We start from the raw sequence: 55177 nt of genomic DNA, 5'->3' as shown, positions 1-55177 counted from the left end.
GCCCCCGCACCCTGCGCGAGGTCAAGGCCCGCACCGCCTACGCCCGCCGTACCGGCGAGCCCGTCGCCCGGGCGCTGCTCCGCTACGAGGTCTGACCGGGGCCGCACGCCGCCGTCACATGCCGCGCAGGTGCTCCTCCAGCCGGTCGTACTGCTCGCGGACGCCCGCCTCCATGCCCGCCGCCAGGGCCTGGTCGCGGATCTCCGTCGAGGGCCAGAAGGACGTGCTGGTCAGGGCGGTGCCGCCGTCGGGGGTCGCGTCGAAGGAGAGGACCACGCGGACCGGTCCGGCGTCCGGCATCTGCTCGAAGACCTCGGTGTAGACGAGGCGTTCGCCCGGGACGATCTCCTCGTACGTGCCGGAGAAGACGATCTCCTGGCCGTCCGGGGTCCGCTGGCCCCAGCGCCATGTGCCGCCCGGCCGCAGGTCGATCTCGCAGACGGACATGGTCAGCGCCGCCAGGCCGTACCACGCGCGGACGTGCTCGGGGCGCGTCCACGCCTCCCACACCCGGGCGACGGGCGCGTCGAAGGTGCGGGTGATGACGAGCTCGCGGTCCGCCGGTGTGGTCAGCAGCGTGATCATGGCGTTCTCCCGCCGATCAGGTCCCGGACCTCCCTGCCCTTCCAGGATCGCCCCGTCCCGCGGCCCGGTCCACACGACGGAAGGGCGGCACCCCGGTGGGGTGCCGCCCTTCGGCGTTCAGCGATGAACCGCCGATCCTCTACGAGCGCGAGGATCAGAAGTCCATGTCACCGCCCGGCATGCCGCCGCCGGCCGGCGCGGCGGCCTTCTCCGGCTTGTCGGCGATGACGGCCTCGGTGGTGAGGAACAGGGCCGCGATGGAGGACGCGTTCTGCAGGGCGGAACGGGTCACCTTCGCCGGGTCGATGATGCCCTCGGCGATCATGTCGACGTACTCACCGGTCGCGGCGTTCAGGCCGTGGCCGACGGGCAGGTTGCGTACCTTCTCGACGATGACGCCACCCTCGAGACCACCGTTGACGGCGATCTGCTTGAGCGGGGCCTCCAGGGCCAGCTTGACGATGTTGGCACCGGTGGCCTCGTCGCCCTCGAGGTCGAGCTTCTCGAAGACGGAGGAAGCCTGCAGCAGGGCCACGCCACCACCGGCGACGATGCCCTCCTCGACGGCCGCCTTCGCGTTGCGGACGGCGTCCTCGATGCGGTGCTTGCGCTCCTTGAGCTCGACCTCGGTCGCGGCACCGGCCTTGATGACGGCGACGCCACCGGCGAGCTTGGCCAGGCGCTCCTGGAGCTTCTCGCGGTCGTAGTCCGAGTCGCTGTTCTCGATCTCGGCGCGGATCTGGTTCACGCGACCGGCGACCTGCTCGCTGTCACCGGCACCGTCGACGATGGTGGTCTCGTCCTTGGTGATGACGACCTTGCGGGCGCGGCCCAGCAGGTCGAGGCCCGCGTTCTCCAGCTTGAGGCCGACCTCCTCGGAGATGACCGTGCCGCCGGTGAGGATGGCGATGTCGTTCAGCATGGCCTTGCGACGGTCGCCGAAGCCCGGGGCCTTGACGGCGACGGACTTGAAGGTGCCACGGATCTTGTTGACGACCAGGGTCGACAGGGCCTCGCCCTCGACGTCCTCGGCGATGATCAGCAGCGGCTTGCCCGACTGCATGACCTTCTCGAGGAGCGGGAGCAGGTCCTTGACCGCGGAGACCTTGGAGTTGACGATCAGGATGTACGGGTCGTCCAGGGACGCCTCCATACGCTCCATGTCGGTGGCGAAGTACGCCGAGATGTAGCCCTTGTCGAAGCGCATACCCTCGGTGAGCTCCAGCTCCAGACCGAAGGTCTGGGACTCCTCGACGGTGATGACGCCTTCCTTGCCGACCTTGTCCATGGCCTCGGCGATGAGCTCGCCGATCTGGGTGTCGGCGGCGGAGATGGAGGCCGTGGAGGCGATCTGCTCCTTGGTCTCGACGTCCTTCGCCTGCTCGAGCAGGGCGCCGGAGACGGCCTCGACGGCCTTCTCGATGCCGCGCTTCAGAGCCATCGGGTTGGCGCCGGCGGCGACGTTGCGCAGGCCCTCGCGGACCAGCGCCTGGGCGAGAACGGTCGCGGTGGTCGTACCGTCGCCGGCGACGTCGTCCGTCTTCTTGGCGACTTCCTTGACCAGCTCGGCGCCGATCTTCTCGTACGGGTCCTCGAGCTCGATCTCCTTGGCGATGGAGACACCATCGTTGGTGATCGTGGGGGCGCCCCACTTCTTCTCGAGGACGACGTTGCGGCCCTTGGGACCGAGGGTGACCTTGACGGCGTCAGCGAGCTGGTTCATGCCGCGCTCGAGACCGCGCCGGGCCTCCTCGTCGAACGCGATGATCTTGGCCATGTGAAGTGGTCCTCCCGGACATGGGGTGGATAACGCTCCTGGACCGCGCCGACGCCCGCGACGGACGGCCCGCGAGCCTCGTGGTTCCTTGCCCCACGCTGCCTGCGACCTCGTCTGCCCGATCCTCGTAAGCACTCTCACCTTCAGAGTGCTAACGCCAATGATTAGCACTCGCCCTAGGAGAGTGCAAGCGACTCCCGCAGATCGAGAGCCGCGGAGCCACGTCGCGGGCGGTCGCACGGCCACCCCCGGCGGCCCGGTCCGCGCACGCGCGAGGGGCCCGCATCCCGGTCAGGATGCGGGCCCCTCGACGGAAGTGCGTCGGTGGCCGATCGCGCCGCGCTCAGACGGCGAGCTTGACCATGTCCGCCTGCGGACCCTTCTGGCCCTGCGAGATCTCGAACTCGACCCGCTGACCCTCTTCAAGGGTGCGGTAGCCGTCCATCTGGATCGCGCTGTAGTGGACGAAAACATCCGCACCACCGTCGACCGCGATGAAGCCGTAGCCCTTCTCCGCGTTGAACCACTTGACGGTGCCCTGAGCCATGCCTAACTCCCCTATTACTGGCCCTTGCGCGGGACCGCACTTCGCGGACCCGGGTCAGACCCTGCGCCGGAACGCGTCGACCGCGGCTGAATGTATCTGCCCAACTGCCCTCTGCAACAGGGCAATCGGACGAGAATTCTGGGCACGCCGGAAAGGGGAATCAGGGAGAATCCCTGGAATTACGGGGCAAGTCGGGCCCGGCAAAGCGCGCAGAAGGTACACAAGGCACGGGCACTTTGGCTGCATCTTGTCGAGCGGCGACGCATTCTCATATGCGCCTGGCATGAGCAGCGGAGGGGACTTCCCCAACTCTACCGCGCTCAACCATGCAGAATTGCCCCTTCCGCTTCTGGCAGCGGAAGGGGCAATTCTGTAAAGCGGAAGATCTCCGGGCCGAGCCCCGACGGGGGCCGGGCTCAGCAGCCGCCGGCGACCGCCGGAATGATCGAGACGCCCGCGCCGTCCGGCGTCGCGGTCTCCAGGCCCTGCTCGAAGCGCACGTCGTCGTCGTTGACGTACACGTTGACGAAGCGGCGCAGCTTGCCCTGGTCGTCCAGGACGCGGGCGGCGATGCCGGTGTGGTTCTTCTCCAGGTCGGCGATGACCTCGGCGAGGGTGGCGCCCTCGGCGGGCACCTCGGCCCGGCCGCCCGTGTAGGTGCGGAGGATGGTGGGGATGCGGACGTTCACGGCCATGTCTACGTAACCTTTCGGCGCGCTGGGGGCGGGTCTCAGTGGGCCAGGCCGGCGTCGCGGAACGCGTCGAGGCTCGGGCGGATGGTGGCGGTCGCCTGAGAGGTGTCGGCAACGGCGTCGAGGGTCTTGAGCCCGTCACCGGTGTTGAGGACCACGGTGGTGAGCGAGGGGTCGAGGAGACCGGCCTCGACGAGCTTCCTCGTCACGCCGACGGTCACACCGCCCGCGGTCTCGGCGAAGATGCCCTCGGTGCGGGCCAGGATCTTGATCGCGTCGACGACCTGCTCGTCGTTCACGTCCTCCACGGCGCCGCCGGTGCGGCGGGCGATGTCGAGGACGTACGGGCCGTCGGCCGGGTTGCCGATCGCCAGCGACTTGGCGATGGTGTTCGGCTTCTGCGGGCGGACCACGTCGTGACCGGCCTTGAAGGCGGCGGAGACCGGGGAGCAGCCCTCGGCCTGGGCGCCGAAGATCTTGTACGGCTTGTCCTCGACCAGGCCGAGCTTGATGAGCTCCTGGAGGCCCTTGTCGATCTTGGTGAGCTGCGAGCCGGAGGCGATCGGGATGACCAACTGGTCCGGAACGACCCAGCCGAGCTGCTCGCAGATCTCGTACGCGAGCGTCTTGGAGCCCTCGCCGTAGTACGGGCGCAGGTTGACGTTCACGAAGCCCCAGCCCTCGCCGAGCGGGTCGCCGATGAGCTCCGAGCAGAAGCGGTTGACGTCGTCGTAGTTGCCCTCGATGGCGACCAGGTCGCCGCCGTAGACACCGGCCATGACGACCTTGCCCTGCTCCAGGTCGTGCGGGATGAACACGCAGGAGCGGAAGCCGGCCCGGGCGGCGGCGGCGCCGACGGCGCCGGCCAGGTTGCCGGTGGAGGAGCAGGAGAGGGTGGTGAAGCCGAAGGCGCGGGCGGCCTCCAGGGCCTGGGCGACGACCCGGTCCTTGAAGGAGTGGGTCGGGTTGCCGGAGTCGTCCTTGACGAACAGCTTCCCGGGCTCGACGCCGATCTCGCGGGCCAGGTTGTCGGCCTGGACGAGCTTGGTCCAGCCGGGGTTCAGGTTGGGCTTCTCGGCGACGTCGGCGGGGACGGGGAGGAGCGGGGCGTAGCGCCAGATGTTGGCGGGGCCGGCCTCGATGCGCTTGCGCAGGGCCTCGGGCTCACCGGTCGGCAGGTCGTAGGCGACTTCGAGCGGGCCGAAACAGAGCTCGCAGGCGAAGATCGGACCGAGCGCGAAGGTTTCGCCGCATTCGCGGCAGGAGAGCCCGGACGCGGGACCGAGGTCGACCGGGGTCCGGGGGGTGGCGGTGGTGGCAACCGTCTGTACAGCCATGGAGGCGAGGCCCTTTCTCCTCATCTTCCTCATGACGCATTTCGCCATGAGACGGATTTGGCACCTTCCCTAGCCGGGAGCCTCGCTGGAGGACGAGTAACCGACTGGAGGGTTGCCGGGGCTTCAACGGGCCGTTTCCCTCTGCCCCTCTGGATGAGCGGTATTCGATTGTGGAACGCGGTCGGCACCCCGACATGCATCGGGCATCCGCGTTGTTCAAGACTGTAACCGAAGCCTTCCGAGGTGGAGACGGTCGTCCGATCCGCGAGATGGAGATCACGTTGCTGGAAGAAGTGGAGCGCTGGCTGGCCCGGCGGTCCTGGTCGGTGGCCGACCGTCCGCTGGAGCGGATCCTCGCCGCCAAGCGGGGCACGAAGGTCAGCGTGGTGCTGCCGGCGCTGAACGAGGAGGCGACGGTCGGCGCGATCGTCTCCGTGATCCGCCGCGAGCTGATGACGGACGCGGTGCCGCTGGTGGACGAGCTGGTGGTGATCGACTCGGGCTCCACGGACCGTACGGCGGAGGTGGCCGCGGCGGCGGGGGCGCGGGTGGTGGCGCGGGACGCGATCCTGCCGCGGATACCGGCGGTGCCGGGCAAGGGCGAGGTGCTGTGGCGGTCGCTGATGGCGACGAGCGGGGACGTGGTCTGCTTCGTCGACGCCGATCTGCGGGACTTCTCGGCGGATTTCGTCTTGGGGATCGTCGGTCCGCTGCTGACCGACCCGGACGTGGACTTCGTGAAGGCGATGTACGACCGTCCGCTCGGCGACGCCCCCGGTCAGGGCGGCCGGGTGACGGAGCTGGTGGCCCGGCCGCTGCTGAATCTGCACTGGCCGCAACTGGCCGGTTTCGTCCAGCCGCTCGGCGGCGAGTACGCGGCGCGCCGCTCGCTCCTGGAGCGGCTGCCGTTCCCGGTCGGTTACGGGGTGGAGCTGGGCCTGCTGGTGGACGCGCTGCACACGGTGGGTCTGGACGCGCTCGCGCAGGTGGACGTGGGGGTGCGCAAGCACCGGCACCAGGACGGGCAGGCGCTGGGCCGGATGGCGGCGGCGATCTACCGGACGGCGCAGTTGCGGCTCTCGCGGGGCCATCTGGTGCGGCCGCGGCTGACCCAGTTCGAGCGGAGCGGGGAGGGCGGCTTCGCGCCGCGCACGTACGCGGTGGACACGGAGGAGCGGCCGCCGATGGCGGAGATCGCGGAGTACGCGCGCCGACGCGTGGCGTAACACCGGATGATGATCCTTTCTGCCTAGATTTCCGTTTCATGCGGTGGAGACACGGAATCGGAACGGGCATGCTGCTGTCGGTCCTGGGCCTCGGCGCCGGGGCGCTCCTCGTGACCGGGGCGGCCCCGGCCGCGGCGGACGCCGCCTTCGCCGCCGTGGCCCCGGCCGCGGCCCGGGAGCCGGAGAAGCAGCCGGAGTCGGGCCGCACGGCCGAGGAGCGGCTCTGGCTGCTCGGCGGCCTCGGTCTGGCGCTGGGGGCGACGGGTGTGGTGGCCGGCGCCGCCGTACGGAGTCACCGGGAGCCCACGGGCCACCGCGAGCCTGGCTCGAATCCGTACGTTTGAGCGTTTACCGGACGGGCTAGGTTCGCCATATGGCTTCAGTCCTCGTTGCATCGAACCGCGGCCCCCTCTCGTACACCCTGCGGGACGACGGAGCGCTGGACACCCGGCGGGGCGGCGGCGGGCTCGTGTCGGGCCTGAGCGCCGTCTTCTCGGAGGACGCGGCGGGAGACGGGCTGTGGGTGTGCGCGGCCCTCGGCGAGGGCGACCGCGAGGCCGTGCGGCGCGGGGTGTCCGAGCCGGGCGTGCGGATGCTCGACATCGACCCGGACGTCTACGCCGACGCGTACAACGGCATCGCGAACTCGGTGCTGTGGTTCCTCCACCACCATCTCTACGACATCCCGCGCGAGCCCGTCTTCGACGCGGCCTTCCGGCGCCGCTGGGACTCCTACCGGGCCTACAACCGCGCCTTCGCCGAGGCGCTGGCCGAGGCCGCCGACGAGGGCGCCGCGGTGCTGGTGCAGGACTACCACCTGGCGCTCGTCCCGGGGCAGCTCCGCGCGCTGCGGCCCGACCTGCGGATCGCGCACTTCACCCACACGCCGTGGGCCTCGCCCGCCTATCTGGCGATGCTGCCGGACGACATCCACCAGGAGCTGGTGGAGGGCATGCTGGGCGCGGACGAGATCGGCTTCCACACCGGGGCCTGGGCGGACGCCTTCCGCGCCGACCCTCCCGTCGCCCGCGCGGCCGGCGGCTCCCGGGTGGCGGTCCATCCGCTCGGCGTCGACGGCGACGAGCTGCGGGCCCTGGCCCACCGCCCCGAGGTCGAGGAGCGGCTCGCGGCCCTGCGCGCCGAGGTGGGCGACCGGAAGACGATCGTCCGGGTGGACCGCACGGAGCTGTCCAAGAACATCCTGCGCGGCCTGCTGGCCTACCGGGAGCTGCTCACGGAACACCCCGAGTGGCGCGGCCGCGTCGTCCACCTCGCCTCCGCCTACCCCTCCCGCCAGGACCTGGAGAGCTACCGCTCCTACACGGCCGCGGTGAGCGCGCTCGCGGAGCGGATCAACGAGGAGTTCGGCACCGCGGACTGGCAGCCCGTCCTGGTCTCCGTCCAGGACGACTTCGCCCGCTCCCTCGCCGCGTACCGGATGGCCGACGTGGCCCTCGTCAACCCGGTGCGGGACGGCATGAACCTGGTCGCCAAGGAGATCCCGGTGGTGTCCGACGAGGGCTGCGCGCTGGTGCTGTCCCGGGAGGCGGGCGCGTACGAGGAGCTGCGCGCCGACGCGCTGACGGTGAACCCCTTCGACGTGACCGAGACCGCCGAGGCCCTCCACGAGGCCCTGTCGATGCCCGCCCCGGACCGCGCCGACCGCACCAAGCGCCTCGCGGCGGCGGCCACCGCCCTGCCGCCCCGCCGCTGGTTCCTGGACCAGTTGGAGGCCCTGGGCGGAGCGCCTTCCCAGGGCGGGGCGTCCTAGGAGGCGCCGCCTTGGGCGGCGCCGTCCCGGTCGTCCCGTTCCTTCCGCTCGCGGCCCCAGGCGGCGAGCGGTTCGAGGGCGTCGTTGAGCCGGATGCCGTCCTTGGTGAGGGCGTACTCGACGCGGGGCGGGACCTCGTCGTAGGAGACGCGGTCCACGATGCCGTCCGCCTCCATCTCGCGCAGGTGGGAGGCGAGCACCTTCTCGGTGATCCCCGGCACCATGCGGCGCAGTTCGCCGAAGCGGCGGTTCGGGTGCTCGTGGAGCGCCCACAGGATGAGCACCTTCCACTTGCCCCCGATGATGTCCATCGCGGTGTCGATGCCGCAGATGTGGTCCCCGTCGTCGGCCCCCGGCCGGTTCAGCGTCGCCATGCCCCACCCTCCTGACCTGCTCGCTCACTCCAGGGTAACCACCCACTTCGAAGTGCGTACTTGAGCGCTCAACCGCCCGGGGCGCAGCCTGGGCACATGAACGAGACGACCTCGCAGAAGACCCCCGTCACCCTCCTCGGCCTCGGCGCGATGGGCACCGCCCTGGCCCGCACCTGGCTCGCCGAGGGGCACCCGCTCACCGTCTGGAACCGCACCCCCGCCCGTGCCGCCGCGCTCGTCGACGAGGGCGCGAAGGCCGCCGCCGACGTCGCCGAGGCGGTCGCCGCGAGCACCCTCGTCGTGGTCTGCCTCCTCGACGACGCCTCGGTCGGCGAGGCCCTCGCCGACGCCGACCTGACCGGCAAGGACCTGGTCAACCTCACCACCACCACGCCCGCCCAGGCCCGGGCCCGCGCCGCCCGGGCCCGTGAGCGGGGCGCCCGCTACCTGGACGGCGGGATCATGGCCGTCCCGCCGATGATCGGCGTCCCCGAGGCCGGCGGCTATGTCTTCTACAGCGGATCGCGGGAGCTGTTCGAGCGTCACGAGGCGACCCTCGCGGTGCCGGCCGGCGCCGTGCACGTCGGCGAGGACGCGGGCTTCGCGGCGCTGCACGACGTGGCCCTGCTCAGCGCCATGTACGGGATGTTCGCCGGGGTCGCGCACGCCTTCGCCCTGATCCGCAAGGAGGACATCGACCCGGTCGCCTTCGCCCCGCTGCTCTCCGGCTGGATCTCCGCCATGGCCGGCCCGGCCGTGCAGCAGACCGCCCGGCAGTTGAAGAGCGGCGACTACACGACGGACGTGGTGTCCAACCTGGCGATGCAGGTGGCGGGCACGCCGACCTTCCTGGCCACGGCCGAGCAGCAGGGCGTGAGCCCGGAGCTGATCAACCCCTACTTCGAGCTGATGCGCCGCCGGCTCGCGGAGGGCAGCGGCGAGGAGGACCTGACGGGCGTGGTGGACCTGCTGCTCCGCTGAGCCTGTGAGGCGGGTGCGGTCCGTAAATCGGTTCCGTAAATCGGTTCCGTTAATCGGAGACGACCCCTCCTCGCGAGGGGTCCTTCCGTGCCAGACTCTGCCGCGATCGTTCCCCCAGGCGATCCGTTTACCCCCGAAAAGGCAAGCGGAAGGATCGCGACAGACGTGAAAAAGATTGTCGTGGGCATGACCCTCGGGTCGGCGCTCACCGCACTCCTCGCCGCGGGGCTCACCCCCGCCGCCGCGCAGGAGGCCAGGGACAGCGCGCCGACCGGCGCCCCGGCCGACGCCCCGTCGCACCGGAGCGACAACCGCCCCGGACCGCTCACCAAGCAGCGCACCGAGCTGCGCGAGAAGGCGATCGACCTGGTCGCCAAGGGCAAGGCCAAGGCGAACGCCCGCGGCGTCGTCGAGGTGGCGCCCGGCAAGTTCGTGGAGACGAAGACCACCACGGCCGTGCGCCAGGAGAAGATCCTCACGATCCTCTCCGAGTTCGGCACCGAGGCCAGCGGCAAGTACGGCACCGTCCCCGGCCCGCTCCACAACGAGATACCCCGGCCCGACCGGAGCGTGGACAACTCCAACGCCTGGACCGCCGACTTCGACAAGGCGTACTACGAGAACCTCTTCAACGGCTCCGGCGAGTCCATGAAGACGTACTACGAGAAGCTGTCGAACGGCGCCTACTCGGTCACCAACACCGTCGAGGACTGGGTCAAGGTCCCCTACAACGCCTCCTTCTACGGCGACAACGCCATCGAGGACAACGGCGGTTCGTGGGCCTTCATCCAGGACACCGGCGACGCCTGGTGGAACGCCCAGATCGCGGCCGGCAAGACCCCGGCCGAGATCGACGCCTACCTCGCCCAGTTCGACGTCTGGGACCGCAACGACTGGGACCACGACGGGAACTTCGACGAGGCCGACGGCTACATCGACCACTTCCAGGCCGTCCACGCCGGCATGGGCGAGGACGCCGGCGGCGGCGCGCAGGGCGAGGACGCCATCTGGTCGCACCGCTGGTACGTCAACGGCGACGACTTCGGCCTCACCGGCCCGGAGGTCGCCGGCACCCAGAACAAGGCGGGCGGCGCCCGCATCGGCCAGTCGAAGTACTGGCTCGGCGACTACACCACCGAGGGCGAGAACGGCGGACTCGGCGTCTTCTGCCACGAGTTCGGCCACGACCTCGGCCTGCCGGACTACTACGACACGAACGGCGGCGAGAACTCCACCGCCTTCTGGACCCTGATGAGCTCCGGCTCCTGGCTGGGCCACGGCGCCGCCGCCAACGAGGGCATCGGCACCCACCCCGGCCTGATGGGCGCCGAGGAGAAGCTCTTCCTCGGCTGGCTGGACGTCGCCGACGCGCCGCTCGGCGCCACCGGCACGTACACCCTGAACCCGGCGCAGCTCCAGGTCACCGGCAAGGAGCAGGCCGTCCGCGTCGCGCTCCCGGACAAGACCGCGAGCACCTCGTACACCACCCCCGCCTCGGGCCGCCACGCCTGGTGGACCGGCTCGGCCGACGGCCTCAACCAGTCCCTCACCCGCTCCGTCCCGGCCGCCTCGCGCGTCACCGTGAAGGCGAGCGCCTGGTACGAGATCGAGGCCGACTACGACTACCTCTTCGCCGAGTACTCCCTGGACGGCGGGGCCACCTGGGCGCGCGCCGGCGCGGGCGTCGACGGCTCCTCCGCCGGACGGTGGACCACCCTGCGGTACGCGTACGACGCCGCCGGCAAGGACTCCCTCTTCCGCTTCCGCTACCAGACCGACGGCGGCGTGCACTTCGCCGGCGCGTTCCTGGACGACATCACCATCGGCGCCGGCAGCACCACCGTGCTCACCGACGACGTCGAGCAGGGCGTGAACGGCTGGACGGCCCAGGGCCGCTGGAAGATCTCCACGGGCACGGAGACCGCCACCTTCCCGCGCTACTACCTCCTGGAGAACCGCGAGTACGTCGGCTCCGACGCGCTCCTCGCCGAGGGCCCGTACCAGTACAGCAAGGGCATCACCGCCCCGGACTGGGTGGAGTTCTTCACGTACCAGAACGGCATGCTGGTCTGGTACGTGGACCGCTCCTACGACGACAACAACGTCAGCTCCCACCCGGGCGGCGGCTCGGCGATGGCGGTCGACGCCCGCCCGGCACCGTTCCGCTACGACGACGGCACCGCCCCCAGCAACCGCCGCCAGCCCTTCGACGCCACCTTCGGCCTGGAGCCCACCGACGCCACCTGCCTCCACAAGGAGGTCCTGGTCGGCAAGGGCGGCAACCAGACCGTCGCGACGAAGGCCGCCTGCGCCCCGTCCGTCCCGGGCCTCCCGGTCTTCGACGACACCGACCCGAACGCCTACTACGACCCGACGGCCCCGCAGGCCAGCGTGAAGGTCGCGGGCCACGGCGTGAAGGTGACGATCACGGGTGACGCCGGCGCCGACCTGACGATCACGGTGGCCAACCCGGCCTCCTGACCTCGCAGGTGACACGAGGGGCGCCCCGGACCCCCGGGGCGCCCCTTCCTGCTGTTACCCTCCGCTCCACCTGCGGTGGGGGGCACGGCAGGGTCACAGGGGAGGGACTTCCTGGTGTTTCGTCATGCTTGGGTGCGGGGCGCGTTCGCCGCCGCGACGGCGATCGCACTGTCGGTGGGGGGCGGCCTGACGCCGCTGGCGGGGACGGCGGCGGCGGAGGAACCGGTGCCGCCGGCCGCGCAGGAGGTGGTGGTACCGCCGCCGTACTTCGGCCCGCCCCGCTTTAGCTGGCCGTACAAGGCAGAGCTCTCGCGTCTGTCGCAGGCCGACAGCGTCGGTCCTGAGGGCCTCTTCCGCTACGAGGAGCGCGGGAACGGGATCCTCTGGACGCGGTACTCGGACGGCACGACCGTCACCGTGCCGGTGCCCACCACGCCCTGGACACACGTGCTGGGCACCGGGACCGACACCCTCGCCTTCATCCGCGAGGGCCAGATCGAGCTGCGCGACCCTGACGGCAACGCACGCGTCTACAGCCTCCCGACGGACTACACGCCCCCGCACATCCCCCCGAGGGTGTTCGGTTCCACCGCGCTGGCCTACCGGCCCGTCACCAAGCCGGACGGAACGACCGTAGCCGAACGGCACCTGCTGTCGCTCCGCGCCGACGGCACGGTCGGCGACCTGACGTTCAGGGGCATCCAGGACGGTGTGAAGCTGGGCTCACCCACGACGGCGGACGACAGGCACCTGGTGTTCTCCGCGACGGCCCAGGACGGCACACGCCGCATGGCCCTCGTCTCGAAGGAGACCGGCCTGCTCGAGGCCACCACACCCCCCATGCCCGCGAGCTACGTCTACGCGAGGATCTCGCCCGAGCACATCGTCGCGTACAGCTCCGACGGGACCGTCCGCACAGCCCTGGTCGCCTCGCGCACCGATCCCTCCGCTCCTCTGATCGAGGTGCCCGTCGACACCGGGATCACGGGGCCCTTGTACCACCTCACCGTGGTAGGCGACTGGCTCGTCTACCGCGACTCCAACAGCCGCGTCGAAGGCGTCCCCATCGCGGGCGGCGCCACCGTCGGTCTGCTCACGAAGGCCACGGGCGGGCTCGGCGCCGGCCCGGGAGGCACCGCCGTCGCCATCGGCACCACCGGTGCGGGCGGAGACGAACGGGTCGACTGGGGAGTCCAGCGCATCACGGCGGACGACACGGGCAAGCCCGTGGTGACGACGGTGACGCGGTTCCACAAGCCGGGGCGCATCCAGGGCATCGCCCTCTCCCAGGGCGAGCTGACGACCGTCGACAACAGCGACCCCGCGGGGATGTTCCCCTGGAAGCGGAAGCTCAGCACGTCGGGGACACCGACGTACGACTCCCCGACGAGGCTCCGTGACACGGCCTATCCCCCCTGCGCGGGCGACGACGACCTGACGTGCGCCCAGTTGCGGGCCGTCGGCGACGGGCGATACCTGAAGCGCACCGGCAGCACCGACACCCATGACGTCTACGCGTACCAGGGAACCGGCTTCCATCAGTACAGCTCGGCAGAGTACGTCTCCAAGGGCGGCCGGATCGTCGACGTCAACGGCGACTACGTCGTCCGGTCCCTGCCCGGCTCTCCCGGCAAGCAGATCACCTACTGGCGTGGGCAGGCCGTGGACGAGCGGACGCCGGGGGCCTCGGCGCTCTGGGGCACCTGGCTGTGGGCGGCGGGCGCCACGAACGGGACCCTGACCGCCAAGGACCTGAAGACCGGCACGACGGTCGAGACCGTGGAGACCGGGGCGCCCTGCGGAGCCGAGGAGTTGCAGGCGTCGGGCCGCTGGCTCTACTGGAGCTGTGGCGCGAACGGACCTGCCGGGGTCTACGACCGTACGGCCAAGACCTCGCAGCCGGTGCCGTCCGGCGAGAGCCTGCTCGGCGACGGCTTCGTCGTCACCCACGACAAGGCAGCGGGCACGCTGGTCCTCACCGGCGCGGACGCGACGAAGCCGATCAGCCGGGTCGTCGGCGACCTGCCCGACACGGGTGCTTCACAGCGCCACGTCCGCTGGTCCGTCGACCGGCACGGCGCCAACCTCGTCTACGTCGACGCGACGGACCGGGTCCATATCGTGCCGACCGGCATCGAGTCCCAGCCGCTCGCGGCCCTGCTCGACCACAAGACCCCCCTCGTGGACGCGTCGCGAGCGGTCTCCGAGCCGCTCACGACGATCGCCTTCAGCAAGCCGGTCGGAACCTGGACCCTGACGGCCCGCCACCTCGCCTCCGGCACCGTGAGCGAGCTGTTGACGGGCAAGGACGCACGGGGTGCGGTGCGGCCTAGGTGGACCGGTCCCGACTCGGCCGGGCATCTGCTGCCGAACGGCCGGTACACCTGGACGCTGACCGCCACCCCGGCCGACGGCGTCGGCCCGGAGGTCCGGCGGACCGGCGAAGTCACTCTCATCGGCGGGGCTTCGGCGGCCTCCGCCACGTTCGAGCCGCTGGACCCCGAGCGGCACATGGACACCCGGTACGGCACGGGCGTGCGCAAGGGCAAGGTGGGCGCCAAGGGCACTGTCACCCTCCAGGTCGCCGGGCGCCGAAGCGTCCCGATCTACGACGTGACCGCCGTGACCATGAACGTGACCGTCGTCAACGCGACCGCGTCCACCTACGTCGCGGCCTATCCCGGGGGCACCACCCGCCCCAACGCGTCGAACGTGAACGTCCCGGTCGGGCGGGCCGTGTCCAATCTGGTGACCGTCCCGGTCAAGGACGGCAAGGTCACCTTCTACAACCACGCCGGTTCCGTCGACATCGTCGCGGACGTCGTCGGCTACTTCACTCCGGCGAGCCTGGGCGACCGCTTCGAGCCGATGAAGCCGACCCGCGTGCTGGACACGCGCACCGGCCTCGGCGGCCTCAAGCGCAAGGCGAACGAAGACTACTGGCCGACTCTCGATGTCCCGGGGCTGGCCGGCATCCCGAAGACCGGAGTGACGGCCATCGTCGTGCACGTCACCGCGACCAACGCGACCAAGCCGACATACGTCACCGCCTTCGGAGAACGGTCGGACGGCAGCACCCTCAACCTGCTCCCGGGGCAGACCGTCTCCAACCTGGCCGTGGTGAAGCCCGCCGCCTACGGCGACTACGTCCGCTTCGTCAACCACACCGGCGACGCCGACGTCATCGTCGACATCGCCGGCTACTACACGTCCGGCCCCCTCGGCTCCCTCTTCCAGCCCCTCGCCCCCTCCCGCTCCCTCGACACCCGCACCGGCACCGGCGCCCCCAAGGCCAAGGTCGGCCCCGGGCGGACGGTGTCCCTCACCGTCGCCGGGCGGAACGGGGTCCCGGCCGCCGGGGTCACGGCGGTCGTGATGAACGTGACGGCGGCGAACGGCACCAGCGGCACGTACATCAGCGCGTACCCGTACGGGACGGCCCGGCCGGGAACGTCGAACCTCAACGTGCCGGCCGGGAAGACCGTGTCCAATCTGGTGGTCGTCCCCGTCAAGGACGGCAAGGTCACCCTCTACAACCACGCGGGCAGCGTCGACCTCATCACCGACGTGCAGGGCTTCTACGCGCTCTGAGAGCCCCGCTCCACCGCCTCCGCGAGCCCCGCCAGCAGTCCCACCACCGACGCCGGGCCCGGGACCGTGAGGTCGGCCTGGGCGGCGAGGTCGGGGACGGCCTCGGCCTCGGCGGCGGAGCAGACGAGGAGGCCGGGGACGCCGTCGGAGCGGAGCTTCTCGACGGCCCCGTAGGCGGGGAGGTCGCCCAGGTCGTCGCCCGCGTAGAGGACGCAGCCGGCGCCGGTCTCGCGGACGTGGTCGGCGAGGGCCACGCCCTTGTCCATGCCGGGGGGCCGGAGCTCCAGGACCATGCGGCCCGGTTCGAGGACCAGGCCGTGCCGGGCGGCCAGGTCGGCGAGGGGGTCCCGCAGGGCCTCGAAGGCGCCCTGGGGGTCGGTCGCCCGGCGGGTGTGGACGGCCACCGCGCGGCCCTTCTCCTCGATCCAGGTGCCGGGCCAGGCGCCGACGCGGTCGAGGAAGCCGGGGAGCTCGGCGCGGACCGAGGCGACGCCCGGGTGCGGGGCGGCGGCCCGGACGGTGCCGGTGACCGCGTCCCAGCGCTCGGCGCCGTAGTGGCCGAGCACGACCAGGTGCTCCAGGCCGGGGACGCCGGCGAAGCCCCCGTACCGTACGGCCACCCCGGCGGGGCGGCCGGTGATCACGGCGACGGAGGCCACGTGCGGGGCGAGGGCGGAGAGGGCGGCGACGGCGCCGGGATGGGCGCGGGCCCGCTCCGGGTCGGGGACGATCTCGGCGAGCGTCCCGTCGAAGTCGAGGGCGACGACGGCCTTCTCGGGCCGCGCCAGGAGCGCGGCGAGGCCGTCACGGCCGGCGGACGTGGTCGGGTGCGGAAGGCTGCTGACCATGTCCTTGACCCTACCCGGGTACGGGCGTCCTCATCAGCGGCGCCGTTCCCTCTCGGCGCGGACCCGGCGCAGCCGGTTCACGGTGACCGGGTCGTGGGCGAGGGCCCGCGGGTCGTCGAGGAGGGCGTTGAGCACCTGGTAGTAGCGGGTGGCGGAGAGGCCGAGCCGCTCGCGCACGGCCCGTTCCTTGGCACCGGGGCCCGGCCAGGAGCGGCGTTCCATGGCGAGGACGGCCCGCTCCCGCTCGCCGAGCTCGGCGGGCTCGCCGGGCCCGCCGGGCTCCCGAAGCTCCCCGGACTCCCCGAGTTCACTGGTCATACAGACCAACTTATGCGGCCCGGGTCATTCCGCGCTCTCCGCCGCCGTCGCCTGCCGCGCGATCCGGCCGAGGACGTCCGCGGGGCTGCCGCCCGGGGCGACGGCCTTGCCGATGTCCTTCTTGACGCTGCCGCTGACCTGGGCCCACGAGGTCTTGCCGACCGGCGGGAGCTGGGAGTCGGGCAGCGCCTCCAGGAACGCGCGCAGGTCGGCGTGGGCGGGGTCGGACTGCATGGCGGCGGAGGCGGTGACGGTGGCGGGCAGCAGGTCGTTGTCGCCCGCGAACTTCAGCACGTTCTCGTCGCTGAAGACGAAGTCGAGGAAGGCCCCGATCTCCTTGCGGTGGCCGTTCTGCTTGAAGCCCATGATCCAGTCGGCCACGCCCATGGTGGCCCTGGAGCCACCGTCGGAGCCGGGCAGGGCGATCTTGCCGACCTTGACGCCCTTCTTGGCGGCCTCCTGCATCAGGGAGGGGTGACCGTTGAGCATGCCGACCTCGCCGCGCGTGAAGGCGGCGAAGGCCGCCTTGCGGTCGAGCTTCGCGGGTGCGACGGGCCCGGTGAGGCCCTTGGCGACGAGGTTGTCGCGCAGCCAGGTGAGGGTGCGGATGTTCGCGTCGGAGTCGATCTTGTAGTGGCCCATGGCGTCGAGGTAGCCGCCGCCCCCGCTGAGCAGCCACATCATCGTCTCGGCCTGGGCCTCCTCGGGGCCGAGCGGCAGGGCGAAGGGGTAGGGGACGTCCTTCTTCTTCAGCTTCTCGGCGGCCTCGGCGAGCTCGTCCCAGGTGGTCGGCGGCGCGTCGACGCCGGCCCGGTCGAAGAGCTCCTGGTTGAAGAAGAGCAGCCGGGTGGAGGCGACGAACGGCATGCCGTACTGGGTCTGCTCGTACTCGCCGGCCTCGACAAGCGGGGCGAGGAAGTTCGCCTGGACGGGGATGGAGAGCAACTGGTCGGCGGCGTAGAGCTGGTCGGCGGCCGCGTAGTCGGCGTAGGCGCCGATCTGGGCGAGGTCGGGGGCCTGGCCGGCCTCGACGAGCTCGGCGACCTTGCGGTCGACGTCGTTCCAGGACTCGATCCGGACCTGGACCTTCACCCCGGGGTTCTTGGCCTCGAAGGCGGCGACGAGGCCGTCCCAGTACTTCTTGGTGGAGTCGCCGCCGGTCAGGTCGTAGTCGGCGGCCACCAGCGTGAGGGTGACGTCCCCGCCGTCACCGCCGAGCGTGCCGCAGCCGGAGAGGGCGGCGGTCAGACCGAGTGTCGTGGCCGCCGCGGCCAGTCCAAGAAATCGTCGCCGCTGCACAGCCGTGAACCACCCTTTTGCTCGTCGTCGAGATGTCGGAAGTCGTCAGTTTCTCCCGAAGGGCGACATGAGGTCTACACCACTTGCATATCGCTTCTGCAACGCATCGCACGAGGTCGCCGACCGTGCACGGCCCCGCCCGCCACCGACCCGGGCCGGGTCCCGCCATTTGTATCCGACCGCAACAATCCGTCACAGTGGACTAGACCTTTCCGGGGTGCACGCGGGACACTGTCCCCGTGAGACACGTCATCGCCCTCGATGTGGGCGGCACCGGCATGAAGGCCGCCCTCGTCGGGGCGGACGGCACCCTGCTCCACGAGGCCCGCCGCGCCACCGGCCGCGAGCGCGGACCCGAGGCCGTCGTCGAGACGATCCTCGGTTTCGCCGAGGACCTGCGCGCCCTCGGCCGGGAGCGGTACGGAGCGCCCGCCGCGGCCGCCGGAGTCGCCGTCCCCGGAATCGTCGACGCCACCAACGGCATCGCCGTCTACGCCGCCAACCTCGGCTGGCGCGACGTCCCCCTGCGCGCCCTGCTCAGCGAACGCCTCGGCGGCATCCCCGTCGCCCTCGGCCACGACGTGCGCACCGGCGGCCTCGCCGAGGGCCGGATCGGCGCCGGAAACGGAGCCGACCGCTTCCTCTTCGTCCCCCTCGGCACCGGCATCGCGGGCGCCATCGGCATCGGCGACGCCATCGAGGCCGGCGCCCACGGCTACGCCGGCGAGATCGGCCACATCGTCGTCCGCCCCGGCGGCACCGCGTGCGGCTGCGGCCAGCGCGGCTGCCTGGAGCGCTACGCCTCCGCCTCCGCCGTCTCCCTCGCCTGGGCCGCGGCCTCCGGCGACCCCGAGGCCGACGCCGCCGACTGCGCCAAGGCCGTCGAGTCCGGTGACCCCGCCGCCGTACGGGTCTGGCGGGACGCCGTCGACGCCCTCGCCGACGGCCTGGTCACCGCGCTCACCCTGCTGGACCCCCGCACGCTCATCATCGGTGGCGGTCTCGCCGAGGCCGGGGAAACCTTGTTCACACCCCTTCGGGCCGCCGTGGAGGAGCGCGTCACCTTCCAGAAGCTGCCCGCCATCGTCCCGGCGGCCCTCGGGGACACCGCCGGATGCCTGGGCGCGGGCCTCCTCGCCTGGGACCTGCTCGCCGACTCCACCGACAGCTCCCTCGACCGCCCCACCGACTCGGAGGTATCCGCCTGATGGCCGTTTCCACAGTTCTCGCCGGGGCCCGCGTGGTGCTGCCGACCGGGATCGTCGAGAACGGACGAGTGATCGTCGAGAACGGCCGTATCGCGGGAGCCGCCCACGAGGACGCCCCCACCCTCGACCTCACCGGCCACTGGCTGGTGCCCGGCTTCGTCGACATGCACAACCACGGCGGCGGCGGCGCCTCCTTCACCTCCGGCACCGTGGACGAGATCCTCACCGGCGTCCACACCCACCGGCTGCACGGCACCACCACCGTCGTCGCCTCCTTCGTCACCGGCGACACCGACTTCCTCGGCCGCCGCGCCGGCCTCCTCTCCGAGCTGGCCGAACAGGGCGACATCGCCGGCATCCACTTCGAGGGCCCCTTCATCTCCCCCTGCCGCAAGGGCGCCCACGAGGAGACCCTGCTGCGCGACCCCGACCCGGCCGAGGTCCGCAAGCTGATCGACGCCGCCCGCGGCCAGGCCCGCATGGTCACCCTCGCCACCGAACTGCCCGGCGGCATCGACTCCGTACGGCTGCTCGCCGAACACGGCGTGATCGCCGCGATCGGGCACACGGACGCCACGTACGAGCAGACCGTCGAGGCCATCGACGCGGGCGCCACCGTCGCCACCCACCTCTTCAACGCGATGCCCGGCCTCGGCCACCGCGCCCCCGGCCCGATCGCCGCCCTCCTGGAGGACGAGCGGATCACCGTCGAGCTCATCAACGACGGCACCCACCTGCACCCGGCCGCCCTGGAGCTGGCCTTCCACCACGCCGGCCCCGAACGGGTCGCCTTCATCACCGACGCCATGGACGCGGCCGGCTTCGGCGACGGCACCTACTCCCTGGGCTCGCTCGCCGTCGAGGTGAAGGACGGCGTGGCCCGGCTCGTCGAGGGCGGCTCCATCGCCGGCTCGACCCTGACCCTCGACCGGGCCTTCCAGCGCGCCGTGACCGTCGACCGGCTCCCCGTCGAGTCCGTCGTCCGGGCCATCTCCGCCAATCCGGCGAAGCTGCTCGGCGTGTACGACCGGGTGGGCTCCCTGGAGCCGGGCAAGGACGCCGACCTCGTCGTCCTCGACGCGGACTTCGAGCTCAAGGGCGTGATGCGCAAGGGCGCCTGGGTGGTCGATCCCCAAGTGGGCTGATTTCACCGCATGGTGACGCGGCCTCCGTCGCACGGCCGCCCGCGGCGATCGGTCCGGGGTCTGGGCCGATCGCCGTCTCTTTGGCATGATCAGGGCGCTGAAGACGGTGACACGAGACGACAGGGGCGGGTACGGATGATCCTCACGGTCACCCTCAACACGGCTCTGGACCTGACCTACCAGGTCGCCGCTCTCACCCCGCACGCCTCGCACCGGGTCGACCGGGTCGTCGAACGCCCCGGCGGCAAGGGCCTCAACGTCGCCCGCGTGCTCGGCGCCCTCGGCCACGAGACCGTCGTCACGGGCTTCGCGGGCGGCACGACCGGCGAGACCGTCCGCACCCTGCTCGCCGCCGGCACCGCCGGTCAGCCGGTCCACGACGCGCTCGTGCCGACCTCGGGCGCCACCCGCCGCACCGTCGCCGTCGTCGACACCACCAGCGGCGACACCACCCAGCTCAACGAACCCGGCCCCGCCATCACCCCCGACGAGTGGGCCGCCTTCACCGGCCGCTTCACCGAACTCCTCGACGGGGCACGGGCGGTGGCCCTCTGCGGCAGCCTGCCGCCGGGCATCCACGTCGGCGCCTACGCCGAACTCGTCCGGCTCGCCCGGGCCGCCCGCGTCCCGGTCCTCCTCGACACCAGCGGCGAACCCCTGCGCCGGGGCATCGCCGCCCGCCCCGACGTCATCAAGCCGAACGCGGAGGAGCTGGCCCAGCTCACCGGCTCCCGCGAGCCGCACCGCGCCGCCCGCGACGCCCGGCGCCGAGGCGCCCACGCCGTGGTCGCCTCCCTCGGCCCCGACGGCCTCCTCGCCGCCACCCCGGACGGCCTCTGGCAGGCGGCCCCGCCCGCACCCGTGCGCGGCAACCCGACCGGCGCGGGCGACTCGGCCGTCGCGGCCCTCCTCGCCGGCCTGGTCGACGGCACCGACTGGCCCGACCGCCTCGCCCACGCCGTCGCCCTCTCGGCGGCGACGGTCCTCTCCCCGGTGGCCGGCGAGTTCGACGAGGCCGCCTACCGGGAGCTGCTCCCGCGCGTCACCGTCCAGGCCCCGGCCACGGCGGCGTAGAAACGCGGAACGGGGCCCCGAAGGGCCCCGCTCACCGGCCGTCGGCCTCGCTCAGCCGCCGCTCAGCCGCGGATCTGCGTCTTGCTGATCTTCAGCCAGTCGAAGACCGCATCGCACTGGTTGCCCGTCTCGCACGACAGCTTGATCGTGTTCTGCCCCTGCTTGAGGGTCACCGGCGCCCAGGTGGTCTGCCAGTTCTTCTCCAGGTTCGGGTCCGAGGAGCCGATGAAGTTCTTCAGACCTATCGGGTTGCTGTTCGCCGTGTCGTTGACGGTCAGCGTCGCGTTCGCGTCCTTCGCGGGGATCGCGTACCGCACGTACAGGTAGTAGCTGCCGGCCTCGGGCACCTCGGCCTGCCAGGTCACCGACGAGCCGATCGCGTTGAAGCCGGTCACGTACGCGCCGTCGGCGCCCTCCGCGCCCTTGATGTCCTTGGCCAGCGCCGCCGAGCCGCCCAGCTTCAGCGTCGCCGCGTCCTGCTGCGGCAGCTCGGCCGGGGGCTGCGTGGAGGAGCTGGGGTCGACGGACGGGGACTCCGAGACCTGGGTGGGTGCGCCCGTCGGCTTCCCTCCGCCCGCGTTGTCGGAGTCGTCGCCGTTGTTGGTGATCACGGCGGCGGTGATGCCGACCACGACGACCGCGACGACCGCCACGGCGCCGATGAGCAGCCCCTTGGTGTTGGGGCCGCGTCCGCCGCCGCCGCCGCGCGGGCCGGGCTGCGGCGGGCCGGGGCGGTGCTGGCCGCCGCCGGGGTATGTCTCGGGCGCCGCGTACTGCGGGTGCGGCTGGCCGTAGGGAGCCTGCTGCGGCACCTGCGCCTGGCCGTGACCGCCGTACTGGCGCTCACCGACCGTGCGGACCTGGTTGTACGAGGTGCGGGGGACGCCCGGCTGCGCCGCCGGACCCGGGTAGCCGTAGCCGCCGCCCTGGGGCGCCCTGGCCCCCGCCGCCTGCCCGTCCGCGTACAGGTAGCCGAACGGATCGTCGTCCTCGGGCGTCTTCGCGCCGTCGTTACCGGCAGCCATCCGGGTCACTCCTTTTCCCTGCTCGCCAGCCGTCGCCGACCGGGCGAGCCTACCTCGTACGGCCCTGTCAAGGTTTCGGCGCTGTGTGGACGACCGGTGAACGAACCGGCGGGCCGGGGCCTAGCCGGCCCTGCGGTGGACCTTCGAGCGGGACCGCTTCTCGATGTACATCCGCTGGTCGGCGCTGTTCAGGACCTCTTCGACGGTCATCCCGCACTCGGCCCAGCCGATGCCGAAACTCGCCCCGACCCGCACGGCCCGGCCGTCCACCCGGATCGGCGGAATGATCGCGTTCCGCAGCCGGACGGCGAGGTCGGCGGCGTCGGCGGCGCCCAGGCCGTCGGCGAGGACGACGAACTCGTCGCCGCCGAGGCGCGCGACCGTGTCCCCGTCCCGTACGCCCGTGGTCAGCCGGCGGGCGACCTCGATGAGGACGGCGTCGCCGGTGTGGTGCCCGAAGCGGTCGTTGATCGACTTGAAGCCGTCGAGGTCGCAGAAGAGGACGGCGAGCCCCTTGGTGCCGTCGTCGGTCTCGCCGCCGGTGGGGGCGACGGTGTGGACGTGGTGGTCGTACGGCCCGGCGCCGGCGACCGGCGAGAAGCCGAAGCCGTGCTCGTGCTCGTAGTCGTACTCGTACGGCGGCTCGAAGGCGTCGGCGGGGACGGGCGCCGTGCCCGCGGCGGGCGGTTCGGCGGCGAAGGGGCGCTCGCAGATGCGGGCGGAGAGCCGGGAGCGGAGTTCGGCGCTGTTGGGGAGGCCGGTGAGCGCGTCGTGCGAGGCGCGGTGGGCGAGCTGCAGCTCGTGGCGCTTGCGCTCCTCGATGTCCTCGACGTGGGTGAGGAGGAAGCGGGGGCCGTCGGCGGTGTCGGCGACGACCGAATTGCGCAGGGAGACCCAGACGTAGGTGCCGTCACGGCGGCCGAGGCGCAGCTCGGCGCGGCCGCCCTCGGCGGAGGTGCGCAGCAGGGTGCCTATGTCCTCGGGGTGGACGAGGTCGGCGAAGGAGTAGCGCCGCATCACGGAGGCGGGCCGGCCGAGCAGCCGGCACAGGGCGTCGTTGGTGCGCAGCAGCCGGCCGTGCTGGTCGCCGCCCATCTCGGCGATGGCCATGCCGGACGGCGCGTACTCGAACGCCTGCCGGAAGGACTCCTCGCTGGCGCGCAGGGCCTGCTGCTCGCGCTCCAGGCGGACCAGGGCGCGCTGCATGTTGGAGCGGAGGCGGGCGTTGCTGATCGCGATGGCGGCCTGGGACGCGTACATCTGGAGGGCCTCGCGGCCCCAGGGTCCGGGGTGGCGTCCGTTGCGCGGGCGGTCGACGGAGATCACGCCGAGGAGCTCGCGGCCGGAGCCCGGCGGGCCGCCGGGGCGGGCGGAGCGCACGCCGGGGGCGTACATCGGCGCGTAGAGCCGGTCGTGGGGGTGCCACTCGTCCTCGAAGCGGGGGGCGGGGCCCTCGGTGTGCCACTGGGGCACGTCGTCCTCGATGAGCACCCAGCCCTCGGTGTGCGGGATGAACACCAGGTCGCCCCAGCGCTCGCCCATGGCGAGGCGGCGGTCCCAGGAGGCGCGGGAGCCGACCCGGCCGGTGATCAGGGCCTCGGCGGCGGGGCTGCCGGCGAAGGCGGCGACGACCAGGTCTCCGTCGGGGCGCACGAGGTTGACGCAGGCCAGCTCATAGTTGAGGCCCGCGACGATGCCGTCCGCGACGGCCTGCAGGGTGTCCGCCAGGCTGCGGGCGGTGTTGAGGTCCGCCACGACCTGATGTAGCTGCCGCAGGGTCGCAAGACGGACGTATGGCTCCGACTCGGTCTCCATCGCTCGCTCTCCCCGAGACCTCTACCGCTGACTCCAGGGTTCTCATCGGCTTCATCGGCTTCGTGGTGCACTGTCCCCGCCACTGAATCACAGCGAGCTGTGCACCCGGTACACAGGGTCAACAATTACTGCGGTCTGTGACTCAAGTCACAAAGCATGGCGGGGGTTTGCGAACGCCTCGTGAACGGGCGCGGAACGGGACGGGGGCCGGGGTCCTAGGACCGGCGGGGGAAGCCGGCCTGGTCCCGGGGCCCGATGTGACGGGGCGCGGGTCCGGACTAGCGTGCGGGTGTGCTGCAGAAGACGCCCGCCCTCGGGGCCACCGCCGGGACCACCGCCCTCGATCCGGCCATCCCTCATGCTGAGGGAGTGAGCAACGACGAGTTCAAGGCCGCGATGGCCCGGTTGGCGGCGGGCGTGGTCCTGGTCACGGCCCACGACCCGGAGGACGGCCCGCACGGCGAGGACGTCGGCATGACGGCCACCGCCTTCCTGTCCGTCTCCCTCGACCCCCCGCTGGTCCTGGTCAGCCTGCGCAACGACTCGCGCATGGACGACCTGCTCGCGGAGGTGCCGGTGTGGGCGGTCTCGGTGCTCTCCGAGAGCCAGCGCCACGTTGCCGGGCGCTTCGCGATGAAGGGCCGGGTCAGCGACCGCCTGCTCTTCGCCGACCTCCCCTACAGGCGCGGCCCGCACAGCGGCGCCCCGCTGGTGGGCGGCGCGCTGGCCACCCTCGAATGCCGTACGGAGAACCGTGTCGTCGCCGGCGACCACACGCTCGTCATCGGCCGTGTGCTCGCCACGGACCTGCCCTCGGCGGAGGGCGGCCCGCTCACCTACTTCCGCGGGAAGTACCGCACGCTGGGCTGAGACCCGCGGGAGAGCGGCCGGAGGCCCGGCGGAGGGGTTCTCAGCCCCAGTCGCGGCCCTGGCGGCCGCGCTTGGTCTCCGCGCGCTGCTTCTTCTCCCGCAGCCGCCGCTCGTTGATGCCGCGCGGGATCCGCGTCGGGCGGCGCGGCTTCGGGGGCGGCGCCGTCGCCTCGGCGAGGAGCGCGGCGAGGCGCACGGCGGCGGTCTCGCGGTTGCGCCACTGGGAGCGGTGCTCCGAGGCGCGGACGGTGACCACCCCGTTCACCAGGCGGCCGGCGAGCCGGTCCAGGGCCCGCGCCTTCCAGACCTCCGGCAGGGCCTCGGTCGCCGCCAGGTCGAAGCGGAGCTCCACCTGCGAGTCGCTGGTGTTGACGTGCTGGCCGCCCGGCCCGGACGACCGCGAGAAACGCCACATGAGCTCGGCCTCGGGCAGCGAGACGGAGCCGCGGATCGGATAGGGACCGGACATGCCCTCCATGTTCCCCGCGAAGGCTTGCGCACGTCATCCTGTTTTCGCGAGGGAACCACCACACCCCCTCACGCGTTATTGGGTGCGAAGACACCGCGATGAAAGGGACATCCCATGGCTGTAAGCCTCTCCAAGGGCGGCAACGTCTCCCTGACCAAGGAGGCCCCGGGCCTCACCGCCGTCACCGTGGGCCTCGGCTGGGACGTCCGTACGACCACCGGCACCGACTTCGACCTCGACGCGTCCGCCATCGGCGTCGACGCCGCCGGCAAGGTCGTCTCCGACGGCCACTTCGTCTTCTTCAACAACAAGTCGACGCCGGACCAGACCATCGTCCACACCGGTGACAACCGCACCGGCGAGGGCGGCGGCGACGACGAGCAGATCAACGTCAACCTGGCGGGCCTCCCGGCCGGCGTCGACAAGATCGTCTTCCCGGTCTCCATCTACGACGCGGTGAACCGCGGCCAGAACTTCGGCCAGGTCCGCAACGCCTACATCCGCATCGTCAACCAGGCCGGCGGCGCCGAGATCGCCCGCTACGACCTGTCGGAGGACGCCGCCGTCGAGACCGCCATGGTCTTCGGCGAGCTGTACCGCAACGGCGCCGAGTGGAAGTTCCGCGCCGTCGGCCAGGGCTACGCCTCCGGCCTCGAGGGCATCGCCCGCGACTTCGGCGTCAACCTCTGACCCGTACCCGTACCCGTACCCGTACGGATCCAGGGCCCCGGCGCACCGCGCCGGGGCCCTGTCGTTCAGCCGGCCCGTCAGTCGGTCGGATTCTCGGGCTTCTCGTCCCCGTACAGCCACACGTCCCACAGCTTCCCCAGGTCCCGGCCGGCCACCGACTCCACGTACCGCGTGAAGTCCTCGGTGCTCGCGGTGCCGTGCCGGTGCTCGGCCGGCCAGCCCGCGAGGATCTCGAAGAAGGCGTCGTCGCCGAGCTCCTGCCGGATCCGGTGCAGCACCATCGCGCCCCGCCGGTACACGGGCGTGGCGAACAGGTCCTCCGCGCGCGGCGGTTCGGCGGGCGGGAAGGCCCAGGCCGCCTCGTTCGCGAAGGCCCGCTCGAAGTTCTTCTGCGCCGGGGTGTCCTCGAAGTCCTCCGCGTAGAGCCACTCCGCGTACGTCGCGAAGCTCTCGTTCAGCCAGATGTCCTTCCAGGTCGCGGGGGACACGGAGTCGCCGTACCACTGGTGGGCCAGCTCGTGGACGAGGGTGGAGGTGTCGAAGGAGGACGCGGAGAAGACCGGCCGGGTCTGGGTCTCCAGGGCGTAGCCGAGGTCGTCGTCGCGTTCGACGATCGCGCCGGTCGCGGCGAAGGGATAGGGGCCGAAGTTCTCGGTCGCCCACTCCAGGATCTCCGGGAGGCGGGCGCGCAGCGCGGCGGTCTCCGCGGCGACGACCGGGTCGACGGCGGTGAGGACGGGCACCGTGCCGAGGGCGGTGGCGGTCGTGGTGTCGAAGCGGCCGATCGCGAGGGTGGCGAGATAGCTCGCCATCGGCTCGGCCGCGTGCCAGACGGAGGTGGTGCGGCCGTCGGCCGTCTTCCGCTCCGAGGTGAGCACGCCGTTGGAGACGGCCTTGAGGCCGGCCGGGACGGTGACGGTGATGTCGTACGCGGCCTTGTCGGAGGGGTGGTGGTTGCCGGGGAACCAGGCCGCGGAGCCGGCCGGCTGGCCGACCGCGAGGGCACCGTCGGCCGTCCTCAGCCAGCCCTCCTCGGAACCGTCGGAGTCGGTGACGGTCTCGGGCACGCCGTCGTACGTGACGGTGGCGCGGAACTCGGCCCCGTCGTCGATGTCCTCGCGCGGCCGCAGGGTCAGCTCGTTCCCGGCCCGGTTGACCGCGGCGGGCGCCCCGTCGACGGTGGCGCCGCGGACGGTGAGCCCGGTGAGGTCCAGGTTGAAGGCGCTGAGGTCCTGGGTCGCCTTCGCGGTGATCTCGGCGCGCCCGTCGAGGCGGCCGGTGGCCGGGTCGTAGGACAGCGTGAGCGCGTAACGGCTCACGTCGTAGCCGCCGTTGCCGAGCCGGGGATAGAGCGGATCGCGCACGCCCGCGGCGCCCGGGGTGCCCCGCACCCCGCCGCCCGCACCCGAGCCGGTGCAACCGGCGGCGAGCAGGGCGACGGTGAGGGCCACGGCTCCGGCCCGGACTCGGCTGCGTCTGTTCACGAACCGATCCTAAACAGACGTACGAATACGGACCCGGCGGAACGTCAGTCGCCGAGGGACGCCACGCCCGCCTGGGCGAACTTCTCGTCGAGGTCGCCGGAGGGCGCGCCCGCCACGCCGATGCCGGCGATCGGGCCGCCGTTCGCGGTCACCGGGGCGCCGCCCGCGAGGAAGAGGGTGCCGGGGATGTCCTTCAGGTTCGGGGCCTGGGCGAGACGGCCGGCGAGGACGGAGGTGGGGGCGTTCCAGGAGACGGCGGTGTACGCCTTCCTCACGGCCGACTCGTAGGACTGCGGGCCCGCGCCGTCGCCGCGCAGGGTGACGATCGTGGTGCCGTTGCGGTCGACGACCGCGACGGAGACCCGCTGGTTCTCCTTCTCGGCGGCCTTCAGGGCGGCCTGCGCGGCCTCGGTGGCGGCCTCGATCGTCAGGTGGGTGGTCTGGCGCAGGTGGTCGCCGTCCGCGTCGGCCTTCTTGGCGGCGGCCGCGGCCGGGGCGGCCTGGGCGGCCTGCGGGGCGGTGGCGTTCGCGGAGACGGCGCCGAAGGTGCCGGCGGCGAGGACGACGGCGGCGGTGGTGCCGAGGAGGAACTTCTTCTTCATGGCGGGCTCCAGGGGTGTCGAGGCGGCGTCGGTGGTGTCCCGTTCGCTCTGCCATCGATCCTCCGCCCGGATCCGGGGCCGTCCGGTCCACGTTCCGGCTGTCCTCGACGAGCGGGACGGTGGACGGAGGGGTCGGCCGATCGGTTGATGCCGACGTGGTCACCCTGGGCCAGGATGGATGCGTATACCCAGGTCGGTACCCCGTCGTACAGCCAGGTCGTATACCCAGGTCGCAAGCGCTGTGGATGAGGTGGACGATGGACCGGGACCCGGACGCCCGCTGGCTGGCGCGGGTCATGCACGTCGCCTTCTTCCTGCTGCTCGGCGCCTCCCTCGTCCGCTTCCTGCTGCGCCATCCCTGGGAGGACCGCAGCCCCTGGATCGTGGCGCTGTCCGGCGCCCTCGCCTCCCTGTACCTCCTCGGGCCGGTCCTCGGCACCCGCGCCACGCCCCGCCGGATCGCGTGGCTGTGCACGGTCGTCGCCGTCTGGATGGTCCTGGTGGTGCTCGCGCCGAGCTTCGCCTGGTGCGCGGTGCCGCTCTTCTACACGGGGCTGCGCACCCTCCCGCCGCGTGCCGCGCTCGGCCTGGTCACCCTGCTCACGCTGTTCGTCGTCACCGCCCAGGTGCAGTTGTCGCACGGCGGCTTCGACCCGAACCTGGTGATCGCCCCGCCGGCCGTCGCCGCGATCGCGACCGCCGTCTTCGTGCACGCGGAGCGGCAGGCCGCCCGGCAGCGGGCGCTCATCGAGGACCTCATCCGCACCCGCCGCGAGCTGGCCGCGACCGAGCGCCGCGAGGGCACGCTGGCGGAGCGGCAGCGGCTGTCGATGGAGATCCACGACACGCTCGCGCAGGGCCTGTCCAGCCAGCAGATGCTGCTCCAGGCCGCCGACCGCACCTGGGACAGCGACCCGGCGACCGCCCGCCGGCACGTCCGTACGGCCGAGTCGATCGCCGAACGGAACCTCGCCGAGGCCCGCCGCTTCGTCCACGACCTGGCCCCCGCCGACCTCGCCGGGGGCGGCGGCCTGGAGGAGGCGCTGCGCGGTCTGGCCACGCGCGAGTCGGCCGCCTTCCGGGTCGACGGGACGGCGGTGCCGCTGCCGGACCGGGTGCAGTCGGCGCTGCTGCGGATCGCGCAGGGCGCCCTCGCCAACATCCGGGAGCACGCGGCGGCCGGCTCGGCGGCGATCACCCTGACCTATCTGGACGACCAGGTGGTCCTCGACGTCGCCGACGACGGGCGCGGCTTCGACCCGGCGGCGGTGCGCGACGCCGAAGGCGTCCGCGGGCACGGGCTGCCCGCGATGCGGGTGCGGGCCCGGCAGCTCGGCGGCACGCTGACGATCGAGTCCACCCCGGGCGAGGGCACCGTGCTCTCCGCCGCGATCCCCCTGGAGGTACGACAGTGAGCGCGGCCGTACGGATCCTGCTCTGCGACGACCACGCCGTGGTCCGCGCCGGGCTGCTCGCCCTGCTCGGCAGCGCGCCCGACATCGAGGTGGTCGGCGAGGCGGGCAGCGGCGAGGAGGCGGTCGCGATGGCCTCCCACCTGCGGCCGGACGTCGTCCTGATGGACCTCCAGCTCGGCCCGGGCATCGACGGCGTGGAGGCCACCCGCCGGATCGCCCCGACCGGGGTGCACGTCCTGGTCCTCACCACGTACGACACGGACGCGGACATCACGCGGGCGATCGAGGCGGGCGCCACCGGCTATCTGCTGAAGGCCGAGCGGCCCGAGGAGCTGTTCGCCGCGATCCACTCCGCCGCCCAGGGCCGTACGACGCTGTCGCCGCCCGTCGCCAGCCGGGTCATGGACCGGATGCGGGGCGCGGCGGGCCCCTCGCTCACCGACCGGGAGCGCGACATCCTGGGCCAGCTCGCCCACGGCCTCGGCAACCGCGAGATCGCCCGCGCGCTGTTCATCAGCGAGGCGACGGTCAAGACCCACCTCGGCCGGATCTACGCGAAGCTCGGCGTCGACACCCGCGCGGGCGCGGTGGCGGTGGCGAAGGAGCAGCGCCTGCTGCCGTAGCGGCGCCCGGTGCGGCAGCGGCGCCCGGTGCTCCCGCCGAGGGCGGGGCTCGGTGCTCCCGCCGGGGGCGGGGCCCGGCGGCGACGCCCCCGGCGGATCGACCGGCCCGTCCTCCCCTTCCGACCCGACCCGCGCTGCTACTCTGCGTTGCCATCCCGGCGCACGCCGTCATGTCCTCGTGGGAGCGCATGTGAAGATCACCATCGTCGGCGGCGGCCCCGGCGGCCTGTACTTCTCGATCCTGATGAAGCGCCGGGACCCGTCCCACGAGATCACCGTGTACGAGCGGAACGCCGCCGGCGCCACGTACGGCTGGGGCGTCACCTACTGGGCGGGGCTCCTCGACAAGCTGCGCGCGGGTGATCCCGAATCCGCCGAGGCGATCGCCGCCGCGTCGGTGACCTGGACCGACGGCGTGGCGATCATCCGCGACCGGCGGACCGTGCACCGCGGCGACCCGGGCTTCGGCATCGGGCGGCGCCGGATGCTGGCCCTGCTCGCCGACCGGGCGAGGGAGCTCGGCGTACGGGTCGAGTTCGAGCACCCGATCGGCGGCCCCGGCGCGCCCGAGCTCGCCGGCTCGGACCTCGTCGTCGCCGCCGACGGGGTGAACAGCCTGCTGCGCGAGGCCCACCCGGACCGCTTCGGCACACGGGTCGTCGGCGGCCGCAACCCCTACGTCTGGCTCGGCACGACGAAGGTCTTCGACTCCTTCAGCTTCGCCTTCGAGGAGACCGAGCACGGCTGGATCTGGTGCTACGCGTACGGCTTCAGCGGCGAGCAGTCGACCTGCGTGGTCGAGTGCGCGCCGGAGACCTGGGCGGGCCTCGGGTTCGACCGGACGAGCGAGGCGGACAGCCTGCGCCTGCTGGAGAAGCTGTTCGCCGACCTCCTCGACGGCGAGCCGCTGATCGGCCGCGAGCAGCACGGCGACGGCGCCCCCGCCCAGTGGCTCACCTTCCGCACCCTGACCAACCGCACCTGGCACCACGGCAACCTGGTGCTGCTCGGCGACGCCGCCCACACCACGCACTACTCGATCGGCGCCGGGACCACCCTGGCCCTGGAGGACGCCCTCGCCCTCGCCGCCGCCCTGCGCGACCCGTCGACGCCGCTGGACGCGGCCCTCACCGCGTACGGCCGCGGGCGCCGCGCGGAGCTCGTGTCGGCGCAGAGCGCGGCCCGCTACAGCGCCCGGTGGTACGAGAACCTGCCCCGCTACATGCGCCTGGAGCCGGCCCAGATGTTCGCCCTGCTCGGCCAGCGGCACTCCCCGCTGCTGCCGTACGTCCCGCCCCAGCTCTACTACCGGGTCGACCGCGCCGCCGGCCGGCTGGAGGCCCTGCGCCGCCTCAAGCGCTGGCTGGGCCCCCGACTGGCCCGCGCGGCCCACCGGGCATGAGGGGCAGGCGGGCACGGGCGGCGCGGGGGCCCCACCGGGCATGACACCATCAGGGCGTGCTCGACATCGGCTACTCCCTCTCCCGCCGCTTCCCCGACCCGCCGCAGACCGACTACCGCCACGCGGACGTCCACGCGCTGCGGCACGACCTGTTCTGCGGTGACGTGTACCTCGCGGACCCCGAGAAGGACCAGGAGCTGTCCACAGCCTGGGGATGGGTGCCGGTGCTCGACTTCGCCTGGGCGCTGTGCGACATCGTCGAGCAGCTCGACCGCGACCCGCGCGGCAGCCGCGCCTCCCAGCCCCAGTACGCGGAGCTCGACTTCACCGAGTCCTCCGACCGCATGCTGTTCGAGCGCCGCTTCGGCTGGGTGGACGTCGAGGCCGACTGGATGCCGGGCGACGAGCCGCCGCTCACCTTCAACCACGCCGAACTGCGCCGCGAGGCCCGGGACTTCCTGCACGACCTGATCGCCGACCTCACGGACATGCACGAGGGCCTCGCGGACAACCCGGTGGTGTGGGACCTCCAGGCCCGCTTCCCCCGGCTGCCGTAACGACGCTCCCCCGCCGGACCGTACGGCCGCTCAGTCCTCCACCCGCACCCCCAACTGCGCCGCGAACACCGGCGCCAGGTCGAGCAACTGCGGCGTGGAGATCACCGCCCCCGCGAGGGCGTCCACCCCGCGGGCGATCTCCAGCCGCTGGACGGTCCGCAGGTCGACGTCCTTCAGCCGCGCCCCGCCGAAGTCCGCCCCGACCAGCACGCAGTCCCGGAACTCCACCCTCTCCAGGGCCGCGCCCCCGAAGTCCGGCTCGTCGAGCACACACCCCTCGAAGACGACGTCCTTGAGCCGCGCCGCCCGCAGATTCACATAGTCGATCTTCCCGCCCCGGAACCACACTCTCTCCAGCACGGCCCCGTGCAACTGCGCCCCGCCGAGCCGCGCCTCCCTCACCTCCACGTCCCGCACCTGCGCCCCGGCCAGGTCCGTGCCCACGCCCCGTACCCCGTCGAGGACCGAGTCGAGGAAGCGGGCGGACGTCAGCCGCGTCCCGTCGAGCCCGCAGTCACGCACCGCGCAGTCCAGGAACCGGGCCCCCGCCCCGTCCTGCCCGGCCAGATCCAGGCCGGCGAACTCCCGGCCGTCGTAGTCGCCGTCCGGCTCCAGACCGCCCCCGTACGGCTCCAGCGGCGGCAGCCGCACCTCGGGCCGACGCGCCTCACGCACCGGGCGCACCCGGCCCGCTCCGTCCGCCCGGCCCGCTGCGTCCGCCCGGTCCGTCTTCGCCACGGTCCTCTTCCTCATACCCGCCATCGTGACGCACGCCACTGACAACGCCCCCGCGCCGATGTCACGAACGGGCCCCCGCCCCTCGTCCCCTTGGCGAACCCGACATGCGACACGAGGAGCCAGAGATGCGGAAGATCACGATCGTCGGCGGCGGCTTCGCGGGGCTCACCGCGGCCGTCACCGCGGCCGAGGCGGGCGCCGAGGTGACCCTGCACGAGGCCCACCACACCCTCGGCGGCCGGGCCCGCACGGCCACCGGCCCGTACCGCACCAATGAGGGACCGCACGCGCTCTACAACGGCGGCCCGCACTGGACCTGGCTGAAGCAGCGCGGCCTGCTCGGCCCGCTCGCCCCGCTCCCGCCCCTGGAGGCCGCCAAGCTCCGCTTCCACCACCGCGGCACCCTGCGCCGCCTGCCCCCGCTCGGTTTCCTCCGCCAGGCCCTCCGCACCGCCGACCGGGCCCCCGTCGACCTCGACTTCCACACCTGGGCCACCCGGCTCGCCGGCCCGGACGCGGCCCGCGCGGCCGCCGCGTACAGCGGGGTCGCGCTCTACCACCACGACCCGGGCGCGCTCTCGGCCCGCTTCGTACAGGAACGGCTGCACCGGGCCGCGGTGGTCCCGCCGGAGGCGCACTTCATCCAGGGCGGCTGGGGGCGGCTGATCGACCGGATGGCGGCGCGCGCCCGCGAGCTCGGCGTCCGGATCGAGACCTCGTCGCGGGTCGACGCCCTCGACGCGCTGCCGCTCGCCGACGGCCCGGTGATCGTCGCGACCGCCCTGCCGGCCGCCGCCCGGCTCCTCGGCGACCCGTCGCTGACCTGGGAGTCCGGCCGTACGGTGCTGTTCGACCTGGCGCTGCGGACCCGGAAGGGCGACCCGTTCGCGATCTCGGACCTGGACGCGCCCGGCTGGGTGGAACGGTTCACCACCCAGGACCCGGGCCTGGCCCCGGCCGGCGAGGAACTGATCCAGGCCCAGTTGCCGATCGGGCCGGCCCAGTCCAAGGCGGACGGCGTCGCCCACGCGGAGCGGCTGCTCGACCTGGGCTTCCGGGACTGGCGGGAGCGCACGGTGTGGCGGCGCGAGGCCGTCTCCCAGGGCCGTACGGGAGCGGTGGACCGCCCCGGCACCACCTGGCGCGACCGGCCGGCCATCGACCAGGGCGGCGGGATCTATCTGGTCGGCGACCAGGTCGCGGCGCCGGGCGTGCTGGCCGAGGTGTCGTTCACGAGCGCGGTGGAGGCGGTGTCCCTGGCCCTGCGGAAGGAGGCACTTGACCTCAAGTCCGCTTGAGGTCGAAAGCTGGACCCCACCACCGAGCGACACCACGGTCTCGACCCCGCGCACCGCGCGAACGAACAGGGGAGCCCCGCATGCACGCCATCCGCCTCCACGCCTTCGGCCCCGCCGAGAACCTCACGTACGAGGAGACCGCCGACCCGGTCCCCGGCCCCGGCCAGGTCCGTATCAAGGTCGCGGCGGCCGGCGTGCACCTCCTCGACACCGTGCTCCGCGAGGGCGGGACCGGCCCCTTCCCCGCCCCGGCCGCGCTGCCGACCGTCCCCGGCCGCGAGGTCGCCGGCACGGTGGACGCGCTCGGCGAGGGCACCGACCCGGCCTGGCTGGGCCGGCGCGTCGTCGCCCACCTCGGCATGGCACCCGGCGGCTACGCCGAACTCGCCGTCACCGACGCCGCCCGGCTGCACGCCCTGCCCGACCACCTGGGCGAGGCGGAGGCCGTCGCCATGATCGGCACCGGCCGCACCACCTTCGGCATCCTGCAATTCACCGGGCTCGGCCCCGAGTCGGTCGCGATCGTCCCGGCCGCGGCGGGCGGCATCGGCACCCTCCTCGTCCAGTACGCGAAGAACGCCGGCGCGACGGTGATCGGCCTGGCGGGCGGCCCGGAGAAGGTGGCCCGGGTGGCGGAGAACGGCGCGGACCTCGCGGTCGACTACAAGGAACCGTCCTGGCCCGAGCGGGTCCGCGCGTACCTCGGGGACCGCCGCGCGACGATCGTCTTCGACTCGGTGGGCGGCGTCACGGCCCGCGCCGCCGTCGACCTCCTCGGCAAGGGCGGACAGCACCTCGTCTTCGGCTGGTCCAGCGGCGCGGAACTCACCCTCACCGAGGAGGAGCTGACCGCCCGTGGGATCACCTCGGAGTCCGTCCTCGGCCCCGTGATGCTCCAGAAGGCCGGCGGCGACATCCGCACCCTCGAACTCGCCGCCCTCACCGCCGCCGCCGACGGCTCCCTCCGCCCCGCGGTCCAGCGCTTCCCCCTCTCGGAGGCGGCCGCGGCCCACCGCGCCCTGGAGACCAGGGGCACGATGGGCAAGGTGGTCCTGATCCCCTGAGGACCGCCCGAGTCCCCGGCCCCGGCTCGTGACGGCCCGAGGACCCGTCAGACCCCCAGCACGTCCCAGGAGTGCCCCTTGAACTCCTTCAGGAAGTCGGGGTGGTCCTCCCACATCCGGGCGACGGAGCGCAGCACGTCCCAGTTGTGCTCCAGCGCCTGGTCCACCACCTGCCGCAGCTCCGGCGCCGACTCCCGCTTCTCCACGAGCCCGTTCACGGCCGAAGCCGCCTGCACGGTGTACCGCAGCGCCCGCAGCGCCCGGGACGTGTCGTCCATCCCGAAGCCGTGGTCACTGCCGTTCTCGGGGTCGAAGAGCGGCGTGAGCCGCGCCTCGATGAAAGCGGTGATCCGCTCGAACCGCTGCTGAATGTCCATGTCCATGCCCCCCTTCCTACCGCCTCGCCCACCGTCCCGACGAACCGGCCGGCCCCTCCGCTCCCCCGGTGCCGAACCGGCCGGTGAGCCCTACGCCCCCGCCCCCAGCTCCTTCAGCGCGTCGTCCGTCAGCCGGTAGACCGTCCACTCGTCCTGAGGGCGGGCGCCGAGGGACTCGTAGAAGGCGATCGACGGGGCGTTCCAGTTCAGGACCGACCACTCCAGGCGCTCGTAACCGCGCTCCACGCAGATCCGCGCCAGCTCCGTCAGGAGGGCCTTGCCGTGGCCGCCGCCACGGAGGTCGGGGCGGACGTAGAGGTCCTCCAGATAGATACCGTGGACCCCGCGCCAGGTCGAGAAGTTGAGGAACCACAGGGCGAAGCCGGCGACCTCGCCGTCGGCGGTCTCGGCGATGTGCGCGTAGGCGGCGGGGCGGTCGCCGAAGAGCGCCTCGTGAAGCTGCTCGGGCGTGGCGCGGGCCTCGTCGAGGGCCTTCTCGTAGTCGGCGAGATCACGGATCATCCGGTGGATCACGGGGATGTCGGCAGGCGTGGCGGTACGGATCATGGGGCCAGCCTGCACCGGATCAGCCCCGCCTGGCCAGCAGGTTCCGCGCGATGCCCACCTGGTCCGGGTCGAGCGCCGGCTCGCCGTCCTCGACGTCCCACAGACCGTTCTGCAGCACCCGCCCCAGCGTCCAGGCCAGGGCCCGCCCGCGGTCGAGGCCCAGGTGCTCGGTGAGCAGGTCGAAGCGCCACAGGGTCTCCGCCGGATCCGGGCCGCCGCCGTCCTCGTCCCACAGGTCCGTGAGCGCCGGCAGCAGCTCGAAGCCCGGATCGCCGGCCAGCGGCTTCGGGTCGATGGCCAGCCACGGCTCGCGCTCGGCGGCCAGAATGTTGTCGTAGTGCAGGTCCCAGTGCAGCAACCGGTCCCCCGGCTCGCCCACGACCTCCCGTACCGCCGCCGCGCAGTCCCGCAGCAGCGCCGCGTCCTCCGCGCCGAGCCGGGCCGCGGCCGCCGGGACCGCCGCCAGCATGTCCGCCGCGATGTCGCCGAGCCGCCGCAGCCCGGGCGGCGCCGGGACCGCCACCAGCCGGCCCAGCAGACCGGCCAGGATCCGTACCGCCTCCCGGGAGTCCCCACGCTCCCCGGACTCCCCCAGCGTCGACAGGTGCCGCGTCTCGTCCGCCCGCTCCAGCAGCATCGTCCCCGTCCCCGGGTCGTGCTCCAGGAGCCGTACCGCCCCCGCGCCGCCCCAGATCCGCAGCGCGACCGGCTCCCCCTCCGTCTCCTCGTCCAGGAGCTGGAACTTGAGCGCGGCGGGAACGCCGTCCCGCGTCACCGGCAGCACCAGCGAGGCCACCCCGTACAGGGACGGGCCGCTCAGCCGCAGCCCCCACCGCTCCAGGAACTCCTCCGCCCGCGCGGGCAGCGCCGCGATGAACGCCCGCCCCGCCTCGCCGTTGTACCGCGCCTGCGACGCGGCCAGTTCCTCGGGTACGTGAATGCGAGCGTGGGTCACCCTCCGACCCTAGACACCCGCGTGCCGCGGCGCCTTCGAAAAACGTGCGCGACGAAACGCGTGACGGAAAACGTGCGCGACGGAAACGTGGGCGACGGAAAACGTGCGTGACGCCCGCGAGGCGGAGCCGGCGACGCGGCACAGGCGCCCGGGACCGGGGCGGCCCCGCACCACGGAATCCGCAGCCCCGGACCCGGGCGCGCCCCGGCCCCCCGCCCGTCGCCGGACGACCCGTATCCACAGGCCGGAGGCCCCGGTAACCTCCCGCGCACGGACCCGGAAGAGGGATGGACATGAGCACGAGCGGCACGGTCAACGGCGGCATTTCGTTCTGGTACGCCCAGGAGGGCGCCGCACCGCCCCGCGAACCGCTGCCCGGCGACCGCACCGCCGACGTCTGCATCGTCGGCGGCGGCTACACCGGCCTGTGGACCGCCTACTACCTCAAGAAGGCCGCCCCCTTCCTCGACATCACCGTCCTCGAGGCCGCCTTCTGCGGCTACGGCGCCTCCGGCCGCAACGGCGGCTGGCTCTACAACGGCATCGCCGGCCGCGACCGCTACGCCCGCCTCCACGGCCACGAGGCCGCCGTACGCCTCCAGCACGCCATGAACGACACCGTCACCGAGGTCGTCGACGTCTGCGCCGCCGAGGGCATAGACGCCGACATCCACCGCGGCGGCGTCCTGGAGATCGCCCACTCCCCCGCCCAACTCGCCCGCCTCAAGGACTTCCACGCCGCCGAACTCGCCTTCGGCGAGAAGGACCGCGAACTGTACGGCGCCCGCGAGACCGCCGAACGCATCCGCGTCACCGGCGCCGTCGGCTCCACCTGGACCCCGCACGGCGCCCGCCTCCACCCGGTCAAGCTCGTCAAGGGCCTCGCCGACGCCGTCGAGACGCTCGGCGTCACCCTCCACGAGTCCACCCCGGTCACCGAGATCCGCCCCAAGCACGCCGTCACCCCCTACGGCACGGTCCGCGCGCCCTACGTGCTGCGCTGCACCGAGGGCTTCACCGCCTCCCTCGCCGGCCAGCGCCGCACCTGGCTCCCGATGAACTCCTCCATGATCGCCACCGAGCCGCTCACCGACGCCCAGTGGGACTCCATCGGCTGGGAGGGCCTGGAGACCCTCGGCGACATGGCCCACGCCTACATGTACGCCCAGCGCACCGCCGACGGCCGCATCGCGCTGGGCGGCCGGGGCGTCCCGTACCGCTTCGGCTCGAAGACCGACAACGACGGCCGCACCCAGCCGCAGACCGTCGCCGCCCTCCGCGACATCCTCGTCCGCTTCTTCCCGCAGCTCGCGGGCGTCGGCATCGCCCACGCCTGGTCCGGCGTCCTCGGCGTGCCCCGCGACTGGTGCGCCACCGTCACCCTCGACCGCTCCACCGGCCTCGGCTGGGCGGGCGGTTACGTCGGCTCCGGCGTCGCCACCACCAACCTCGCCGCCCGCACCCTGCGCGACCTCATCCAGCAGGACTCGGGCCAGTCCGGCCCCACGGACCTGACCACCCTGCCCTGGGTCGACCACCGGGTCCGCAAGTGGGAGCCGGAACCGCTGCGCTGGCTCGGCGTCCAGACCATGTACGCCGCCTTCCGCGGCGCCGACCGGCGCGAGTCCGCGGCCCGCACGACCGCCACCGACCGCGTCGCGCTCCTCGCCAACCGCCTCAGCGGCCGCTGACCACGGGAGGGGGCGCCCACCGCGCCCCCGCGCCCCCTCCCCCTTCGGCCCGGAAGCCCCCTCGCCCCTTCAGCCCTGCGGCCCCTCAGCCCTCAGCCCTGCGGCCCCTCAGCCCTCGGCCCTTCAGCCCTGCGGACCCTCGGCCCTGCGACCCCCGGCCCCCTCAGCGCACCTCGATCCCGAAATCCCCTACCAGCTCGGCGAGCCCGCCCCGATAGCCCTTCCCGCCGAGGACGAAGTCCCAGTCACCGCCCTCCCGGCGCCGGAACGACCCCAGCACCAGCGCCGTCTCCCCGGCCCGCCCCTCCGACACCCTCAGCCGGTCCAACTCCGTCCCCGAGTCGTCCCGCAACACGATCCCCGCGTCCACGAACCCCGCCAGATCCGCGTCCGGATTCACCTCCGGGTCCACCGCCGCCACCAGCACCAGCCGGTCCGCCCGCCGCGGCAGGGCGTCGAAGCCCACCCGTATCGCCGCCTTGTCCCCCGCCGGAGCCGTCACCATCGCCACGGAACCGTCCGGCGTCGCCGCGTTGTTGAAGAACACGAACCACTCGTCCCCGAGCACCCGGCCGCCCTCACACACCAGCGCGCACACATCCAGCGCCACCGACCCCGACCAGACCATGCCGAGCAGATTGAAACCCTCGTCCTCCTCGGCCGGCGCCTCCGCCGGCGCCACCGGCGCCGCGACCCCCGCCCCGGGCCCGAGCCGCCCCTGAAGACCATGCTGATGCAGCAGGTCCACCAGCTCCGTCCCCGAGATGAGAGTCAGCGGCTTGCCGTTGGCGAAGGCGTACGACCCCGGACCGAACTTCGACGTCGTGACGAGCACCCCCTTGTTCGCGCCCGCGTCCTGCACCGTCCCGAAGAGGTCCCGCACCGCACTCGGCGGCACCGTGTTCCGATACCGCTTCACCTGCACCACGATCGACCCACCACTGATCGGATCCGGGTCCAGCGCCTGGACGTCCACCCCACCGTCGTTCGACCGCCGCGTCGTCACCGCCTGCAGACCCCGCGCCCGGAACAGCTCGGCCACCAGCCCCTCGAACGCGATCGGATCCATCGCCAGCAGATCCGGCTCCTCACCGTCCCCCTGCGACACCACCCCCGAACCCACCTGCTCCGGCAGCGCCAGCGGCTGCACCGCCACCCGCTCGTCCGGCTTCGCCGACAGACGACCCCCCAGCGCACCCGTCACACACTCGACCGCACCGACCAACTCCAGGTTCAGCTCCTCGAAGACCGACCGCCCCACCGCCACCGACGCCACACACACCCGACCGGCCAGCCCCGTCGCGGGATCCACCCCACCGACGAAACCGTTCAGCGTCACCCTCTCCAAGGCCCCGAAACGGTCCGCGGCGAACAGCTCCCGCAGCGCCAGCAGCACACACTGCGCCAGCACACCCCGATACAGCGCCCGCCGCTGCGTGGCGGGCCGCGCGACCTCCCTCTCCTGATCCGTGCTCGGCAGGTACTTGACCCCCTTCGCCGCCGGCACCACCTCGTACCCCGGCAGATCCCAGTCGAGCACCAACGCCCGCGCCGCCCGGTCGTACGCCGCCGACACCTCCCGCGGAAAACCGTCCGGCCACGCCGTCGACGCGTACAGGACCGCCGAGAAGAACTCGACCGCCGTATCCGGCTCGCCGACCCTCAGCGCCTCCGCCATCGCCGCGATGCCCCCGTTGTGCCGGCGGATCTCCGCCAGCCGCGCCGCCGCCCACTCCTCGTACTGCCGCCGATACGCCGCCAACTGCTCGACCCGCCGCGCCTCGGCCGCCTGCGCCGCGTACCAGTCCCGCTCGAACGCCGCCCGCGCCTCCTGCTCCTCCTGCGCCCGCCCCGCCGCCGTCCACGCCGACCCCCGCGGCCGGTAGAACCGCTGGTCCGGCATCGCCACCGGCTCCGCGAGCCGCCCCGGCGCGAAAGGCTCCACCTCCTCCGGCTGCCGCAACGACTCCACGTCGAACGGCGCCTGCCGGCACCCCGCGGCCAGCAACCCCTCCAGCACCGCCACCCGCTCGTCCAGCTCCCGCGTCCGCCGCAGCGCGTCGGCATCCCGATGCCGCCGGTACTCCGCCCGCTGCTCCCGCTGCATCCGCGCCACATCACGCTCGTGCGCCCGCTGCGCCCGCTCGACCTCCCGCTGCCGACGCACCACCGCCTGGAGCTGCCCCTCCCGCTCCCGCTGCGCCACCCGCTGCGCCTCGGCCCAAACCCCGATCAACCCACTGGAACGCCGGCCCATCCGCCGCACCCCTCCCCGGAAAACACCCCTCGCGCATACGCCCCCGTAACGCACAAGTGTCCCGGACCTGAGAGGTCCGGGACACGAGTTTCGCGGAGCCCCCTGTCGGGTTCGAACCGACGACCCCCGCTTTACAAGAGCGGTGCTCTGGCCAGCTGAGCTAAGGAGGCAGCGAGTGCAGTGTAACGAACCCCCGCCCGCCGGAGGTCGGAAATCTCACCTCCTCCGGAGTGCTGACAGATCCGGCCCCGCCGGGTAGCGTCACCCGCAGTTCACTCAGGTGGACTACACCACATCCTTCCTTTACTCGGATCGTCCGGCACGTTCCTGCCGGTGAAGGGACACATCACCATGGCTTCCGTCACCTATGACAAGGCGACCCTGGTCTACCCCGGCGCCGAAAAGCCCTCCGTCAACGAGCTGGAGATCGAGATCGCCGACGGCGAGTTCCTCGTTCTCGTCGGCCCCTCCGGCTGTGGCAAGTCGACCTCGCTGCGCATGCTGGCCGGCCTGGAGGACGTCACCTCCGGTGCCATCCGCATCGGCGACCGCGACGTCACGCACCTGCCCCCGAAGGACCGGGACATCGCCATGGTGTTCCAGAACTACGCGCTGTACCCGCACATGACCGTCGCCGACAACATGGGCTTCGCGCTCAAGATCGCCGGCGTCAACAAGAGCGAGATCCGCGCCAAGGTCGAGGAAGCGGCGAAGATCCTCGACCTCACCGAGTACCTGGACCGCAAGCCGAAGGCGCTCTCCGGCGGTCAGCGCCAGCGTGTCGCCATGGGCCGCGCGATCGTCCGCGAGCCGCAGGTCTTCCTCATGGACGAGCCGCTGTCGAACCTCGACGCCAAGCTCCGCGTCTCGACCCGTACGCAGATCGCGAGCCTCCAGCGCCGCCTGGGCATCACCACCGTGTACGTGACGCACGACCAGACCGAGGCGCTCACCATGGGCGACCGGGTCGCGGTCCTCAAGGACGGCCTGCTCCAGCAGGTCGACACCCCGCGCAACATGTACGACAAGCCCGCCAACCTCTTCGTCGCCGGCTTCATCGGCTCCCCGGCCATGAACCTGATCGAGGTCCCGATCACCGACGGCGGCGTGAAGTTCGGCGCGAGCATCGTCCCGGTCTCCCGCGACGCCATCGCCGCCGCGTCCGCCAAGGGCGACACCACCGTCACGGTCGGCGTCCGCCCCGAGCACTTCGACGTGTCGGGCCCGACGAGCAAGGACGGCCTGGCGGTGACCGTGAACGTGGTCGAGGAGCTCGGCTCCGACGGCTTCGTATACGGCTCCACCCGCGTCGGCGGCGAGGACAAGGACCTCGTGGTCCGCGTCGGCGGCCGCGAGGTCCCGGCCAAGGGCTCCACGCTGCACGTCGTCCCGCGCTCCGCCGAGCTGCACGTCTTCTCGAGCTCGACGGGCGAGCGTCTCTCCGACTGACGCACCGCGCCCACGGCGCTCTCCGTACGGCCTCGTCCCCGCTTGCGGGGGCGGGGCCGTTCGCGTACAGGAGGCATGAAACACCGAGTCGGCGAAAACCCCGGCAGAACTGGGCATGGGGGCCCAAGTCCGCTCCCCCGCGTCAACACGGGATTCGAAAAGCAGCATCGAACCATCCCTCGCGAGAGTGACTAAATGTCGCCATATCACTACCGCCCGCTACGCTCGCCTGCGTGACTCACACTGCCCGCCGCATCGGCCGCTCTCTCGCCCTCGTCCTGCCCGTCGTCCTGGTGCTCTCCGGAACGCTCGCGGTGTCCGCCGTTCCGTGGGCCGGCCAGGCCACCGGGACCCAGATGCTGACCGCGTCCTCCACGGACGTCTCGGTCCGGGCCAAGTCCCGCGCACCGCAGGATATTCTCCGCGACCAGCTCCTCGCAGAGCTTCAGGAGAAGGACCCCGGCGTCGCCCTCACCCACCTCCAGCGCGAGGTGGAGAACCGGCCGTCGCTCGCCAAGCACTGCATGTCCATCGCGAAGGCCCTCGGCGCCGCCGCCGTCCGCCACTACGGACCCACGCGCGCCCAGTCCTACTCGCGTCCCGTCTGCGACACCTCCTTCGCGTACGGCGTCCTGCACGCCGCCGGCTGAGCCGGGCGAGCGACTCCCGGTCGGCCTGCCGTACACCGCATATCGTTCCCGGTATGCATACCTCCCCGACGCAGGCCGTGGTCCTGGCGGGCGGCCAGGGCTCGCGGCTGCGCCCGTACACCGACGACCGCCCCAAGCCGATGGTCGAGATCCCGGGCACCGGGACCCCGATCATCGGCCATCAGCTTTCCTGGCTCGCCGCGGAGGGCGTGACCCACGCCGTCGTCTCCTGCGGTCACCTCGCCGAGGTGCTCCAGGAGTGGCTGGCGGCCGCGAAGCTGCCCCTCGACGTGACCACCGTCGTCGAGTCCGAGCCGCTGGGCCGGGGCGGCGGCCTCAAGTACGCGGCCGCGCACCTGCCCGAGCCCGGGCAGCCCTGGTACGCGACCAACGGTGACATCTGGACCCGCTTCTCACTGCGGGAGATGGCCGACTTCCACGCCGAACGCGACGCCACCGCCACCCTCGCGCTGGCCCGGCCGCGGATCCCCTGGGGCGCCGTCGAGACCGACGCCTTCGGCCACATCACCGACTTCATCGAGTCGCCGCCGTCGCCGTACCTCATCAACGCCGGCGTGTACGTCTTCTCCGCGGCCTTCACGGATCTGCTGCCCGAGCGCGGCGACCACGAGCGCACCACCTTCCCCCGGCTGGCCCGGGAGCGGCGGCTGGCCGGCTTCCCGCTGCCGCAGGGCGCCTACTGGCGGGCCATCGACACCGCCAAGGACCTCACCGAGGCGGCCAAGGAGCTCGCCGCGCACGCCTGAGGGGTCCCTGAGCCTGAGTGCACCCCGACTGCCACCTGAGCGCCCCCTGAGGGACAGCCCCGCCATGCCGAAGGGGCGGCACCACGAGGACTCGTGGTGCCGCCCCTTCGCCGTACGGGCTCCCGTACTGGGTCCCGTACGGGTCCCGTACGGGCTCCCGCCGCTCAGCCCAGCAGGCCGCCGATCGGGTTGCGCGCCCCGCCCGAGGTCGAGCCGCCGTCCGTCGAGCCGCTGCTGCTTCCGCTCGTCGGCGTCCCGCTCGTGCCGCCCGAGGTCGAGTCGGAGCTGGAGGAGGACGGAGCCGTCGTACGCGACTGGCTCGGGCTGCGCGTTCCGCTGGTCGCGCTCGGGCTGCCCTGCTCACGCCGGGTCTCCCGCGCCGACTCCTTCGGCGTGGCCTCCTCCTCCTTCTCCTGCTCGCCGCTCGCCCCGGTCGTCGCCGACGGCTTCGGGCTCTTCGGGGCCTTGCGGGTCGGGCTGCTCGCTCCCGGTTCCTTCGGCAGCGGCTGCCCGGGGAGGTGGTTGACCGGGTCGTCGTTGGGGCCCGGCACCGTGACCATCTCGGTCGACCGCACCGCGCCGCCGAGCATCGAGCCGATCAGCAGCGTGAGGCCGACGACCACGGCCGCGACGACCGTGCCGCGCCGCAGCACGCGGCGGCGCAGGTCCCACAGCTCGGCGCGCGGGCCGAGCCGCCGCCATGCCTCGCCGGCGAGCCGGCCGTCGATCGAGTACACCGGGGCGCCCGCGATGATCAGCGGCGACCAGGCGGCCAGGTAGATGATGTCCGGCGCGTCGTAGACCGGCACGGTCTTCCAGCTCACGGTGAGGATCAGCGCGGCCGAGAGCAGCGCGCCGACCACGGCCGCGACCCGCTGCCACAGGCCGAGGACCGTGAGGACGCCGACGACGACCTGGAGGAAGGCGACGGTCAGTCCGGCGCCGACCGGGTGCTGGAGGGCGAAGTCGCGCAGCGGCTCGGCGAGCGCCCAGGGGTGCAGCGAGTTGAGCCACTTGACCATGGAGCCGCGCTCGCCACCGTCGAAGTAGACGGGGTCGCAGAGCTTGCCCATGCCCGCGTAGATGGAGATGAAGCCGAGGAAGACCCGGAGCGGCAGGAGCACCACCCCGAGGTTCATCCGGCGGCCGGGGTAGTAGGCGTGCCGCACCGGGTCCGCGCCGTGCCGGTGCGGGGAGCGGGCGTCGGGGTCGGCGCCCTCGTCGTACGCCTCGGGCTCGATGGCGTACAGATCGTCGTAGGCCCCCTCCGCGCGCCGCATCGGCGGCAGCAGCGGGGCGGCCGGGCCGGCGGGCACCACGGGCGTGGGCATGGTGTCGTCGATGCGCGGGATGGTCTGGGTGGTCGGCTCCAGGGTGGCGACGCCCGGGGCGGACGACTCGCGGACGGCCTGGAGGAGACCGGTGGCGCCGGGGGAGGACTTCCCGGTCCACACGACGGGCCTGCGGCGGGCCGTTCCGGCACCGGCCGCACCGGCGGCGGCACCGATTCCGGCGGCTCCCGCGAGGGCGGCGATCCGGGGGTTCGCGGCGAACTTCGGCTGTTGGGCCGGCGCGAGCCGCACACGGAAGCTGGCGTGGTTCACGATCACCTGGGCGGGATCGGAATCCACCTTGACCATGCTCAGCGCGGGCTGATCGTCGAACCCCGGCCGGGGCGTTCTGGTGTCCACACTCATCTAACCGAGTGACGCGGGGTTAGGACACTGCCTTGACGGGCCCCAAATGTCGGAGGCCCGTCAAGATCACGGCCGGGGCGCCTCCCCCGTTCGGGTCAGCGCGAGCGGTACGGGGTTCGACGCGAGCGGTACGGGGTTCAGCCCATGCGGCGGCGGGCCGCCTCGTAGAGCACGACACCCGCGGCGACACCGGCGTTCAGCGACTCGGCGCCGCCCGGCATCGGGATGCGGACCAGGAAGTCGCAGGTCTCGCCGACCAGGCGGGACAGGCCCTTGCCCTCGGAGCCGACCACGATGACGACCGGGCCGGCCAGCGCCTCCAGCTCGTGGACCTCGGTGTCGCCGTCGGCGGCGAGGCCGACGACGGTGAGGCCCGCCTTCTGGTACTGCTCCAGGCAGCGGGTGAGGTTGGTGGCGCGGGCCACGGGCGTACGGGCGGCGGTGCCGGCCGAGGTCTTCCAGGCGCCGGCGGTCATGCCGGCCGCGCGCCGCTCGGGCACGACCACGCCGTGGCCGCCGAAGGCGGAGACGGAGCGGACGACGGCGCCGAGGTTGCGCGGGTCGGTGACGCCGTCGAGGGCGACGATCAGCGGGTCCTCGTGGTCGTCGAAGGCCGCCTCGGCGAGGTCCTCGGGGTGCGCGTACTCGTAGGGCGGGACCTGGAGGACGAGGCCCTGGTGGTTGAGGCCGTTCGTCATCCGGTCCAGCTCGGGGCGCGGCGCCTCCATGATGTTGATGTTGCCGCGGCCGGTGGCGAGGCTCAGGGCCTCGCGCACGCGCTCGTCGTTGTCGATGAACTGCTGGACGTAGAGCGTGGTGGCGGGCACGCCGTCGCGCAGCGCCTCGAAGACCGGGTTGCGGCCGACGACCATCTCCGACTGGCCCTTGCCGCCGCGGCGGGCGACGGGCTTGCGCTTGGCCGCGTTCCGGGCCATGGCGTTGGAGACGCGATATGCCTTGTGGCCCTTGCGGTTCTCGGCCTTGGGCGTCGGGCCCTTGCCCTCGAGGGAGCGGCGTCGCTTGCCACCGCTGCCGACCGTCGCGCCCTTCTTGTTGGACGTGCGGCGGTTCCTGCGCTGGCTGTTCCCGGCCATGACTACCTGTTTCCTCTACTGCGTAAGTGAAGCCTGTAAGTGAAGTGTGCCGCCCGGGGCCCCGGACGGCACATTCATCAGCGGTCTAGCGGTTGCCCAGCGTCCAGCGGGGGCCGTCGGGGCCGTCCTCGACGGCGAGTCCGGAGCGGTTGAGCTGGTCGCGGATGGCGTCCGCGGTCGCCCAGTCCTTGCGCTCGCGGGCGGACTCGCGCTGTTCGAGCACGAGCCGTACGAGGGTGTCGACGACGCCGTGGAGTTCCTCGCCGCGGTCGCTCTCCTCGGCCCACTGGGGGTCGAGCGGGTCGAGGCCGAGGACGCCGAGCATGGCGCGCACCTCGGAGAGGCGGGCGATGGCCTCGTCCTTGTCGTCGGCGGCCAGGGCGCTGTTGCCCTGGCGGACGGTGGTGTGGATGATCGCGAGCGCGTGGGGCACGCCGAGGTCGTCGTCCATGGCCTCGGCGAAGGCCGGCGGCACCTCGGCGGCGGGGGCGACGGGCGACCCGGCCTTCTCGGTGGCGCGCTGGACGAAGCCCTCGATGCGGGCGAACGCCGCCTCGGCCTCGCGCAGGGACTCCTCGCTGTACTCGATCATCGAGCGGTAGTGCGGGGTGCCCAGGTAGTAGCGCAGGACGATGGGGCGCCAGTTCTTCACCATCTCGGAGACGAGGACGCTGTTGCCGAGCGACTTCGACATCTTCTCGCCGCTCATGGTGACCCAGGCGTTGTGCACCCAGTAGTGGGCGAAGTCGTCGCCGAACGCCTTGGCCTGGGCGATCTCGTTCTCGTGGTGGGGGAAGATCAGGTCGAGGCCGCCGCCGTGGATGTCGAAGGCGGAGCCGAGGTACTTGTGGGCCATCGCCGAGCACTCCAGGTGCCAGCCGGGACGGCCGCGGCCCCATGGGGTCTCCCAGTCGGGCTCGCCCGGCTTGGTGGCCTTCCACATGGCGAAGTCGCGCGGGTCGCGCTTGCCGGTGATGCCCTCCTCGGGGGGCTGGCGCAGGTCGTCGATGTCCTGGTTGGACAGGGACAGGTAGCCGGGGAAGGAGCGCACGTCGAAGTAGACGCTGCCGTCGGCCTCGTAGGCGTGGCCGCGCTCGATGAGGCCGCGCATCATCTCGACCATCTCGGTGACGTGGCCGGTGGCGCGCGGCTCGTAGGTCGGCGGCAGGCAGCCGAGGGCACGGTAGCCGTCGTTGAAGGCGCGCTCGTTCTCGTAGCCGATGGACCACCAGGGGCGGCCCTGGTCGGCGGCCTTGGCGATGATCTTGTCGTCGATGTCGGTGACGTTGCGGACGAACGTGACGTCGTAGCCGCGGTACGCGAACCAGCGGCGCATGATGTCGAAGTTCAGGCCCGACCGGATGTGCCCGATGTGCGGGGCGGCCTGCACGGTCGCGCCACAGAGGTAGATCGAGACACAGCCCGGCTTGATCGGGGTGAAGTCACGGATCTGCCGGGCGCTGGTGTCGTACAGGCGAATGGTCACGGGTCCAGGGTAGTGGGCGGCGGACAGTGCGCTGCGACCGATTCCCGCTCGGGCGGCGACTTTTTCGGGCGCGGGGCTGCCGGGCGGTCGGGGCGAGGGGGGCGGACCGGGCCGCCGTCGGGGCGGCCCGGTCGCCGGGGCTACGGCGCGGGGGTGCGGTACACGAGGGCCGTCGCGAGGGCCGCCAGGCCCTCGGCGCGGCCGGTGAGGCCGAGGCCGTCGGTGGTGGTGCCGGAGACGGAGACGGGCGCGCCGGCCGCCTCGCCGAGGGCCTTCTGCGCCTCGTCGCGGCGCTTGCCGATCTTGGGGCGGACGCCGACGACCTGGACGGCGATGTTGCCGATCTCGTAGCCCTCGGCGCGGACGATGCGCGCGGCCTCGGCGAGGAGGGTGACGCCGGAGGCGCCGGACCACTCGGGCCGGGACGTGCCGAAGTGGGCGCCGAGGTCGCCGATGCCGGCGGCCGAGAAGAGCGCGTCGCAGGCGGCGTGGGCGGCGACGTCGCCGTCGGAGTGCCCGGCGAGCCCGTACCCGTCGCTGTCGGAGTCCTCCCAGAGGAGGCCGGCGCACCACAGCTCGCGGCCCTTCTCGAAGGCGTGGACGTCGGTGCCGATGCCCGTGCGGGGCAGCAGGGGGAGGTCAGAAGCCATCGTTGGCCCTCCTGCGGGCGAGTACGGCCTCGGCGAGGACGAGGTCGAGGGGGCGGGTCACCTTGAACGCCTCCTCGTGGCCGGGGACGACGACCACGGGCGCGCCGAGCTTCTCGACCATGCCGGCGTCGTCGGTCGCGCCTTCGCCGGTGAGGGCGATGGTGGCGTGGGCGTTGACGAGGGTGTCGCGGTCGAAGCCCTGCGGGGTCTGTACGGCGCGGAGGCGGGCGCGGACCGGGGTGGCGACGACCTGCTCGGGGTCGCCGTTCTTTTCGGCCGGCTCGACCTCCTTGACGGTGTCGGCGACGGGCAGCGCGGGGACGACGGCGACGGCCCCGTCCCGTACCGCCTCGATGACGGCGTCGACGGTGTCGACGGGTACGAGGGGGCGGGCGGCGTCGTGGACGAGGACGGTGGTGATGTCCTCGGGGAGCGCCTGGAGGCCGAGGTGGACGGACTCCTGGCGGGTGTCGCCGCCGGGGACGACCACGTAGTCGGTGCGGTCGGGCAGCGCGTGGGTGTCGAGGAGGTTCTTGACCTCGGCGGCCCCATCGGCGGGCGCGACCACGACGACGAGGGAGACGGCGCGGGAGGCGGCCATCGCCCGGACGGCGTGGATGAGCATGGGTGTGCCGTTCAGCGCGCGCAGCGCCTTGGGGGCGCCCGGGCCGAGGCGCACGCCCCGGCCGGCCGCGGGAATCACCACGGCGGTACGTGGAGGACGCGCTTCGTCTGTCATCGGTTGCACTCCGGCAGGTTTGTTTCCGCGGACGAGGTGGGTATGGCGTCAGCAAGCTGATGGAGACGCCTCGACCGGGCCCTTTCCGTGACGACGGTCGGGGCGTCGCCATGCGAGGCGTCGCCGTGCGAGAGCCGCGGGTCAGGGGGTCGGGAGAAGAGAGACGAACATGCCGCGGTGCCCGGCGACGGCACTGTGGAATCACGAGGATTCACAGCGCACCGACGGGCACCGCGGCATGTGCTGGGCTTGGCATGGACGCCAGGCGTCAGACGGTTCGGACAGCAGGCGTCAGGAGGCGAGCACCTCGTCGAGGAGTGCCTCGGCCTTGTCCTCGTTGGTGTTCTCCGCGAGGGCCAGCTCGCTCACCAGGATCTGGCGCGCCTTGGCGAGCATGCGCTTCTCGCCGGCGGACAGTCCGCGCTCGCGCTCCCGGCGCCACAGGTCGCGCACCACTTCGGCGACCTTGATGACGTCGCCGGAGGCGAGCTTCTCCAGATTTGCCTTGTAGCGACGAGACCAGTTCGTGGGCTCCTCGGCGTACGGTGCGCGCAGCACCTCGAAGACCCGGTCCAGCCCGTCCTGACCGACCACGTCGCGAACACCGACGAACTCCGCATTGTCCGCCGGCACACGAACCGTCAGGTCGCCCTGCGCGACCTTGAGCACCAAGTAGGTCTTGTCCACGCCTTTGATCTGGCGAGTTTCGATGGCCTCGATCAGCGCGGCCCCGTGATGGGGATAGACCACGGTGTCGCCAACCTTGAACGTCATGTGACAGGTACCCCTTCCGTGGCTATCCAGGGTAACACGGATACGGCTTCTTCTGAATGGCGTTTTCGCAGGTCAGGGCATATCTCGGGGCTTGACAACAGCGACGCGGACGTGCTGCGGCGGGCTTCCGGAAGACGGTATTCGCAGGTGGGAGCGGCTGCGTGGACACAGAGAAACACCCACGTTACAGGTGCGGAGAGGGGTGTGAAGAAGGGGTGATGTCCCGGTTTGCCGGGTTCGGTGTGGCCTGCTTCACGTACTCCGTTCGAGGATCGGTCACCCGTACGGACGGATTCTCGAATTGATCACCGGGGACCGGTCGGATTTTTTCGGAGGACTTCGAAGGACCCGGACGGAGGAATGCGGGACCGGGTGCCGAATTGATCACGACGGATATGTGAACGGCGGGCCAATGGGTCGTGATCCGGCCACGTCGGCGTGTTCGTGACGGTGGCCCGCGACGGCGGCCGTGGCAGGCCGGATGCGCGGAGGGGCGGGTCGGGTGCGGGACGGAGAGTGCGGCTCGGTAACCTAAGCGCGCTGACACACCTTTAGTCGTCCCTAGCCTGTCCGTACGTCCTAGGAGTTGCCGCCGCCGTGAGCCGCAGCCTTCGACGCGGCGCCCTCGCCGCCACCGCCCTCGTGATCTCGATCGCCTCGCTCTCCGCCTGTGGGGCGGGCAACGACGCTCAGACGCTCGGTGTCCGGCCGGACAACGCCGCCGTCACGGTGGAAGACGTCCAGATCCAGAACGCCGTCGTGATCACCCAGCCCGAGCCGGGCGCGGAGGGTCCCGCGGTCGTCTCCGCGACCGTCTTCAACAACGGCCGGTCCGACGAGACCCTGGAGTCCATCAGCCTGCCGGGCACCAACGCCAAGGTGACGCTGAAGGCGGCCCAGGGCTCCGGCCCGATCACCGTCCCGGCCGGCGGCTCGGTCGTCATCGGCGGCAAGGGCAACGCGTCCGCCACCATCGAGAACGGCCGCGAGGCCGCGAAGAACGGCGACGCGCAGAAGGTCGTCTTCAAGCTGAGCAAGACCGGTGACGTGGAGCTGGAGGCGTTCGTCGTCCCCGCGACCAGCTACTTCAAGGACTTCGGCCCGGCCGAGATCCCGAAGCCCCCGGCCGCCACGCCGTCGGGCACCGCCACCCCGTCCGGCACGGCGACGCCGGGCCACGGTGCCGCGACGCCGGGCCACGGCGCGGGCGCCACGTCCACCCCGACGGGCGAGGCGAGCCACTCGGCCGGCCACTGAGCCCCGTAGCCACACGTGAAGGGCGCCCCCTCCCGGGAGGGGGCGCCCTTCACGTACGTACAGAGGGCGCGGCCGGGGAGGCCGCGGCCCGCCGCGCTCTACGGCTCGAACTTGTAGCCCAGGCCCCGCACCGTCACCAGGTACCGGGGCGCGCCCGGGTCCGGCTCGATCTTCGCCCGGAGGCGCTTCACGTGGACGTCGAGGGTCTTGGTGTCGCCCACGTAGTCCGCGCCCCAGACGCGGTCGATGAGCTGCATGCGGGTCAGGACGCGGCCCGCGTTGCGCAGCAGCATCTCCAGGAGGTCGAACTCCTTCAGGGGGAGGTCGACCTTGCCGCCGGCGACGGTGACCACGTGCCGGTCGACGTCCATGCGGACCGGACCGGCCTCCAGGGCGGCGGGGGTGACCTCCTCCGGCTCGCCGCGGCGGCGCAGGACCGCGCGGATGCGGGCGACCAGCTCCCGCGAGGAGAAGGGCTTGGTCACGTAGTCGTCGGCTCCTATCTCCAGGCCGACGACCTTGTCGATCTCGCTGTCCTTGGCGGTCACCATGATGACCGGGACGTTCGACCGGCCGCGGAGCTGGCGGCACACCTCCGTACCGGGCAGGCCCGGCAGCATCAGGTCGAGGAGGACGAGATCCGCTCCGTTGCGCTCGAACTCGTCGAGGCCGTCGGGCCCGGTCGCCGCGACGGCGACCTCGAAGCCTTCCTTGCGGAGCATGTACGACAGGGCGTCGCTGAAGGATTCCTCATCCTCGACGACAAGCACTCGGGTCACGGAAGGACCTCCGGGGCGGGGAGCGGTTCGGTCATGAGATCGGGGGTGGTCGAGGCGGTCGCGGAGGAGGACCGGCGGTCCCGTACGGCGCCCGCCTCGGGCAGCCGCAGGGTGAAGGTGGACCCCTGGCCCTCGGTGCTCCACACCGTGACCTCCCCGCCGTGCGAGGCGGCCACGTGCTTCACGATGGCCAGGCCCAGACCCGTACCGCCGGTGGCACGGGAGCGGGCGGGGTCGACGCGGTAGAAGCGCTCGAAGATGCGCTCCTTGTCCTTGTCGGGGATGCCGATGCCCTGGTCGGTCACGGCTATCTCGATCATGTCGCCGCCGGGCGCCGCGACGCGGCGGGCGGCGATGCCGACCCGGGTGTGGGCCGGGGAGTAGTTGACGGCGTTCTCGACGAGGTTGCCGAGCGCGGCGGCGAGCTGCCCGCGGCTGCCCCAGACGAACAGGTCCGAGGTCCCGCCGGACGCCATCGTGATCTGCTTCGTGGACGCGGTGTGCCGGGAGCGGTCGATCGCCTCGGCGACCAGCTCGTCCACCCGCACCGGCTCGGAGTCCTCCAGCGGGTCGTCGTTCTGCACCCGCGAGAGGTCGATGAGCTCCTGTACGAGGTTGGTCAGGCGGGTCGCCTCGATCTGCATCCGGCCCGCGAAGCGGGTGACCGCCTCGGGGTCGTCCGAGGCGTCCATGACGGCCTCGGAGAGCAGGGAGAGCGCGCCGACGGGCGTCTTGAGCTCGTGGCTCACGTTGGCGACGAAGTCGCGCCGTACCGCTTCGATACGGCGGGCCTCGGTCAGGTCCTCGACGAGCAGCAGCACGAGCCGCGACCCCAGCGGGGCGACCCGGGCGGAGACGGCGAGGGCCTCGCCGCGGCCGGTGCCGCGCCGGGGCAGGTCGAGCTCGACCTGGCGTATCTCCCCGTCGCGGCGGGTGTCGCGGGCCATGTTGAGCATGGGCTCGACGGCCAGCTTCCCGCCCCGGACCAGGCCGAGGGCGTACGCCGCCGAGCTGGCCTTGACCACGGAGTCGCTCTCGTCGAGGACGACCGCGGAGGAGCGCAGCACGGACAGCACGGTGTCGACGCCGGGCGGCAGCACGGCGTCGGTGTGCAGGGAGGTGCGGGTGGGTCGCGCCTGGTCGCGCTCGCTCCAGCGGAACGCCAGCATGGCGATCACGCCGGTGCACACGCCGGCGATAGCGGCCAATGCGGCGACCGCCGCGTTCACGTCCATGCCATCCAGGTTATGCGGGTCGGCTGACACTCTCCCAGCCGTCCGAGTGGCTCCTCGAACAGTCGTCGCCCAGAGTTCACCGAGGAGACGGTGGTGGTTCATTTGACCCGAGGGAGGTCGCGGCGCAGGTCGCCCAGAGTTCACCTGGGGGAAAGTGCCGGTTCATACGGGCGGGTGGAGCCGGACGCGTACGGGCCCGAACGTGGGAGCGTGGGAGTACCGGCCCCGGTACGAACCGCACACCGGCCTGAGTGACGGATCCACCCCGAGGCACGCAGAGCAGGCACGTACAGCAGGCACGTAGAGCAGGAGAGAGGGACACCGATGCGGGACGCGTACCACGAGGAACTTGACTCTATCGGCGAGGGCCTGGTCGAGATGGCCCGCCTGGTCGGGTCGGCGATCGGGCGCGCCACGACGGCCATGCTCGACGCCGACCTGAAGCTCGCGGAGAGCGTGATCGCCGCGGACCAGAAGGTCGACGACCTCCAGCACGACCTGGAGGCGCGGGCGATAGCGCTGCTCGCCCGGCAGCAGCCGGTGGCGACGGACCTGCGGATCGTGGTCACCTCGCTGCGGATGAGCGCCGACCTGGAGCGCTCGGGCGACCTGGCCCAGCACGTCGCGAAGCTGGCCCGGCTGCGCTTCCCGGACCGCGCGGTGCCGAACGACCTGCACGCCACGATCCTGCAGATGGGGCAGTTGGCGCAGCGCCTGATGGCGAAGGCGGCGGAGGTCATCATCACCAAGGACGTCGACCTGGCGCTCCAGCTCGAGCAGGACGACGACGAGATGGACACGCTGCACCGGACGCTGTTCAAGCACCTGATGGACGACCGCTGGAAGCACGGCATCGAGACGGCCGTGGACGTGACGCTGCTGGGGCGCTACTACGAGCGGTTCGCGGACCACGCGGTGTCGGTGGCCAAGCGCGTGGTCTACCTGGTGACGGGTGAGCACGCGGACGAGCTCCAGCCGGCGGAGGCGCCGGTCGAGGGCGCGTAGGGCGGCGCGCGGGGGGCGCGGAGGGGAGGCGCGCCGGGAGGGGCGCGCGGGGGTGGCCGGTCGGTGGCTCGCACACCAGTGCGCCGTTGATGCGCCCTGGGGGCGGGGCATGCAATGGAGGGAGGCGAGGTACGCCTCTCAGGGAGGGACCCCATGGCCGATTCCGCTCCGATCACCGTTCCCCAGCAGGAGACCGTGCTCCCGCGCGACGCGGAGTTCCTGCCCGTCCTCGGCGCCTGCGGGTGCGGCTCCGGCTGCGGCTGCGGCTGCCAGTCCGGCGGACCGTGCCAGTGCGGCGGCTGCTCCGGCTGACCCCTGGACGCGCGTCGGCGCGGGCCCCGCTCACCCCGTCAACACGATGGTCGACCAGCTCTCGGCGTTCGGCTCCGAGGTGACCCGGGTGGCGCGGGAGGTCGGCGTCGAGGGTCTGCTCGGTGGTCAG

General features: G+C 72.4%; 52 protein-coding genes, 1 tRNA gene and 1 riboswitch (1 of these 54 cut by a window edge). Of the genes, 25 read left to right on the top strand and 28 right to left on the bottom strand.

The window, feature by feature from the left end:
* Positions 1–95, top strand: partial view of a deoxyxylulose-5-phosphate synthase gene (locus ABZ135_RS27480; protein ID WP_356699147.1) — the final stretch only. Its footprint begins 232 nt before the window's first position; the window shows 95 of its 327 coding nt (coding positions 233–327); the start codon falls outside the window, past its left edge; it ends in the stop codon at positions 93–95.
* A 19-nt stretch (positions 96–114) separates the two neighbouring features.
* Here ABZ135_RS27480 and ABZ135_RS27475 read toward each other — a convergent pair whose 3' ends face one another.
* From ABZ135_RS27475 to thrC, 5 genes are all read right to left on the bottom strand, one after another.
* On the bottom strand, positions 115–585 hold the full coding sequence (locus ABZ135_RS27475) for an SRPBCC family protein (RefSeq protein WP_356699145.1): 471 nt from the start codon (positions 583–585) through the stop codon (positions 115–117).
* A gap of 154 nt (positions 586–739) precedes the next feature.
* Complete coding sequence (gene groL / locus ABZ135_RS27470; protein WP_345486592.1) at positions 740–2362, bottom strand: chaperonin GroEL; 1623 nt, start codon at positions 2360–2362, stop codon at positions 740–742.
* Positions 2363–2705: 343 nt separating this feature from the next.
* Positions 2706–2909 carry a cold-shock protein gene (locus ABZ135_RS27465; protein WP_005315736.1) on the bottom strand — a complete coding sequence of 68 codons (204 nt, stop codon included), beginning with the start codon at positions 2907–2909 and terminating at the stop codon, positions 2706–2708.
* Between the two features lie 416 nt (positions 2910–3325).
* Entirely contained in the window at positions 3326–3604 is a 279-nt protein-coding gene (locus ABZ135_RS27460) for a MoaD/ThiS family protein (RefSeq protein ID WP_189974304.1), read from the bottom strand.
* 35 nt (positions 3605–3639) lie between these two features.
* Positions 3640–4962, bottom strand: a complete 1323-nt coding sequence (gene thrC / locus ABZ135_RS27455; RefSeq protein ID WP_356699143.1) for a threonine synthase — start codon at positions 4960–4962, stop codon at positions 3640–3642.
* Positions 4956–5098, bottom strand: a riboswitch (SAM riboswitch). It overlaps the preceding gene by 7 nt.
* A gap of 121 nt (positions 5099–5219) precedes the next feature.
* Here thrC and ABZ135_RS27450 point away from each other — a divergent pair.
* From ABZ135_RS27450 to ABZ135_RS27440, 3 genes are read left to right on the top strand one after another with little or no spacing between them, the layout of a single operon-like run.
* Positions 5220–6164, top strand: a complete 945-nt coding sequence (locus tag ABZ135_RS27450) for a glucosyl-3-phosphoglycerate synthase (RefSeq protein ID WP_356699195.1) — start codon at positions 5220–5222, stop codon at positions 6162–6164.
* A gap of 38 nt (positions 6165–6202) precedes the next feature.
* The gene (locus ABZ135_RS27445) at positions 6203–6508 is read left to right on the top strand and encodes a hypothetical protein (protein ID WP_356699141.1); all 306 of its coding nucleotides are present in this window, start codon (positions 6203–6205) and stop codon (positions 6506–6508) included.
* Positions 6509–6537: 29 nt separating this feature from the next.
* A complete protein-coding gene (locus ABZ135_RS27440; protein ID WP_356699139.1) occupies positions 6538–7935 on the top strand; it encodes a trehalose-6-phosphate synthase in 1398 nt (465 codons plus the stop codon).
* On the opposite strand, the gene ABZ135_RS27435 is transcribed toward ABZ135_RS27440, so the two are convergent.
* On the bottom strand, positions 7932–8309 hold the full coding sequence (locus ABZ135_RS27435) for a helix-turn-helix domain-containing protein (protein WP_356699137.1): 378 nt from the start codon (positions 8307–8309) through the stop codon (positions 7932–7934). The two genes, ABZ135_RS27440 and ABZ135_RS27435, sit on opposite strands and share 4 nt — an antisense overlap.
* A gap of 96 nt (positions 8310–8405) precedes the next feature.
* Here ABZ135_RS27435 and ABZ135_RS27430 point away from each other — a divergent pair, with 96 nt between their 5' ends.
* The 3 genes from ABZ135_RS27430 to ABZ135_RS27420 all read left to right on the top strand — a co-directional run bounded on the left by ABZ135_RS27430 (position 8406) and on the right by ABZ135_RS27420 (position 15362).
* Positions 8406–9290, top strand: coding sequence for an NAD(P)-binding domain-containing protein (locus ABZ135_RS27430; RefSeq protein ID WP_356699135.1), 885 nt, complete (start codon positions 8406–8408; stop codon positions 9288–9290).
* Positions 9291–9455: 165 nt separating this feature from the next.
* Positions 9456–11771, top strand: coding sequence for an immune inhibitor A domain-containing protein (locus tag ABZ135_RS27425; protein WP_356699133.1), 2316 nt, complete (start codon positions 9456–9458; stop codon positions 11769–11771).
* Between the two features lie 114 nt (positions 11772–11885).
* Positions 11886–15362 (top strand): hypothetical protein, encoded by a 3477-nt coding sequence (locus tag ABZ135_RS27420; RefSeq protein ID WP_356699131.1) that lies wholly within the window; start codon positions 11886–11888, stop codon positions 15360–15362.
* Here the strand turns inward: ABZ135_RS27420 and otsB are convergent.
* From otsB to ABZ135_RS27405, 3 genes are read right to left on the bottom strand one after another with little or no spacing between them, the layout of a single operon-like run.
* The gene (gene otsB / locus ABZ135_RS27415) at positions 15350–16210 is read right to left on the bottom strand and encodes a trehalose-phosphatase (protein WP_356699130.1); all 861 of its coding nucleotides are present in this window, start codon (positions 16208–16210) and stop codon (positions 15350–15352) included. The two genes, ABZ135_RS27420 and otsB, sit on opposite strands and share 13 nt — an antisense overlap.
* A 33-nt stretch (positions 16211–16243) precedes the next feature.
* Positions 16244–16528, bottom strand: a complete 285-nt coding sequence (locus ABZ135_RS27410; protein WP_356699128.1) for a DUF3263 domain-containing protein — start codon at positions 16526–16528, stop codon at positions 16244–16246.
* A gap of 24 nt (positions 16529–16552) precedes the next feature.
* Positions 16553–17827 (bottom strand): extracellular solute-binding protein, encoded by a 1275-nt coding sequence (locus tag ABZ135_RS27405; protein WP_356699126.1) that lies wholly within the window; start codon positions 17825–17827, stop codon positions 16553–16555.
* A gap of 239 nt (positions 17828–18066) precedes the next feature.
* Here ABZ135_RS27405 and ABZ135_RS27400 point away from each other — a divergent pair, with 239 nt between their 5' ends.
* The 3 genes from ABZ135_RS27400 (at position 18067) to ABZ135_RS27390 (ending at position 21254) form a co-directional block, all read left to right on the top strand.
* Positions 18067–19035 carry an ROK family protein gene (locus tag ABZ135_RS27400; protein ID WP_356699124.1) on the top strand — a complete coding sequence of 323 codons (969 nt, stop codon included), beginning with the start codon at positions 18067–18069 and terminating at the stop codon, positions 19033–19035.
* Positions 19035–20180, top strand: coding sequence for an N-acetylglucosamine-6-phosphate deacetylase (gene nagA, locus ABZ135_RS27395; RefSeq protein ID WP_356699123.1), 1146 nt, complete (start codon positions 19035–19037; stop codon positions 20178–20180). The genes ABZ135_RS27400 and nagA overlap by 1 nt, the downstream gene beginning before the upstream one ends.
* Before the next feature lie 135 nt (positions 20181–20315).
* Positions 20316–21254 (top strand): 1-phosphofructokinase family hexose kinase, encoded by a 939-nt coding sequence (locus tag ABZ135_RS27390; protein ID WP_356699121.1) that lies wholly within the window; start codon positions 20316–20318, stop codon positions 21252–21254.
* A 62-nt stretch (positions 21255–21316) separates the two neighbouring features.
* Here the strand turns inward: ABZ135_RS27390 and ABZ135_RS27385 are convergent, their stop codons facing one another.
* Both ABZ135_RS27385 and cdgB read right to left on the bottom strand, forming a co-directional pair.
* A complete protein-coding gene (locus ABZ135_RS27385) occupies positions 21317–22279 on the bottom strand; it encodes a CBM35 domain-containing protein (RefSeq protein WP_356699120.1) in 963 nt (320 codons plus the stop codon).
* A gap of 120 nt (positions 22280–22399) precedes the next feature.
* A complete protein-coding gene (gene cdgB, locus ABZ135_RS27380) occupies positions 22400–24094 on the bottom strand; it encodes a diguanylate cyclase CdgB (protein WP_356699118.1) in 1695 nt (564 codons plus the stop codon).
* 291 nt (positions 24095–24385) lie between these two features.
* Between cdgB and ABZ135_RS27375 the strand changes: the two genes are divergently transcribed.
* Positions 24386–24964: a flavin reductase family protein gene (locus ABZ135_RS27375; protein WP_356699116.1), complete on the top strand. Its 579-nt coding sequence runs from the start codon at positions 24386–24388 to the stop codon at positions 24962–24964.
* A 40-nt stretch (positions 24965–25004) separates the two neighbouring features.
* Here ABZ135_RS27375 and arfB read toward each other — a convergent pair whose 3' ends face one another.
* Entirely contained in the window at positions 25005–25442 is a 438-nt protein-coding gene (gene arfB, locus ABZ135_RS27370; RefSeq protein WP_356699114.1) for an alternative ribosome rescue aminoacyl-tRNA hydrolase ArfB, read from the bottom strand.
* Between the two features lie 105 nt (positions 25443–25547).
* Here arfB and ABZ135_RS27365 point away from each other — a divergent pair, with 105 nt between their 5' ends.
* A complete protein-coding gene (locus tag ABZ135_RS27365; protein WP_352075127.1) occupies positions 25548–26123 on the top strand; it encodes a TerD family protein in 576 nt (191 codons plus the stop codon).
* Positions 26124–26200: 77 nt separating this feature from the next.
* On the opposite strand, the gene ABZ135_RS27360 is transcribed toward ABZ135_RS27365, so the two are convergent.
* Together ABZ135_RS27360 and ABZ135_RS27355 are read right to left on the bottom strand one after the other, a co-directional pair.
* Entirely contained in the window at positions 26201–27607 is a 1407-nt protein-coding gene (locus tag ABZ135_RS27360; RefSeq protein WP_356699112.1) for a M1 family metallopeptidase, read from the bottom strand.
* Between the two features lie 44 nt (positions 27608–27651).
* Positions 27652–28209, bottom strand: coding sequence for a heme-binding protein (locus tag ABZ135_RS27355; protein ID WP_356699110.1), 558 nt, complete (start codon positions 28207–28209; stop codon positions 27652–27654).
* A gap of 257 nt (positions 28210–28466) precedes the next feature.
* Here ABZ135_RS27355 and ABZ135_RS27350 point away from each other — a divergent pair, with 257 nt between their 5' ends.
* The 4 genes from ABZ135_RS27350 to ABZ135_RS27335 all read left to right on the top strand — a co-directional run bounded on the left by ABZ135_RS27350 (position 28467) and on the right by ABZ135_RS27335 (position 32206).
* Positions 28467–29624, top strand: coding sequence for a sensor histidine kinase (locus ABZ135_RS27350; protein ID WP_356699108.1), 1158 nt, complete (start codon positions 28467–28469; stop codon positions 29622–29624).
* Positions 29621–30247 carry a response regulator transcription factor gene (locus ABZ135_RS27345; protein ID WP_356699106.1) on the top strand — a complete coding sequence of 209 codons (627 nt, stop codon included), beginning with the start codon at positions 29621–29623 and terminating at the stop codon, positions 30245–30247. The genes ABZ135_RS27350 and ABZ135_RS27345 overlap by 4 nt, the downstream gene beginning before the upstream one ends.
* Positions 30248–30437: 190 nt before the next feature.
* Positions 30438–31649, top strand: coding sequence for an FAD-dependent monooxygenase (locus ABZ135_RS27340; RefSeq protein ID WP_356699105.1), 1212 nt, complete (start codon positions 30438–30440; stop codon positions 31647–31649).
* Between the two features lie 56 nt (positions 31650–31705).
* A complete protein-coding gene (locus ABZ135_RS27335) occupies positions 31706–32206 on the top strand; it encodes a hypothetical protein (protein WP_356699103.1) in 501 nt (166 codons plus the stop codon).
* Between the two features lie 30 nt (positions 32207–32236).
* On the opposite strand, the gene ABZ135_RS27330 is transcribed toward ABZ135_RS27335, so the two are convergent.
* On the bottom strand, positions 32237–32881 hold the full coding sequence (locus ABZ135_RS27330; RefSeq protein WP_356699193.1) for a pentapeptide repeat-containing protein: 645 nt from the start codon (positions 32879–32881) through the stop codon (positions 32237–32239).
* A gap of 188 nt (positions 32882–33069) precedes the next feature.
* On the opposite strand from ABZ135_RS27330, the gene ABZ135_RS27325 reads away from it, so the two are divergent.
* The gene (locus tag ABZ135_RS27325) at positions 33070–34242 is read left to right on the top strand and encodes an FAD-dependent oxidoreductase (protein WP_356699101.1); all 1173 of its coding nucleotides are present in this window, start codon (positions 33070–33072) and stop codon (positions 34240–34242) included.
* An 80-nt stretch (positions 34243–34322) separates the two neighbouring features.
* Entirely contained in the window at positions 34323–35306 is a 984-nt protein-coding gene (locus ABZ135_RS27320; RefSeq protein ID WP_356699099.1) for a zinc-binding dehydrogenase, read from the top strand.
* 47 nt (positions 35307–35353) lie between these two features.
* Here ABZ135_RS27320 and ABZ135_RS27315 read toward each other — a convergent pair whose 3' ends face one another.
* From ABZ135_RS27315 to ABZ135_RS27305, 3 genes are all read right to left on the bottom strand, one after another.
* Complete coding sequence (locus ABZ135_RS27315) at positions 35354–35689, bottom strand: hypothetical protein (protein ID WP_345486614.1); 336 nt, start codon at positions 35687–35689, stop codon at positions 35354–35356.
* Positions 35690–35773: 84 nt separating this feature from the next.
* Positions 35774–36250, bottom strand: a complete 477-nt coding sequence (locus ABZ135_RS27310) for a GNAT family N-acetyltransferase (RefSeq protein WP_356699097.1) — start codon at positions 36248–36250, stop codon at positions 35774–35776.
* A 19-nt stretch (positions 36251–36269) separates the two neighbouring features.
* Positions 36270–37205, bottom strand: a complete 936-nt coding sequence (locus tag ABZ135_RS27305) for an aminoglycoside phosphotransferase family protein (RefSeq protein ID WP_356699096.1) — start codon at positions 37203–37205, stop codon at positions 36270–36272.
* Positions 37206–37498: 293 nt separating this feature from the next.
* Here ABZ135_RS27305 and ABZ135_RS27300 point away from each other — a divergent pair, with 293 nt between their 5' ends.
* Positions 37499–38896, top strand: coding sequence for an FAD-dependent oxidoreductase (locus tag ABZ135_RS27300; RefSeq protein WP_356699094.1), 1398 nt, complete (start codon positions 37499–37501; stop codon positions 38894–38896).
* Between the two features lie 163 nt (positions 38897–39059).
* Here ABZ135_RS27300 and ABZ135_RS27295 read toward each other — a convergent pair whose 3' ends face one another.
* Together ABZ135_RS27295 and ABZ135_RS27290 are read right to left on the bottom strand one after the other, a co-directional pair.
* A complete protein-coding gene (locus tag ABZ135_RS27295) occupies positions 39060–41153 on the bottom strand; it encodes a restriction endonuclease (RefSeq protein WP_356699092.1) in 2094 nt (697 codons plus the stop codon).
* Between the two features lie 96 nt (positions 41154–41249).
* A tRNA-Thr gene (locus ABZ135_RS27290) sits at positions 41250–41323 on the bottom strand.
* Positions 41324–41504: 181 nt separating this feature from the next.
* Between ABZ135_RS27290 and ugpC the strand changes: the two genes are divergently transcribed.
* The 3 genes from ugpC (at position 41505) to ABZ135_RS27275 (ending at position 44019) form a co-directional block, all read left to right on the top strand.
* Positions 41505–42602: a sn-glycerol-3-phosphate ABC transporter ATP-binding protein UgpC gene (ugpC, locus tag ABZ135_RS27285; protein WP_356699090.1), complete on the top strand. Its 1098-nt coding sequence runs from the start codon at positions 41505–41507 to the stop codon at positions 42600–42602.
* Positions 42603–42835: 233 nt separating this feature from the next.
* Positions 42836–43252 (top strand): hypothetical protein, encoded by a 417-nt coding sequence (locus ABZ135_RS27280; RefSeq protein ID WP_356699088.1) that lies wholly within the window; start codon positions 42836–42838, stop codon positions 43250–43252.
* A 53-nt stretch (positions 43253–43305) separates the two neighbouring features.
* Entirely contained in the window at positions 43306–44019 is a 714-nt protein-coding gene (locus tag ABZ135_RS27275; RefSeq protein WP_356699086.1) for a nucleotidyltransferase family protein, read from the top strand.
* Positions 44020–44183: 164 nt separating this feature from the next.
* On the opposite strand, the gene ABZ135_RS27270 is transcribed toward ABZ135_RS27275, so the two are convergent.
* The 6 genes from ABZ135_RS27270 to ABZ135_RS27245 all read right to left on the bottom strand — a co-directional run bounded on the left by ABZ135_RS27270 (position 44184) and on the right by ABZ135_RS27245 (position 50459).
* Positions 44184–45716: a DoxX family membrane protein gene (locus tag ABZ135_RS27270; protein WP_356699084.1), complete on the bottom strand. Its 1533-nt coding sequence runs from the start codon at positions 45714–45716 to the stop codon at positions 44184–44186.
* Between the two features lie 137 nt (positions 45717–45853).
* Positions 45854–46810, bottom strand: a complete 957-nt coding sequence (gene rlmB / locus ABZ135_RS27265) for a 23S rRNA (guanosine(2251)-2'-O)-methyltransferase RlmB (protein ID WP_356699082.1) — start codon at positions 46808–46810, stop codon at positions 45854–45856.
* An 85-nt stretch (positions 46811–46895) separates the two neighbouring features.
* Positions 46896–48296 carry a cysteine--tRNA ligase gene (gene cysS / locus ABZ135_RS27260; protein ID WP_356699081.1) on the bottom strand — a complete coding sequence of 467 codons (1401 nt, stop codon included), beginning with the start codon at positions 48294–48296 and terminating at the stop codon, positions 46896–46898.
* A gap of 140 nt (positions 48297–48436) precedes the next feature.
* Entirely contained in the window at positions 48437–48946 is a 510-nt protein-coding gene (gene ispF / locus ABZ135_RS27255) for a 2-C-methyl-D-erythritol 2,4-cyclodiphosphate synthase (RefSeq protein WP_356699079.1), read from the bottom strand.
* Positions 48936–49685 (bottom strand): 2-C-methyl-D-erythritol 4-phosphate cytidylyltransferase, encoded by a 750-nt coding sequence (ispD, locus tag ABZ135_RS27250; RefSeq protein ID WP_356699077.1) that lies wholly within the window; start codon positions 49683–49685, stop codon positions 48936–48938. The genes ispF and ispD overlap by 11 nt, the downstream gene beginning before the upstream one ends.
* 291 nt (positions 49686–49976) lie before the next feature.
* Complete coding sequence (locus ABZ135_RS27245; RefSeq protein ID WP_003953493.1) at positions 49977–50459, bottom strand: CarD family transcriptional regulator; 483 nt, start codon at positions 50457–50459, stop codon at positions 49977–49979.
* Positions 50460–51056: 597 nt separating this feature from the next.
* Between ABZ135_RS27245 and ABZ135_RS27240 the strand changes: the two genes are divergently transcribed.
* A complete protein-coding gene (locus ABZ135_RS27240) occupies positions 51057–51716 on the top strand; it encodes a DUF461 domain-containing protein (protein ID WP_356699075.1) in 660 nt (219 codons plus the stop codon).
* Positions 51717–51814: 98 nt separating this feature from the next.
* Here ABZ135_RS27240 and ABZ135_RS27235 read toward each other — a convergent pair whose 3' ends face one another.
* Both ABZ135_RS27235 and ABZ135_RS27230 read right to left on the bottom strand, forming a co-directional pair.
* Positions 51815–52495: a response regulator transcription factor gene (locus tag ABZ135_RS27235; protein WP_015035162.1), complete on the bottom strand. Its 681-nt coding sequence runs from the start codon at positions 52493–52495 to the stop codon at positions 51815–51817.
* Positions 52492–53730 (bottom strand): ATP-binding protein, encoded by a 1239-nt coding sequence (locus ABZ135_RS27230; protein ID WP_356699073.1) that lies wholly within the window; start codon positions 53728–53730, stop codon positions 52492–52494. Before ABZ135_RS27230 ends, ABZ135_RS27235 begins: the two co-directional genes overlap by 4 nt.
* A gap of 324 nt (positions 53731–54054) precedes the next feature.
* Between ABZ135_RS27230 and phoU the strand changes: the two genes are divergently transcribed.
* A complete protein-coding gene (phoU, locus tag ABZ135_RS27225; protein ID WP_345486630.1) occupies positions 54055–54735 on the top strand; it encodes a phosphate signaling complex protein PhoU in 681 nt (226 codons plus the stop codon).
* Between the two features lie 153 nt (positions 54736–54888).
* Complete coding sequence (locus ABZ135_RS27220; RefSeq protein WP_356699071.1) at positions 54889–55047, top strand: hypothetical protein; 159 nt, start codon at positions 54889–54891, stop codon at positions 55045–55047.
* Positions 55048–55177 lie beyond the last annotated feature (130 nt).

The organism is Streptomyces sp. NPDC006339 (assembly GCF_040612775.1).
Taxonomy (GTDB): domain Bacteria; phylum Actinomycetota; class Actinomycetes; order Streptomycetales; family Streptomycetaceae; genus Streptomyces.
The sequence above is the reverse complement of the archived record's forward strand: the minus strand, read 5'-3'. Positions and strand labels throughout refer to the sequence as shown.

Excerpts from the sequence above, each read along its gene's own strand:
- ABZ135_RS27475 (WP_356699145.1), bottom strand. The coding sequence starts at position 585 with ATGATCACGCTGCTGACCACACCGGCGGACCGCGAGCTCGTCATCACC.
- groL (WP_345486592.1), bottom strand. The coding sequence starts at position 2,362 with ATGGCCAAGATCATCGCGTTCGACGAGGAGGCCCGGCGCGGTCTCGAG.
- ABZ135_RS27465 (WP_005315736.1), bottom strand. The coding sequence starts at position 2,909 with ATGGCTCAGGGCACCGTCAAGTGGTTCAACGCGGAGAAGGGCTACGGC.
- ABZ135_RS27460 (WP_189974304.1), bottom strand. The coding sequence starts at position 3,604 with ATGGCCGTGAACGTCCGCATCCCCACCATCCTCCGCACCTACACGGGC.
- thrC (WP_356699143.1), bottom strand. The coding sequence starts at position 4,962 with ATGAGGAGAAAGGGCCTCGCCTCCATGGCTGTACAGACGGTTGCCACC.
- ABZ135_RS27445 (WP_356699141.1), top strand. The coding sequence starts at position 6,203 with ATGCGGTGGAGACACGGAATCGGAACGGGCATGCTGCTGTCGGTCCTG.
- ABZ135_RS27440 (WP_356699139.1), top strand. The coding sequence starts at position 6,538 with ATGGCTTCAGTCCTCGTTGCATCGAACCGCGGCCCCCTCTCGTACACC.
- ABZ135_RS27435 (WP_356699137.1), bottom strand. The coding sequence starts at position 8,309 with ATGGCGACGCTGAACCGGCCGGGGGCCGACGACGGGGACCACATCTGC.
- ABZ135_RS27430 (WP_356699135.1), top strand. The coding sequence starts at position 8,406 with ATGAACGAGACGACCTCGCAGAAGACCCCCGTCACCCTCCTCGGCCTC.
- otsB (WP_356699130.1), bottom strand. The coding sequence starts at position 16,210 with ATGGTCAGCAGCCTTCCGCACCCGACCACGTCCGCCGGCCGTGACGGC.
- ABZ135_RS27410 (WP_356699128.1), bottom strand. The coding sequence starts at position 16,528 with ATGACCAGTGAACTCGGGGAGTCCGGGGAGCTTCGGGAGCCCGGCGGG.
- nagA (WP_356699123.1), top strand. The coding sequence starts at position 19,035 with ATGGCCGTTTCCACAGTTCTCGCCGGGGCCCGCGTGGTGCTGCCGACC.
- ABZ135_RS27390 (WP_356699121.1), top strand. The coding sequence starts at position 20,316 with ATGATCCTCACGGTCACCCTCAACACGGCTCTGGACCTGACCTACCAG.
- ABZ135_RS27385 (WP_356699120.1), bottom strand. The coding sequence starts at position 22,279 with ATGGCTGCCGGTAACGACGGCGCGAAGACGCCCGAGGACGACGATCCG.
- cdgB (WP_356699118.1), bottom strand. The coding sequence starts at position 24,094 with ATGGAGACCGAGTCGGAGCCATACGTCCGTCTTGCGACCCTGCGGCAG.
- arfB (WP_356699114.1), bottom strand. The coding sequence starts at position 25,442 with ATGGAGGGCATGTCCGGTCCCTATCCGATCCGCGGCTCCGTCTCGCTG.
- ABZ135_RS27365 (WP_352075127.1), top strand. The coding sequence starts at position 25,548 with ATGGCTGTAAGCCTCTCCAAGGGCGGCAACGTCTCCCTGACCAAGGAG.
- ABZ135_RS27355 (WP_356699110.1), bottom strand. The coding sequence starts at position 28,209 with ATGAAGAAGAAGTTCCTCCTCGGCACCACCGCCGCCGTCGTCCTCGCC.
- ABZ135_RS27350 (WP_356699108.1), top strand. The coding sequence starts at position 28,467 with ATGGACCGGGACCCGGACGCCCGCTGGCTGGCGCGGGTCATGCACGTC.
- ABZ135_RS27325 (WP_356699101.1), top strand. The coding sequence starts at position 33,070 with ATGCGGAAGATCACGATCGTCGGCGGCGGCTTCGCGGGGCTCACCGCG.
- ABZ135_RS27320 (WP_356699099.1), top strand. The coding sequence starts at position 34,323 with ATGCACGCCATCCGCCTCCACGCCTTCGGCCCCGCCGAGAACCTCACG.
- ABZ135_RS27315 (WP_345486614.1), bottom strand. The coding sequence starts at position 35,689 with ATGGACATGGACATTCAGCAGCGGTTCGAGCGGATCACCGCTTTCATC.
- ABZ135_RS27310 (WP_356699097.1), bottom strand. The coding sequence starts at position 36,250 with ATGATCCGTACCGCCACGCCTGCCGACATCCCCGTGATCCACCGGATG.
- ABZ135_RS27300 (WP_356699094.1), top strand. The coding sequence starts at position 37,499 with ATGAGCACGAGCGGCACGGTCAACGGCGGCATTTCGTTCTGGTACGCC.
- ABZ135_RS27295 (WP_356699092.1), bottom strand. The coding sequence starts at position 41,153 with ATGGGCCGGCGTTCCAGTGGGTTGATCGGGGTTTGGGCCGAGGCGCAG.
- ugpC (WP_356699090.1), top strand. The coding sequence starts at position 41,505 with ATGGCTTCCGTCACCTATGACAAGGCGACCCTGGTCTACCCCGGCGCC.
- ABZ135_RS27275 (WP_356699086.1), top strand. The coding sequence starts at position 43,306 with ATGCATACCTCCCCGACGCAGGCCGTGGTCCTGGCGGGCGGCCAGGGC.
- ABZ135_RS27270 (WP_356699084.1), bottom strand. The coding sequence starts at position 45,716 with ATGAGTGTGGACACCAGAACGCCCCGGCCGGGGTTCGACGATCAGCCC.
- rlmB (WP_356699082.1), bottom strand. The coding sequence starts at position 46,810 with ATGGCCGGGAACAGCCAGCGCAGGAACCGCCGCACGTCCAACAAGAAG.
- ispF (WP_356699079.1), bottom strand. The coding sequence starts at position 48,946 with ATGGCTTCTGACCTCCCCCTGCTGCCCCGCACGGGCATCGGCACCGAC.
- ispD (WP_356699077.1), bottom strand. The coding sequence starts at position 49,685 with ATGACAGACGAAGCGCGTCCTCCACGTACCGCCGTGGTGATTCCCGCG.
- ABZ135_RS27245 (WP_003953493.1), bottom strand. The coding sequence starts at position 50,459 with ATGACGTTCAAGGTTGGCGACACCGTGGTCTATCCCCATCACGGGGCC.
- ABZ135_RS27230 (WP_356699073.1), bottom strand. The coding sequence starts at position 53,730 with ATGGACGTGAACGCGGCGGTCGCCGCATTGGCCGCTATCGCCGGCGTG.
- phoU (WP_345486630.1), top strand. The coding sequence starts at position 54,055 with ATGCGGGACGCGTACCACGAGGAACTTGACTCTATCGGCGAGGGCCTG.
- ABZ135_RS27220 (WP_356699071.1), top strand. The coding sequence starts at position 54,889 with ATGGCCGATTCCGCTCCGATCACCGTTCCCCAGCAGGAGACCGTGCTC.